The organism is Zhengella mangrovi, assembly GCF_002727065.1.
Lineage (GTDB): Bacteria > Pseudomonadota > Alphaproteobacteria > Rhizobiales > Rhizobiaceae > Zhengella > Zhengella mangrovi.
On sequence record NZ_PDVP01000007.1, the window covers coordinates 55204 to 112667 of the forward strand.

Annotated in this window: 47 protein-coding genes (2 of these 47 only partly in view); 28 read left to right on the forward strand and 19 right to left on the reverse strand. The window is 67.4% G+C overall.

Features of this window, described 5'->3' with window-relative positions:
- On the reverse strand, positions 1-204 hold the 5' portion of the coding sequence (locus tag CSC94_RS12900; RefSeq protein WP_099306763.1) for an alpha/beta hydrolase family protein. Its footprint begins 753 nt before the window's first position; 204 of the gene's 957 nt are visible here — the first part of the coding sequence; its start codon is at positions 202-204; its stop codon lies off the left edge, out of view.
- Between the two features lie 88 nt (positions 205-292).
- On the opposite strand from CSC94_RS12900, the gene CSC94_RS12905 reads away from it, so the two are divergent.
- From CSC94_RS12905 to CSC94_RS12940, 8 genes are all read left to right on the forward strand, one after another.
- Positions 293-874: a gamma-glutamylcyclotransferase family protein gene (locus CSC94_RS12905; RefSeq protein ID WP_099306764.1), complete on the forward strand. Its 582-nt coding sequence runs from the start codon at positions 293-295 to the stop codon at positions 872-874.
- A gap of 88 nt (positions 875-962) precedes the next feature.
- Positions 963-2627 carry a class II 3-deoxy-7-phosphoheptulonate synthase gene (locus CSC94_RS12910; protein ID WP_114647857.1) on the forward strand — a complete coding sequence of 555 codons (1665 nt, stop codon included), beginning with the start codon at positions 963-965 and terminating at the stop codon, positions 2625-2627.
- Positions 2628-2751: 124 nt separating this feature from the next.
- Positions 2752-3168: a GFA family protein gene (locus tag CSC94_RS12915; protein ID WP_099306765.1), complete on the forward strand. Its 417-nt coding sequence runs from the start codon at positions 2752-2754 to the stop codon at positions 3166-3168.
- 97 nt (positions 3169-3265) lie between these two features.
- Positions 3266-4063: a DODA-type extradiol aromatic ring-opening family dioxygenase gene (locus CSC94_RS12920; protein ID WP_099306766.1), complete on the forward strand. Its 798-nt coding sequence runs from the start codon at positions 3266-3268 to the stop codon at positions 4061-4063.
- 56 nt (positions 4064-4119) lie between these two features.
- Positions 4120-4479, forward strand: a complete 360-nt coding sequence (locus CSC94_RS12925; RefSeq protein WP_099306767.1) for a diacylglycerol kinase — start codon at positions 4120-4122, stop codon at positions 4477-4479.
- Positions 4480-4537: 58 nt separating this feature from the next.
- Positions 4538-5437, forward strand: coding sequence for a dienelactone hydrolase family protein (locus CSC94_RS12930; RefSeq protein ID WP_099306768.1), 900 nt, complete (start codon positions 4538-4540; stop codon positions 5435-5437).
- Positions 5434-6015 carry a hemerythrin domain-containing protein gene (locus CSC94_RS12935; RefSeq protein WP_342585959.1) on the forward strand — a complete coding sequence of 194 codons (582 nt, stop codon included), beginning with the start codon at positions 5434-5436 and terminating at the stop codon, positions 6013-6015. The genes CSC94_RS12930 and CSC94_RS12935 overlap by 4 nt, the downstream gene beginning before the upstream one ends.
- A 66-nt stretch (positions 6016-6081) precedes the next feature.
- The gene (locus tag CSC94_RS12940; protein ID WP_099306769.1) at positions 6082-7755 is read left to right on the forward strand and encodes an NAD+ synthase; all 1674 of its coding nucleotides are present in this window, start codon (positions 6082-6084) and stop codon (positions 7753-7755) included.
- Between the two features lie 126 nt (positions 7756-7881).
- Here CSC94_RS12940 and CSC94_RS12945 read toward each other — a convergent pair whose 3' ends face one another.
- Complete coding sequence (locus CSC94_RS12945) at positions 7882-8331, reverse strand: hypothetical protein (RefSeq protein ID WP_165784423.1); 450 nt, start codon at positions 8329-8331, stop codon at positions 7882-7884.
- A 229-nt stretch (positions 8332-8560) separates the two neighbouring features.
- Here CSC94_RS12945 and CSC94_RS12950 point away from each other — a divergent pair, with 229 nt between their 5' ends.
- The 3 genes from CSC94_RS12950 (at position 8561) to gltX (ending at position 12710) form a co-directional block, all read left to right on the forward strand.
- Positions 8561-9988: a GGDEF domain-containing protein gene (locus tag CSC94_RS12950; protein ID WP_099306771.1), complete on the forward strand. Its 1428-nt coding sequence runs from the start codon at positions 8561-8563 to the stop codon at positions 9986-9988.
- A 64-nt stretch (positions 9989-10052) separates the two neighbouring features.
- The gene (locus CSC94_RS12955; RefSeq protein WP_099306772.1) at positions 10053-11273 is read left to right on the forward strand and encodes an MFS transporter; all 1221 of its coding nucleotides are present in this window, start codon (positions 10053-10055) and stop codon (positions 11271-11273) included.
- Between the two features lie 63 nt (positions 11274-11336).
- Positions 11337-12710, forward strand: coding sequence for a glutamate--tRNA ligase (gltX, locus tag CSC94_RS12960; protein ID WP_099306773.1), 1374 nt, complete (start codon positions 11337-11339; stop codon positions 12708-12710).
- Here the strand turns inward: gltX and CSC94_RS12965 are convergent.
- From CSC94_RS12965 to dgcA, 4 genes are all read right to left on the reverse strand, one after another.
- Positions 12628-13800 carry a DUF2865 domain-containing protein gene (locus CSC94_RS12965; protein WP_099306774.1) on the reverse strand — a complete coding sequence of 391 codons (1173 nt, stop codon included), beginning with the start codon at positions 13798-13800 and terminating at the stop codon, positions 12628-12630. The genes gltX and CSC94_RS12965 overlap by 83 nt on opposite strands.
- A gap of 113 nt (positions 13801-13913) precedes the next feature.
- On the reverse strand, positions 13914-16226 hold the full coding sequence (locus CSC94_RS12970; protein ID WP_099306775.1) for an NADP-dependent malic enzyme: 2313 nt from the start codon (positions 16224-16226) through the stop codon (positions 13914-13916).
- A gap of 263 nt (positions 16227-16489) precedes the next feature.
- Positions 16490-17269, reverse strand: coding sequence for an SDR family oxidoreductase (locus tag CSC94_RS12975; protein ID WP_099306776.1), 780 nt, complete (start codon positions 17267-17269; stop codon positions 16490-16492).
- 61 nt (positions 17270-17330) lie between these two features.
- Entirely contained in the window at positions 17331-18314 is a 984-nt protein-coding gene (gene dgcA / locus CSC94_RS12980) for an N-acetyl-D-Glu racemase DgcA (RefSeq protein WP_099306777.1), read from the reverse strand.
- A 77-nt stretch (positions 18315-18391) separates the two neighbouring features.
- On the opposite strand from dgcA, the gene CSC94_RS12985 reads away from it, so the two are divergent.
- The 4 genes from CSC94_RS12985 (at position 18392) to CSC94_RS13000 (ending at position 22691) form a co-directional block, all read left to right on the forward strand.
- Complete coding sequence (locus CSC94_RS12985; RefSeq protein WP_099306778.1) at positions 18392-19573, forward strand: ABC transporter permease; 1182 nt, start codon at positions 18392-18394, stop codon at positions 19571-19573.
- An 8-nt stretch (positions 19574-19581) separates the two neighbouring features.
- The gene (locus CSC94_RS12990) at positions 19582-20379 is read left to right on the forward strand and encodes an ABC transporter ATP-binding protein (RefSeq protein WP_099306779.1); all 798 of its coding nucleotides are present in this window, start codon (positions 19582-19584) and stop codon (positions 20377-20379) included.
- Between the two features lie 4 nt (positions 20380-20383).
- Positions 20384-21940 (forward strand): MlaD family protein, encoded by a 1557-nt coding sequence (locus CSC94_RS12995; protein ID WP_099306780.1) that lies wholly within the window; start codon positions 20384-20386, stop codon positions 21938-21940.
- 88 nt (positions 21941-22028) lie between these two features.
- A complete protein-coding gene (locus CSC94_RS13000; RefSeq protein ID WP_245408346.1) occupies positions 22029-22691 on the forward strand; it encodes an ABC-type transport auxiliary lipoprotein family protein in 663 nt (220 codons plus the stop codon).
- A 173-nt stretch (positions 22692-22864) separates the two neighbouring features.
- Here CSC94_RS13000 and CSC94_RS13005 read toward each other — a convergent pair whose 3' ends face one another.
- Entirely contained in the window at positions 22865-28363 is a 5499-nt protein-coding gene (locus tag CSC94_RS13005) for an apolipoprotein A-IV repeat region-like domain-containing protein (protein ID WP_165784424.1), read from the reverse strand.
- A 353-nt stretch (positions 28364-28716) separates the two neighbouring features.
- Between CSC94_RS13005 and CSC94_RS13010 the strand changes: the two genes are divergently transcribed.
- Complete coding sequence (locus CSC94_RS13010) at positions 28717-29091, forward strand: Hpt domain-containing protein (RefSeq protein WP_099306783.1); 375 nt, start codon at positions 28717-28719, stop codon at positions 29089-29091.
- Between the two features lie 138 nt (positions 29092-29229).
- Entirely contained in the window at positions 29230-29550 is a 321-nt protein-coding gene (locus tag CSC94_RS13015) for a 2Fe-2S iron-sulfur cluster-binding protein (RefSeq protein WP_099306784.1), read from the forward strand.
- A gap of 44 nt (positions 29551-29594) precedes the next feature.
- Here the strand turns inward: CSC94_RS13015 and CSC94_RS13020 are convergent, their stop codons facing one another.
- Together CSC94_RS13020 and CSC94_RS13025 are read right to left on the reverse strand one after the other, a co-directional pair.
- Complete coding sequence (locus CSC94_RS13020; RefSeq protein WP_099306785.1) at positions 29595-31115, reverse strand: AAA family ATPase; 1521 nt, start codon at positions 31113-31115, stop codon at positions 29595-29597.
- A 239-nt stretch (positions 31116-31354) separates the two neighbouring features.
- Positions 31355-31951 (reverse strand): DUF922 domain-containing protein, encoded by a 597-nt coding sequence (locus CSC94_RS13025; RefSeq protein ID WP_099306786.1) that lies wholly within the window; start codon positions 31949-31951, stop codon positions 31355-31357.
- Positions 31952-32116: 165 nt separating this feature from the next.
- Between CSC94_RS13025 and folP the strand changes: the two genes are divergently transcribed.
- The 3 genes from folP to folK are packed head-to-tail and all read left to right on the forward strand — an operon-like array spanning position 32117 to position 33856.
- Positions 32117-32974: a dihydropteroate synthase gene (gene folP / locus CSC94_RS13030; RefSeq protein ID WP_099306787.1), complete on the forward strand. Its 858-nt coding sequence runs from the start codon at positions 32117-32119 to the stop codon at positions 32972-32974.
- Positions 32971-33339, forward strand: a complete 369-nt coding sequence (gene folB, locus CSC94_RS13035; RefSeq protein ID WP_099306788.1) for a dihydroneopterin aldolase — start codon at positions 32971-32973, stop codon at positions 33337-33339. The genes folP and folB overlap by 4 nt, the downstream gene beginning before the upstream one ends.
- Positions 33320-33856, forward strand: a complete 537-nt coding sequence (gene folK / locus CSC94_RS13040) for a 2-amino-4-hydroxy-6-hydroxymethyldihydropteridine diphosphokinase (RefSeq protein ID WP_099306789.1) — start codon at positions 33320-33322, stop codon at positions 33854-33856. The genes folB and folK overlap by 20 nt, the downstream gene beginning before the upstream one ends.
- A 113-nt stretch (positions 33857-33969) precedes the next feature.
- Here the strand turns inward: folK and CSC94_RS13045 are convergent, their stop codons facing one another.
- From CSC94_RS13045 to CSC94_RS13060, 4 genes are all read right to left on the reverse strand, one after another.
- Positions 33970-34506, reverse strand: coding sequence for a hypothetical protein (locus CSC94_RS13045; protein WP_425356518.1), 537 nt, complete (start codon positions 34504-34506; stop codon positions 33970-33972).
- 116 nt (positions 34507-34622) lie between these two features.
- Positions 34623-35741 (reverse strand): YcjF family protein, encoded by a 1119-nt coding sequence (locus tag CSC94_RS13050; protein ID WP_099306790.1) that lies wholly within the window; start codon positions 35739-35741, stop codon positions 34623-34625.
- Positions 35738-37213, reverse strand: coding sequence for a YcjX family GTP-binding protein (locus tag CSC94_RS13055; protein WP_099306791.1), 1476 nt, complete (start codon positions 37211-37213; stop codon positions 35738-35740). The genes CSC94_RS13050 and CSC94_RS13055 overlap by 4 nt, the downstream gene beginning before the upstream one ends.
- A 78-nt stretch (positions 37214-37291) precedes the next feature.
- Positions 37292-37801, reverse strand: a complete 510-nt coding sequence (locus tag CSC94_RS13060) for a SixA phosphatase family protein (RefSeq protein ID WP_099306792.1) — start codon at positions 37799-37801, stop codon at positions 37292-37294.
- Between the two features lie 550 nt (positions 37802-38351).
- Between CSC94_RS13060 and dksA the strand changes: the two genes are divergently transcribed.
- On the forward strand, positions 38352-38768 hold the full coding sequence (gene dksA / locus CSC94_RS13065; RefSeq protein ID WP_099306793.1) for an RNA polymerase-binding protein DksA: 417 nt from the start codon (positions 38352-38354) through the stop codon (positions 38766-38768).
- Positions 38769-38893: 125 nt separating this feature from the next.
- Here dksA and CSC94_RS13070 read toward each other — a convergent pair whose 3' ends face one another.
- On the reverse strand, positions 38894-39904 hold the full coding sequence (locus CSC94_RS13070) for a flagellar biosynthetic protein FliO (protein ID WP_165784425.1): 1011 nt from the start codon (positions 39902-39904) through the stop codon (positions 38894-38896).
- A gap of 238 nt (positions 39905-40142) precedes the next feature.
- Here CSC94_RS13070 and cckA point away from each other — a divergent pair, with 238 nt between their 5' ends.
- On the forward strand, positions 40143-42734 hold the full coding sequence (gene cckA, locus CSC94_RS13075; RefSeq protein WP_099306907.1) for a cell cycle histidine kinase CckA: 2592 nt from the start codon (positions 40143-40145) through the stop codon (positions 42732-42734).
- A 158-nt stretch (positions 42735-42892) separates the two neighbouring features.
- Positions 42893-43402 (forward strand): cupin domain-containing protein, encoded by a 510-nt coding sequence (locus tag CSC94_RS13080; protein WP_099306795.1) that lies wholly within the window; start codon positions 42893-42895, stop codon positions 43400-43402.
- Between the two features lie 183 nt (positions 43403-43585).
- Here the strand turns inward: CSC94_RS13080 and CSC94_RS13085 are convergent, their stop codons facing one another.
- The 3 genes from CSC94_RS13085 to CSC94_RS13095 form a co-directional block, all read right to left on the reverse strand.
- On the reverse strand, positions 43586-47179 hold the full coding sequence (locus tag CSC94_RS13085; RefSeq protein ID WP_099306796.1) for a class I SAM-dependent DNA methyltransferase: 3594 nt from the start codon (positions 47177-47179) through the stop codon (positions 43586-43588).
- Positions 47180-47319: 140 nt separating this feature from the next.
- Positions 47320-48231, reverse strand: a complete 912-nt coding sequence (locus CSC94_RS13090; protein ID WP_099306797.1) for a pseudouridine-5'-phosphate glycosidase — start codon at positions 48229-48231, stop codon at positions 47320-47322.
- Positions 48228-49172 (reverse strand): carbohydrate kinase family protein, encoded by a 945-nt coding sequence (locus CSC94_RS13095; protein ID WP_099306798.1) that lies wholly within the window; start codon positions 49170-49172, stop codon positions 48228-48230. Before CSC94_RS13095 ends, CSC94_RS13090 begins: the two co-directional genes overlap by 4 nt.
- Before the next feature lie 262 nt (positions 49173-49434).
- On the opposite strand from CSC94_RS13095, the gene recA reads away from it, so the two are divergent.
- Together recA and alaS are read left to right on the forward strand one after the other, a co-directional pair.
- Positions 49435-50523, forward strand: a complete 1089-nt coding sequence (recA, locus tag CSC94_RS13100) for a recombinase RecA (protein ID WP_099306799.1) — start codon at positions 49435-49437, stop codon at positions 50521-50523.
- A gap of 201 nt (positions 50524-50724) precedes the next feature.
- Complete coding sequence (alaS, locus tag CSC94_RS13105; protein WP_099306800.1) at positions 50725-53382, forward strand: alanine--tRNA ligase; 2658 nt, start codon at positions 50725-50727, stop codon at positions 53380-53382.
- 278 nt (positions 53383-53660) lie between these two features.
- On the opposite strand, the gene CSC94_RS24255 is transcribed toward alaS, so the two are convergent.
- Both CSC94_RS24255 and CSC94_RS13110 read right to left on the reverse strand, forming a co-directional pair.
- On the reverse strand, positions 53661-54050 hold the full coding sequence (locus CSC94_RS24255) for a hypothetical protein (protein ID WP_133122896.1): 390 nt from the start codon (positions 54048-54050) through the stop codon (positions 53661-53663).
- Between the two features lie 25 nt (positions 54051-54075).
- Positions 54076-55287, reverse strand: a complete 1212-nt coding sequence (locus CSC94_RS13110) for an NADP-dependent isocitrate dehydrogenase (protein WP_099306801.1) — start codon at positions 55285-55287, stop codon at positions 54076-54078.
- A 156-nt stretch (positions 55288-55443) separates the two neighbouring features.
- Between CSC94_RS13110 and CSC94_RS13115 the strand changes: the two genes are divergently transcribed.
- The 3 genes in view from CSC94_RS13115 to murI are tightly spaced (at most 47 nt apart) and all read left to right on the forward strand, a layout consistent with a single transcriptional unit that may run on beyond the window.
- Positions 55444-56337: an alpha/beta fold hydrolase gene (locus tag CSC94_RS13115; RefSeq protein ID WP_099306802.1), complete on the forward strand. Its 894-nt coding sequence runs from the start codon at positions 55444-55446 to the stop codon at positions 56335-56337.
- 47 nt (positions 56338-56384) lie between these two features.
- Positions 56385-57179: an RNA methyltransferase gene (locus CSC94_RS13120; protein WP_099306803.1), complete on the forward strand. Its 795-nt coding sequence runs from the start codon at positions 56385-56387 to the stop codon at positions 57177-57179.
- Between the two features lie 26 nt (positions 57180-57205).
- Positions 57206-57464 carry the start of a glutamate racemase gene (gene murI, locus CSC94_RS13125; protein WP_099306804.1) on the forward strand. The gene runs 539 nt beyond the window's last position, so the window shows 259 of its 798 coding nt (coding positions 1-259); it begins with the start codon at positions 57206-57208; its stop codon lies beyond the right edge, outside the window.

The window sequence follows — 57464 nt, forward strand, 5'->3', positions numbered from 1 at the left end:
GAAGCGGCGCGATACGGCGGTGGCGGAGGACACCAGCAGGAGCGGGCCGGGCGCAACGCGGTTCTCGTAGAGCGTCGCGGCCAGCGGATAGCCGTCGCGCGCCTCCAGGGCGAGATCCCGGACCTCAACGATGTCCGCCACGACATCGAGGCAGGATGCTGCGACGGGGGCGATGCCGGGAAGGTGATCGGGTCTCTGGTTCATCGAGTGATGCTAACATCCCGTGCCCGGTTCAATCCGTGACCGAATTCACATAGAAACGGTGATGCAGCATCGGGAAGGACGATTTCGCATGGATGCCGGTCTCATCGCCTGGTTCGGATATGGCTCGCTGGTCAACCGGGCGACGATCGGCTGGGCTTACGAAGGTGCCTGGCCCGCGCGGCTGTCCGGCTGGCGGCGCCACTGGCGGCCGCGGCCCGACATGCCGGGATTCCCGGCCGCGCTGCTGACGGTCTCGGCGGACCCGGAGGCCGGCTGCGACGGGCTTTTGGTTCTCGACCGGGTGGAAAACCTCCCGGCGCTGGACAGGCGCGAGGGGCGCTATCACCGGCGGCTGGTGGACCGGGCCGCGCTGTCCGGCGTGGAGGTGCTGCCGGCAACTTGCCCGGTCTACGTCTACGAGGCGATGGACCATCTGCCGGTGCACCGCGACCCGCCACGCATCCTCCGGTCCTATCTCGACGTGGTCATGAAAGGCTTCCTCGATGAGCACGGGCCGGACGGGCTGGAGCGGTTCCTGCAGGAAACCTTCCGGTTCGACATGCCGATCCACGAGGACCGCGCCGCGCCGGTCTATCCGCGCCATGTTCCGGCCAGCGCCGAGGAGCGGGACCTGTTCGACCGGCTGACGGCTTCAATTCAGGTAGAATGAATAATCTATTCAGAACAAATTACAGCTTGAATTTTTAATTCACGGGTGCTTTAAGGTCTCCGACTGAACGGAAAGAGGCAGCAGACCCGTGGATATCCCGACCCTGACAGGACGCCAGATCAAGTTCATCCGCTCCATGCTCGACCTGTCGCAGGCCGAACTGGCGGCGAAGGCGGGTGTTTCCCAACCGACGATCTACCGCATGGAAATGGACCCCAACCGGGTTCACGAATCCATCGCGGTGATGAAGATCAAGTCGCTGGCCGACGAAAACCTGCTGATGGTGCCCGACCACGGGGCCTTTTCCGGACAGCCGATCTTTGCGAGCCCTGCGCCGAGCAGCCAGGCACAGCCAAACCCGATGAAGACAGGTGCGACCATGAGCGAAAACTGGACCCCGGATTCCTGGAGAAGCAAACCGATCCTGCAGGTGCCGGACTACCCGGACCCGGCAGCGCTGGACGAGGTCGAGGGGCGCTTGCGCACCTATCCGCCGCTGGTCTTTGCCGGAGAGGCGAGGGCGCTGAAGAAACGCCTGGCCGCCGTGGCCGAGGGCAAGGCCTTCCTGTTGCAGGGCGGCGATTGCGCCGAGAGCTTCGCCGAGCACGGCGCCGACAATATCCGCGACTTCTTCCGCGCCTTCCTGCAGATGGCCGTGGTGCTGACCTTCGCCGGTTCCAAGCCGGTGGTGAAGGTTGGCCGCATCGCCGGGCAGTTCGCCAAGCCGCGCTCTTCCGACAACGAGACGAAGGACGGCAAGACGCTGCCCTCCTACCGCGGCGACATCATCAACGGCATCGACTTCGACGACGCCTCGCGCATTCCCGATCCGCAGCGCCAGGCAATGGCCTACCGGCAGTCGGCGGCGACGCTGAACCTGTTGCGCGCCTTCGCGCAGGGCGGTTTCGCCAGCCTGGACAACGTGCACCGCTGGATGCTCGGCTTCGTCTCCGACAGCCCGCAGCGCAACCGCTACGAGGCGCTTTCGGCCCGCATCACCGAGACGATCGACTTCATGCGCGCCATCGGCATCACCGCGGACAATCACCGCAGCCTTTCGGAAACCGAGTTCTACACCAGCCACGAGGCGCTGCTGCTCGGCTACGAGGAAGCGCTGACGCGCGTCGATTCCACGTCCGGCAACTGGTACGCGACCTCCGGCCACATGCTGTGGATCGGCGACCGGACCCGCCAGCCCGACCATGCGCACGTGGAATACTGCCGCGGCGTGGAAAACCCGATCGGCCTGAAGTGCGGTCCGTCGATGGATCCCGACGGCCTGCTGAACCTGATCGACATCCTGAACCCGAACAACGAGGCCGGACGGCTGACGCTGATCGCCCGTTTCGGATCCGACAAGGTGGGCGAGCACCTGCCGAAGCTGGTTCGCGCGGTGGAGCGGGAAGGGCGCAAGGTCGTCTGGTCGTGCGACCCGATGCACGGCAACACGATTTCGGCGGGCGGCTACAAGACGCGGCCGTTCGAACGCGTGCTGAAGGAAGTGGAAGGCTTCTTCGACGTGCACCAGGCCGAGGGCACCCATGCCGGCGGCGTGCATATCGAGATGACCGGCAAGAACGTGACCGAGTGCACCGGCGGCGCCCGCGCGATCTCGGCCGACGATCTGTCCGACCGTTACCACACTCATTGCGACCCGCGGCTGAACGCCGAGCAGTCGCTGGAACTGGCCTTCCTGATCGCCGAGCGGCTCAAGCGCGACCGGGCACCGGCCGACCAGATGGCCGCCGAATAGGCCGTCCGCGGGGCGATCCGTCCTCCCGTCAACCGTCCGGCGTTTCCCTGGCGCCGGGCGGTTTTTCGTTTGCGCCCGGTCCGCGCTGTGGCAGTCTCGCGTCCGGTCTGGCTGGAGCGGAATCATGACGGAAACGAGAAGGGGCGGATGCCTGTGCGGCGCGGTCCGGTTCACGACCCGCGGGGTGCTGCGCGGCGTGGTCTATTGCCATTGTTCGCAGTGCCGCAAGCAGACCGGGCACTATTTCGCCGCGACGAACGTCGAGGATGACCGGCTTGCCATCGAGGGCGGAGAGGCGGTCACCTGGTACGCCGCCAGTCCCGGCGCGCGGCGCGGATTTTGCGGCACGTGCGGCTCGGCACTGTTCTGGAAGGCGGACGGATCGGAGCGGACCTCGATCCTGGCCGGCGCCTTCGACACGCCGTCGGGCCTGGAAGCCGAACGGCACATTTTCGTGGCGGACAAGGGCGACTATTACGACATCGCCGACGGCCTGCCGCAGGACGAGGGGTTCGACGACATGAAGCCGGAACGGCGCTGATCGCACCGCCGTTCAAAATTGATGAACGATAAGTCTTCGATTGTTCGCTCGCACGGTGGCCTTGGCGGGATTATCTGAGGGGCAAAGGAGCACTGCCATGTCAGCCATGCCAAGCATTTTCGTATCCCACGGCGGACCCAACGTCGTCATCGAGGACACGCCGGCCCGCGACTTCCTGAAGAGCCTGCATGCCCGTTTCCCCGAGACCAGGGCCATCGTGATCGTCTCGGCGCATTTCGAAACCGACGGACCGGTCGTCGTGACCGACCCGGCCCCCGAGATGATCTATGATTTCGGCGGGTTCCCGCAGGAACTCTACGAGATGGTCTACCCGGCGCCGGGCGAGCCGGACCTGGCGATGCGGGTGGCGCACATGCTCAACGATGCCGGGCTGACGCCGCGCATCGCGCCCAAGCGCGGCTTCGACCACGGGGTCTGGAACACGCTGATCCTCGGCTTCCCCGAGGCCGACATCCCGGTGGTCATGGTGTCCATCGATCCGCGCCGTGATGCCACTTATCACTACAAACTCGGCCAGGCGCTGGCGCCGCTGCGCGAGGAAGGCGTGCTGCTGATCGGCTCCGGCCACATGACGCACAACCTGCGGGTCGTGATGGGGCACATGCGGCGCGGCGCGGCGCTGGACCCGGACTATCCGCCGAAGGTGAAGGCATTCACCGGCTGGTTCGCCGACCGCTTCGCCGAGGGCGACCGCGACGCCATTCTCGCCTGGGCCGACAAGGCGCCCTACGTGGCGGAGAACCATCCGACCGACGAACACCTGATGCCGCTGTTCTTCGCCTATGGCGCAGCCGGCGAGAACCCGGTGGCCGAACGGGCCTGCGACTACATGCAATATGGCATGTTTGCCTGGGACAGCTGGATTTTCCGCTGACACGGAGAGCGCTGTCGCCCAATATCTCCCCCGACCGAATCAGGCCGGGGGACAGGATGGAAAGACTCTGGAAGGCGCTGTTGAATTCATTCCGGGCGTTCCGGCGCCTGTCCACCTCGGAAAAGGCGGTGCAGCAGGAACTCGGCCTGCTGATCGTCGCCCTGCCGGTCGCCTGGTTCATCGCCGACAACTGGGACACCTATTTCCTGCTCGTCCTCTCCGTGGTCTTCCTGATCGTGGTGGAAGTGCTGAACACGGCGGTGGAGGCGACCTGCAACGCGATCACCCGCGAGTTCGACAAGGACATCCAGCTTGCCAAGGATTCCGGCTCGCTGGCAGTGCTGCTGACGATCATCATCGTCGTCAGCATCTGGATCGTCACCATCTACGACGTGTTCGTGACCAAAGCGGCTTGAAACCGCGGCCGGCCGCTGCATCTTTGCATGGCGGGGCCTGACGAACCGGGAGAGCGCCATGCGCGGTGACGAAAAAGCGACCAAGCCTGCCATTACCCAGGCGATGATCGATGCCTATGACGACTACACACACCTGACGCTGGACCGGCGCGGCTTCATGAAGACGCTGACGCGGCTGGCCGGCTCGGGGGCGGCTGCCGCCTCGATCGCGTCCCTGCTGGCCGCGAACCGCGCCCAGGCGGCGATGGTAGCGCCCGACGACGGTCGAATCTCCGGCGCCGATGTTCCCTGGCTTGCCGGCGACATCGAGATGCGCGGCTATCTCGTCACTCCCGCCGATGCGCAGGGACCGCTGGCCGGCGTCATCGTGATCCACGAGAACCGGGGGCTCAACGAGCACATCCGCGACGTCGCGCGGCGGCTGGCGCTGGAAGGCTTCGCGGCTTTCGCACCGGATTTCCTGTCGGCCGATGGCGGCACGCCGGAGGACGAGGACAAGGCGCGGAGCATGATCGGCGCGCTGGACGGGGCGCAGACCACCGCGCGCGCCGTCGCCGCGGCCGGATGGCTGTCCGCCCACGATGCGACGAGCGGCGCCGTCGGAGCGGTCGGCTTCTGCTGGGGCGGCGGGCTGGCCAACCAGATGGCCGTTGCCGCGCCGGAGGAGCTCAAGGCCGTGGTGGCCTATTACGGACGCCAGCCGGACCCGGCCGACGTTTCTTGGATCAGCGCCCCGCTCATGCTTCACTATGCCGGGCTCGACGAACGGATCAACGCCGGAATCGACGCCTATCGTGCGGCGCTGGAGGCCGAGGGCAAGGATTTCACCATCCACGTCTACGACGGCGTGAACCACGCCTTCAACAACGACACGTCGGCGGCGCGTTACGACGCCACGGCCGCACGGCTGGCCTGGGAGCGGACCGTGACCTTTTTCAAGGACAAGCTTGCGGGATGATGACGGACGAGACGCTGGAGACCCGTCCGGGCCTGCCCGAGGACCTGTCATCCCTGATCCGTCGCTATCCGCGCGACGTCTGGCAGGAACACCGCAACCTCGGCGGGATGGCGCAGTTCTGGCTGGAGCGGCACGCGATGTTCCGGGACCTCGGATCCAAGCTGCAGAAGGCGGTCGGCGACTGGCGGGAAAGCCGGATCGAATCAGCCGCTTTCGTGCAGTTCTTCGTGCCGCGCCTGAATTTTTTCCTTGGCCAGCTCGAAGGCCATCACCAGATCGAGGACCATCACTACTTCCCGGTCTTCCGCCGCGCCGAGCCGGGACTGGCGCGCGGGTTCGACATTCTCGACCGCGACCACCACGTCATCCACGCGGCGCTGGAGAGCAACGCGGCAGCGGCCAACGCGCTGTTGCAGGCGATGCAGGCGGGCGGGGACGCGATGCTGCGGGCCGGCGATGTCTACGCCGGCGAAACGGATCGCCTGGTCGCCATGCTGATGCGCCATCTCGACGACGAAGAAGACCTGATCGTGCCGGTGATCCTGGACCAGGGCGAGCGCTCGCTCGGGCTTGGCTGAGCCGGTGCGGCGGCGAGGGCACAAGCCGGATTGCCTATCGGGTTGTGTCGGGCTAAGCCTTTCGCCATGACCGACGCTCCTGACACACTCCGCATCGCTGTCGCCCAGCTCAACCCGACCGTTGGCGACATTTCCGGCAACCTCGCCCTGGCGCGCGAGGCGCGGGCGGATGCGCGGCGCCACGGCGCCGACCTGGTGCTGTTCCCGGAACTCTTCATCGCCGGCTACCCGCCGGAAGACCTGGTGCTGAAACCGGCCTTCGTGGAGGCCTGCGAGCGGGCCATGCGCGAGTTCGCGGCCGATACCGGGGACGGCGGGCCGGGCGTGGTGATCGGCCTGCCGCTGCGGCGCGAGACGGGCCTGCACAACTCCGTCGTCCTGCTCGACGGCGGCGAGGTGAAGGCCGAGCGGCACAAGGTGGACCTGCCCAATTACGGCGAGTTCGACGAGAAGCGCGTCTTCCAGCCGGGCCCGATGCCGGGGCCGGTCAACTTCCGCGGCGTGCGCATCGGCCTGCCGGTGTGCGAGGACATCTGGGGCGAGCTCGGCGTCTGCGAGACGCTGGCGGAAAGCGGGGCGGAAATCCTGCTCGTGCCCAACGGTTCGCCCTATTACCGGGGCAAGGTGGACGTGCGCCAGCAGGTGGTGATCCGCCAGGTCATCGAGAGCGGGCTGCCCATCCTCTATGCCAATTTCTGCGGCGGGCAGGACGAACTGGTGTTCGACGGCGCGAGCTTCGGCATCCAGGCCGACAGGTCGCTGGCCTTCCAGATGAGCCAGTTCGAGGCGCAGGTCATGGTGACGACCTGGAAGCGCGAGGAGACGGGCTGGCACTGCGACCGCGGGCCGATGTCGCGCATTCCCGACCGCGACGAGGCGGACTACCGCGCCTGCATGCTGGGCCTGCGCGACTACGTGAACAAGAACGGCTTCAAGAACGTGGTTCTGGGGCTTTCCGGTGGCATCGATTCGGCGATCTGCGCGGCCCTGGCCGTGGATGCGCTGGGCGAGGAGCGGGTGCGCTGCGTGATGCTGCCCTACCGGTACACATCGGAGGAATCCTTCTCCGACGCGGAGGCCTGCGCGCGCGCGCTCGGCTGCCACTACGACATCGTGCCCATCGAGGCGCCGGTGCAGGGCTTCCTGGCCTCGCTGGCGGAGATGTTCGAGGGAACCGGCGAGGGCATCACGGAAGAAAACCTGCAGAGCCGGGCGCGCGGGACCATCCTGATGGCGATCTCCAACAAGTTCGGCTCGATGGTCGTGACGACCGGCAACAAGAGCGAAATGAGCGTCGGCTATGCGACGCTCTACGGCGACATGAACGGCGGGTTCAACCCGATCAAGGACCTCTACAAGATGCAGGTCTACGCGCTGTCGCGCTGGCGCAACAGCCACGTGCCACCGACCGCGCTGGGGCCGACCGGCATGGTGATCCCGCAGAACATCATCGACAAGGCGCCGTCGGCCGAACTGAGACCCGACCAGAAGGACGAGGATTCGCTGCCGCCCTATCCGGTGCTCGACGATATCCTGGAATGCCTGGTGGAGCACGAGATGGCGGTGGACGACATCGTGGCGCGCGGACACGACCGGGCGCTTGTCCACCGGATCGAGCACCTGCTCTACATCGCCGAATACAAGCGGCGGCAATCGGCGCCCGGCGTGAAGATCACGCGCAAGAACTTCGGCCGTGACCGGCGCTACCCGATCACCAACCGCTTCCGCGATCGGAGCTGAGCCGGCGGCTTTTTGAGCATCCCCGCAATTCCGGACGCGAAACCGGTGCCCACTTTCGCTGGTATTGGCTTTTCCTTTGCCGCAATTCCGGACCCGAAACCGGTGCCCACTTTCGCCGGTATTGCTCTAACTTTCCTTCAACCAGATGCGCGCGGCGGCATGCATGATGGTGAGCACGGCAAGCGTGCCGGCGAAGAGCAGCCAGTGCCGGCGCCCGGGCGACGGGACCAGCCCGGCCCAGGTGGTGCCGCTCGCCCTGAAGGCCAGCGAGAGGACGTGCGGCGCAGCCACGAGCGCGATCGAATAGAGGGTGAGCACCCATTGCCGGGTGCGCGCATCGTCGATGTGCCGGACGTCTTCGATCCTGCCGGTCGCCAGCATGCGGATATCGGCCATGACCATGCGCATGTCCGACATGCTCTCCATGAACCCGGAAACCATGGAGACGAGGCCGACGCCAAGCGCCGCCAGGACCAGCCCCAAAGACCAGGGAACCCAGCTCGCGGCCTTTTCGCCGTCAAGCGGAATGCGCGAGGCAAGAAGGGCCACAAGGACAACGTAGACCACGAGGAACATGAGCAGATCCCGCAACGACGACTGCCGTCCATATTCGCTGCATTTTCGAATTAGGCAATTGGCCCCCCCTGGTCGTCGCGGCCGTCGCGCGTACCATCCCGGTGGCCTTTTTCCGAAGCGACTGAAATCCCAAGGCTTTGTTTACCAGTTCGCTGAACGTGTAATTCACGTCTCACTGTATAAGCTTATACGTGAATGTTAATTGGTTAGCGGCGGACGGTCAGGGATCATGGCAGAGCAGAAAGCCTATCGCGGCATCTACATGGCCGCGTTCGCCATCGTCTTCGGTTTCGTCGCGGCCACGATTTTCGTCGTCGACCTCGCCTCGCGGGAAGCCGACCGGTTTTCGCTTGAATCGCAGGTGCGGATGGTGCGGCTCGAGTTCGAGCGGGCCCGCGACCTGGCTTTGCGGGAGCAGGCGGAAATTTCCAACTGGGACAAGGCGGTCGATGCGCTGGTGAAGAAGCCGACGCCCGACGCCGCGTTCGTCCGTGACGAGATGGCCGGCTGGATCGGCGAGGATTTCGGGTTTTCGCGCATTGCCGTCGTCACGCCGCGCGGTGACCTCGACACGCTGATCCGTGACAACCAGGTGCTTCCGGATGCGCGCGGGTCCCTCATGGTGGACGAGAACCTCGATCTCCTGCACGAAGCGCTGACGCTTTTCACCATGCGGCGGGTGCGCGCCGGCAAGGGCTGGTACGTTCCCGACGAACCCGGGAAAACGTCGCCGGCCATCCATGCCAGTGCATGGCGGATGATCGACGGCATTCCGGGCCTCGTGACCGCGCAGGTGATCACGCCGGAGCAGGCGGATCTCGCCATTCGCGACGGGCAGGTCCGGGTTCTCATGGCTTTCAAACCGCTTACCGCCCCGGTTCTTGCCGCCGTCAGCCGTCGTCTGGACGTTGCCGATGCGCAGGTGCTGCCGCTCGGGGCAGGGGCCATGGCATGGCCCAACACGGCGCTCGCCGACGATGTCCGCCCGGATTCGCTGGCCTTTGCCTGGCGGCCCCATGCGCCGCGGCCCGCCATCATCGCGAACACCGCGCCCGCCGCCGTGGTGCTGCTGGTGTTCATCGCCGTGACCACCGGCTTCCTGGTGCGCCGGCATGCCGCCACCGTCCGGGCGCTGGCCGACAGCGAGAGCCGCAACCGCTTCCTGGCCGAACACGATCCGCTGACGGGGCTGGCCAACCGCGCCTGTCTCGATGCCCGCGTCGCGGCACTGATCGGCGAGGACAAGACCTTCGCCATTGCCTGCATCGACCTGGACCGGTTCAAGGCGATCAACGACACCCGCGGCCACGAAGCCGGGGACGCGGTGCTTTGCGAAGTGGCGCGGCGTTTCGCCGACTGTGTCGAGCCCAACGGCTACGTGGCGCGCATCGGCGGCGACGAATTCATCGCGGTCATCACCGCGGGCACGAGCCCGGAGGAACTGGCCTGGATGGGCGACATGCTGGTCGACCGGGCCTGCGACCCGATCGCCTATGGCGGCGAGACGCTGCGGATCGGCGCCAGTGTCGGCGTCGCGGTCTTCCCGGACCATGGCCGCTCGCGCCGCGACCTTGTGGCGACGGCGGACGCGGCCCTCTACCGGGCCAAGGATTCGGGCCGCGGACGGGTGATGCTGGCCAGCCTGCTGGCCGCCTGAAGATATTTCCCGGAGGCTTCTTTTCGCGCTATCGCGACGGACTGACGCAGGCTATAGCGGGGCCATGGACCTCCTTCTGTTTCTCCGCCGCAATGGCCGCTGGATTGGCGGCTGCTTCCTGCTCACCTTCTTTTCCTCCTTCGGCCAGACCTTCTTCATCTCGCTCTCGGCGGGCGAGATCCGGCGGGAATATGGCTTGAGCAACGGCGGGTTCGGTACGCTCTACATGGGCGCGACGCTGGCCAGCGCCCTGACGCTGCCCTGGCTCGGGCGCCTGGTGGACCGGTTCGGACCGGCGCAGGTGGCGCTGATCATCATGCCGGCGCTGGCGGCCGCCGCTCTTGGCATGGCCTTCTCCACCCATATCGCGCTGCTGTTCGTGACGATCTACATGCTGCGCCTGTTCGGGCAGGGCATGATGACCCAGAACGCGCTGACCGCGGCCGGACGCTGGTATGCCGCCAACCGGGGGCGGGCGGTGTCGCTGGTCAGCCTCGGCCATAATGCCGGCGAGGCGATCTTCCCCTACCTGTTCGTGGCGGTGGCCGGGATCATCGGATGGCGCATGAGCTGGGTGGCCGCGGCGGTTTTCCTGGTTCTCGTCGGGCTGCCAGCGATTTATGCGCTGGTGCGCGTGGAGCGCCAGCCGCAATCGTCCGACCCCGTCGTCCGGCGGCCGCCGGTGCGCGACTGGACGCGCACGGAAGTGCTGCGCGACCCGTTCTTCTGGCTGCTGCTGACCGGGGTCCTGGCGCCGCCGTTCATCGGCACGACGGTGTTCTTCCACCAGGTCTACCTCGTGGAACTGCGCGGCTGGGCGCTGACCGAATTCGCGGCGTCCTTCGCGGTGATGTCGGGCATGGTGATCGTCTTCTCGCTGATCTGCGGCGCGCTGATCGACCGCTTCTCGGCGGTCTCGGTGCTGCCGACCTTCCTGCTGCCGCTGGCCGGCGCCTGTTTCGTCCTCGGGGCCTTCGACGGCATCTGGAGCGCCTTTGCCTTCATGGCGCTGCTCGGCATCTCCTACGGCTTCTCCGCCACGCTGTTCGGGGCGCTGTGGCCGGAAATCTACGGGCTGAAACACCTCGGCGCGGTGCGGTCCGTCATCGTCGCCTTCATGGTGTTTTCCACGGCCATGGGGCCGGGCGTGACCGGCTTCCTGATCGACCAGGGCGTGTCCTACCCGGCGCAGATCATGGTCATGGGCGCCTATTGCCTGCTTGCCGCCGCCGTGCTGACGGTGATTTCACGGCGGCTCAAGGCGCGCATCGAGGCTGGCCCTTGATCTCGGCGGGTCGCGGGGTTAGGCCCTTCGCCGACCCGATTTTCTCGTCCAGGTGCATCTGACATGACCGTTACCGTGCGTTTCGCCCCGTCGCCGACCGGCTTCATCCACATCGGCAATGCACGCACCGCGCTCTTCAACTGGCTGTTCGCGCAGCAGCGGAACGGCCGGTTCATCCTGCGGTTCGACGATACCGATACCGCGCGGTCGGAGCAGCGGTTCGCCGACCAGATCGAGGCGGACCTCGCCTGGCTCGGCATCCGGCCCGACGCGGTCGAGCGGCAATCGGAACGCTCGGTGGCCCATGACGCGGCCGCGGAGACGCTGAAGGCGGCCGGCCTTCTCTATCCCTGCTACGAGACGGCGGAGGAACTGGAGCGCCGCCGCAAGATCCGGCTGTCGCGCCGCCTGCCGCCCGTCTATGGCCGCGAGGCGCTGAAGCTGACGGCCGACGAGACGGCGGCGTTCGAGGCCGAGGGCCGCAAGCCGCACTGGCGGTTCCTGCTGCCCAACCACGACGGCGACCCGTTCCGTACCCGGCGCAGCGAGGTGCACTGGGACGACGTGATCCGCGGTCCGCAGACCGTCGACCTGGCATCCATGTCCGACCCGGTTCTCGTGCGCGAGGACGGCAGCTATCTCTACACGCTGCCGTCGGTGGCCGACGACATCGCCATGGGCGTGACCCATGTGATCCGCGGCGACGACCACGTCACCAATACCGGTGCGCAGATCGCGCTGTTCGAGGCGCTCGGCGGCCAAGCGCCGGCCTTCGGCCATCACAACCTGCTGACCACGGCCAGCGGCGAGGGCCTGTCCAAGCGCAGCGGCGCGCTCTCGGTGCACCAGCTGGCGCAGGCCGGCTACGAGCCGATGTCCGTGGCGTCGCTTGCCGTGCTGATCGGCACGTCGGAGGCCGTGCGGGCGGTGCCGGACATGGACACCCTGGCGCGCGATTTCGTTGCCGCCAGCGCCTCGAAATCGGCGGCGAAGTTCGATCCATCCGAGCTCGATACGCTCAACGCGGCGCTGGTGCACGAGATGGACTTTGCCGCCGTGCGCGACCGCCTTGCCGCCATCGGCGTCGGCGGCGAGAAGGCGGAGGCGTTCTGGCTGGCCGTGCGCGGCAACATCACCCGCGTGCCGGAGGCGGGCGCCTGGTGGGCCATCGTGACGGAAGGGCCGGACACGGCCGAGACCGTGGAGGCGGATGACCTCGATTTCGTCCGCGCGGCCTTCGACCTGCTGCCTCCCGATCCCTGGGACGGCACGACCTGGAAGACCTGGACCGAGGCGGTCAAGCAGGCCAGCGGGCGCAAGGGCCGCGGCCTTTTCATGCCGCTCCGGATCGCGATTACCGGACGGCGTTCCGGCCCGGAGCTTTCAGATCTAATGCCTCTTCTGGGTCGGGCAGAAACGCTGGCCCGACGACCCTGATCTTGCGTTCGCCGTCGCCGGCGGCGCTGGCCGGCGTCTTGTCGAGAAACGTCTTCAGCCTGGCAAGCGACAGGCCGCCGGCGACATTGGCCGCGGTTTCGGGGTCGGCGGCCGGATCGGGCCGGGCAGCGGGAAGCGGGATCACCGGTTCTGCCGGCGGCGCTACGTCATCCTTCGGCGTGTCCCCGCCGATCACCGCGTAATTCCGGGGCGCGGCATTGCAGGTGCAGCCCTGCGGCGTGCTGAACTTCGGATCGCGGTAGGCAAAGGCGGTCGGAAGCGCGGTATAGGGTTCGCCGGTCAGCGAGACCATGTCTTCCGATTCCTCGCCGAGGGTGCGATGGGCAAACAGGCGGACCTCCGTGCCAGGGCACATCGACTGGCAGGCTTCCTCGTCGCGGCCGAAGAATTCGGGCGTCGTGGAAAAGGACATCGGGAAATAGTAGCCGTCGCAGGTGCGCACACACAGGGTGCGGTAGGTGCCGTTGGCAAAGCCGTAACCGGCGCCGGGATTGATGACGATGACGTTGCGGTTCCCGGAGGGTTCGGCGCCGTCCTCGCGGTCCAGCAGGCGGCGGCGCAGATCCATGTCCTGGCGCGCGGTGTCGATCGGGTCGGGCAGGCGGCGCACGACCTGTTTCTTCGGCGCCTCGCGGCAGCGGTTGGCCCTGATGCCGGCCATGATGCGGCGGCGTTCCGCGCTGGTGTCGAAGCCGCCGGCAGAGGCCTGGTCGAGCCGGTCTTGGAGTTCGTCGAGGTTGTCGCGCATGTCGAGGATGGCTTCGCGGATGCGGTCGCACTGGCGGCTGTCCTCGCGCCAGGCGGAAAACACCGACCCGGAACAGCCGATCTGGCGCGCGCGCTGCTTGGCGATCTGCAATTGCCGCCGCTGTTCGACGAGGGCGTTGCGATAGCGCCGGATCAGCGCGGGATTTCGCGACGGGCCGTCAGGCAGGCCGGCGAGGCGGGCTTCCAGCCGGCGGCACAGTGCCCCGGTGTCCGCGGCCGCCGGGGCGACCGGCGCCAGCACGGCCCAGGCGCCCAGCAGGGCCAGCGCGGAAAATCCGGATCTGGAAATACGCTCGGGCACGCGCCAATCTCCTGGAGCATCTCGGCCAATCGTTGCCCGGCCATCCTGACCGGGCAAGGTTAACCGCTGCTTTCAGACTTGCCGCGAAATGGGGCCAAAACTGGTCCTGGGACCTATTCCGCCGCCTCCGCGGCAAGCCGGGCCGGGTGCGATGCCTCGACGACCGACAGCGCGGTCATGTTGACGACGCCGCGCGAGGTGACCGACGGCGTGAGGATATGGGCCGGCTTGGCCGTTCCCAGCAGGATCGGCCCCACGTGCAGGGCATCCATCATCGTCTTGACCGTGGTCAGGGTGATGTTGGCGGAATCGAGGTGCGGGAAGACCAGCAGGTTGGCTTCGCCGGTCAGTGTCGAGTGCGGGTAGACGCGCCTGCGCAAGACTTCCGACAGGGCACTGTCGCCATGCATCTCGCCGTCTGCTTCGAGGTCGGGCGCAATCCGGCGCAGGATCTCGGCTGCCTTGCGCATCTTCTGGGCGGTGGAGGTGTCGCGGGATCCGAAATCGGAGTGCGACAGCAGGGCGGCCTTGGGCTCGATGCCGAAGCGGCGGATTTCCTCGGCAGCCAGCAGCGTCATTTCCGCCACTTCGTCGCATGTCGGGTCGACGGTGACATAGGTGTCGGTGAAGAAGGTGACGCCGCGCTGAGAAATCAGCATGGAGAGGGCGGAATAGTCGGCGACGCCCTCGCGCAGGCCGATGATGGAGCGGACCTGGCGCAGGTGCCGCTCGAAGCGGCCTTCCAGCCCGCAGATCATGGCGTCCGCCTCGTCGCGGGCCAGCGCCAGGCAGGCGATCACCGTGTTGTTGGTGCGTACCAGGGTCCTGGCCGCTTCCACCGTGACGCCCTGGCGGCCGGTGCGGGCGATCAGTTCGTTGACGTAGTCGCGATAGCGCGGATCGTCCTCCGGGTTGACCAGTTCGAAGTCCGTGCCCGGGCGGATCTTGAGGCCGAACCGGGCGAGCCGGGTCTCGATGACCTGCGGACGGCCGATCAGGATGGGCGTGGCGATGCCTTCCTCCAGCACCACCTGGGCGGCGCGCAGGACGCGCTCGTCCTCGCCCTCGGCGAAGATGACCCGCTTGGCGGAAGCCTTCTTGGCCGCCGAGAACACCGGCTTCATCACCAGTCCGGACCGGAAGACAAAGCGGTTCAGCTTGTCGACATAGGCGTCCATGTCCTCGATCGGCCGGGCCGCGACACCGGTTTCCGCGGCGGCCTTGGCCACGGCCGGGGCGATCCGCAGGATCAGGCGCGGATCGAACGGCGAGGGGATGAGGAAATCCGGTCCGAAGGTCGGCGTGTCGCCGGTATAGGCGCGGGCGGCGACGTCGGAGACTTCCTCGCGGGCCAGCGCGGCGATGGCGCGCACGGCGGCGAGCTTCATTTCCTCGTTGATGGCGCGGGCGCCGCAGTCCAGCGCGCCGCGGAACATGTAGGGAAAGCACAGGACATTGTTGACCTGGTTGGGGAAGTCTGACCGGCCGGTGCAGATCATGGCATCGGGACGGGCTTCGCGGGCCTTGTCCGGCATGATTTCGGGCACCGGGTTGGCCAGCGCGAGGATGAGCGGGCGCTCGGCCATGTCCTCCAGGAAGTGGGGCTTCAGCACGCCGGCGGCGGAGAGGCCGAGGAAGACATCGGCGCCGTCGATCACCTGGGCCAGGGTGCGCATGGGAGTGTCCTTGCAGTAAGGCTCCTTCCAGCGGTCCATTTCCTCGACACGGCCCTTGTAGGCCACGCCATGGCGGTCGGTGATCCAGATGTTGTCGATGTCGGCGCCCAGGGCGACGAGCAGGTTGAGGCAGGCGAGCGCCGCCGCGCCGGCACCGGAGGTGACGATCTTGACGTCGCGCAGGTGCTTGCCGGCCAGTTCGAGTCCGTTCAGGACCGCGGCCGCGACGATGATGGCCGTGCCATGCTGGTCGTCGTGGAAGACCGGGATGCCCATGCGGGCCTTCAACTGCTCCTCGACCTCGAAGCATTCCGGCGCCTTGATATCCTCCAGGTTGATGCCGCCGAAGGTCGGTTCGAGGGCCTGGACGGTGCTGACCATGCGCTCGACATCCGGGGCGTCGATCTCGACGTCGAAGACGTCGATGCCGGCGAATTTCTTGAACAGGACGGCCTTGCCCTCCATGACCGGCTTGGATGCCAGCGGGCCGATGTTGCCGAGGCCGAGGACGGCGGAGCCATTGGAGACGACGCCGACGAGATTGGAGCGGGCGGTGTAGAGCGCGGCCTTGTTCGGATCGTCCTTGATGGCGAGGCAGGGGGCGGCCACGCCGGGCGAATAGGCCAGCGCCAGGTCGCGCTGGTTGCCCAGCGGCTTGGTTGCCTGGATCTCCAGCTTGCCGGGAACCGGATACTGGTGAAAGAAAAGGGCGTTTTCGTCGAGATCGCCCTTGGTGTCGCTGCTTTCCATGTCTCTCTCCCCCTGGGGCATGTCCGCGACCGGCCGGATCACGCCAATGCTCCCTCTGTGTGTTCCTGCGCAATTCCAGGCCCCGAACCGGCCCCGCTTCCGCTCGAATTGCTCTCGTCCAGCCGGCGGCCGCCGCTTCCAGTTGCCCCGGCCCCTTCCGCGCCAATCCTACACCAGGCGGCGCGGAAGATTGCCAAGGAATTCAGGAAATTGTTTCTACGGCTTTCAAGACCGGTCCGGCGTGCTGCATGTCCCGTGGCCTGTCAGAAGGCGCTCGTGTAGAGGCCGCCGTCGACCAGGATGTTCTGCCCGGTGATGTAGCCGGCATGGGCGGAACACATGAAGGCGCAGGTCTGGCCGAACTCGTCGGAATTGCCGAACCGGCGTGCCGGGATTTCGGCGGCCTGTGCGGCGGCGATGTCGTCGGTGCTGCGCCCGGTGCGTTCGGACACCATGCGGAACCCGCCGCGCAGGCGGTCGGTGTCCATCTTGCCGGGAAGCAGGTTGTTGATGGTCACGCCCTTGCCGGCGATGCCGCGGGACACGCCGGCGAGGAAGGACGTCAGGCCGGCGCGGGCACCGGACGACAGGTCCAGCCCCTCGATCGGCATGTAGACGGATAGCGAGGTGATGTTGATGATTCGCCCGAAGCCGCGCTCGGCCATGCCGTCGATCACGGCCTGGATGAGTTCCAGCGGTGTCACCATGTTCTGGATGACGCCGTCGATCATGGCGGCGCGGTCGAGGTCGCGGAAGTCCTTGCGCGGCGGGCCGCCGTTGTTGTTGACCAGGATGTCGGGCGCGGGGCAGACGGCGAGCAGCGCCTTCTGGCCTTCCGGCGTCGACACGTCGGCGGCAACGGCATGAACGGTCGCGCCGGTCGCCTGGCGGATTTCCTCGGCCGTCGCGTTCAGGACGGTCTCGTCGCGGCCGTTGATGGTGACCTCGCAGCCGGCCGCCGCCAGCGCCATCGCGCAGCCCTTGCCGAGCCCGCGGCTGGACGCGCAGACGATGGCCTTGCGGCCGGAAATTCCAAGATCCATGTCGTTGTCTCCTCGTTCTTTCCGGCGCCGCAGCGCCGTCATGTGTTCGTCAAGGCCCGGCTCATCCCCAGAGGCCGGACTCGGGCGGGGAAATGATCGACCCGGAATAGCGCAACGGATGGTGGCGGTCACGGGCCAGGAGCAGCGGGCCGTCGAGGTCCACGAACTCGGCCTCCTGGGCGAGCAGCACGGCCGGCGCCATGGCCAGCGAGGTGCCGACCATGCAACCGACCATGACGGCGAAACCCAGTTCATGCGCGGCGTCGCGCAATTGCAGCGCCGCGGTCAGGCCGCCGCTCTTGTCGAGCTTGATGTTGACCGCGTCGTAGAGGCCGGCCAGGTCCTTCAGGTCATCGACCGTGTGGACGCTCTCGTCGGCGCAGATCGGGACGGGATGGGGGATCTCGCGCAGGATGGCGTCCTGGCCTGCGGGAAGGGGCTGCTCGATGAGGACCGCGCGGTAATGGGCGGCGGCCAGCATGTTCTGGCGGATGTTGTCCTCGGTCCAGCCCTCGTTGGCATCGAGAATGAAATGGGCGTTGGGCGCCGCGGCCGCCACGGCATGGAGGCGCTTGATATCGTCCTCGCCGCCGACCTTGATCTTGAGCACGCGGCGGTGGGCGGCCGCGCGGGCGCGATCGGCCATCTCCTCCGGGTGACCGAGCGATATCGTGTAGGCGGTCTCGACCGGGCGGGGCGGGAGGCGGCAGGCCTGGCGGTGGGCCGGCGTTCCCGCTGCCTTGGCCTCCAGGTCCCAGAGCGCGCAATCGACCGCGTTGCGGGCGGCGCCGGGGCGCATGGCGCCGAGCAGTTGCATCCGGTCCAGTCCGTCGGCGATGACCTGCTCCACCGCCATGATCTCGTCGATGACGCTCTCCAGCGATTCGCCGTAACGGCCATAGGGCACGCATTCGGCCCAGCCGCTGGCCGCGCCTTCGGTAATCCGCAGGGTGACCACCTCGGCGGTCGACTTGGATCCGCGGGAGATGGTGAAGCTTCCGGCGATCGGAAAGCTCTCCTGTGTGACGGAAAGGGTACGCGCCATGGTTTTCTTCCTCTCCTCCGGCGCGGCCGGTTGCGCACGAAGTGACATCGGCGGCAGCCGGCCTTAAAAAGAGTCCTATGTTGAACGAGGCCGCCGGGCAAGCAGCGATGGAACCAGGTGCCGCCGGGGCCTTGCGACCGGTGCTCGAGCGCGTGCGCGCGGACGGGCGGTTGACGGTTCGTCTCGGCGGCGACTGGACCACGCGGACCGTCGCTTCCATCGATTCGGAGATGCGGACGCTGGAGAGCGAGGCGACCGGCCCGGTGCTGCTGGACCTTGCCGCCATCCGCGTGATGGATACCGCCGGTGCCTGGCTGGTGGAGCGGCTGGTCACCGCGCTGGACCGGCGCGGCCTTGCCGTCGAGGTGGGCGGGGCGACGGCCGGCATGACGACCCTCCTGACGGCGGTAAGCGATGCCGCCCGGCTGGAGCATCCGGCCCGCAGCAAGGGCGCCTTCGGCCTGACAGCGTTTTTCGCCACGATCGGCATGCTGGTCTACCGCTTCTCCGAGCAGTTCATGATGGCCATGCACATTCTCGGGGCCACGGTGCGCGGCGCGCAGCTGAAATTCGGCCGCGGTCACGCGATTTCCGTCACCGCGATCGTCCACCAGATGGACCGGGTGGGGATCGGGGCCATCCCCATCGTCATGCTGATGTCGGGCATCGTCGGGGCCATCATCGCCCAGCAGGGCGCGTTCCAGATGCGCTATTTCGGCACCGAGATCTTCGTCGTGAACCTGGTCTCGATCCTCGTCCTGCGCGAGATCGGGGTGCTGCTGACCGCGATCATGGTGGCCGGCCGTTCCGGCAGCGCGATCACCGCCGAGCTCGGGTCGATGAAGATGCGCGAGGAAGTCGACGCGCTCACCGTCATCGGGCTCAACCCGGTCGGCGTGCTGGTGTTCCCGCGCCTGGTGGCGCTGGTGATCACCATGCCGATCCTGACCGTGGCGGCCAATGCCGCAGCGCTTGGCGGCGCGATCCTGACGGCGTGGTTCTATTCCGGCATCGAGCCGGAGACCTTCATCCAGCGCATGCACACCGGCATCGACCTTTCGACCATCTTCTCGGGCCTGATCAAGGCGCCGTTCATGGGCCTGATCATCGGCGTGATCGCCGCCATGGAGGGCATGCGGGTGGAAGGCAGCGCGGAATCGCTCGGCCGCCACGTCACCGCGTCGGTGGTCAAGGCGATCTTCTGCGTCATCGTGGTCGACGGGCTGTTCGCCATGTTCTACGCGGCAATCGACTACTGAGGCCGGTGATGGGTGGAGCGAACGGCACAGACGAGGTGATCCTGACCGCCCGCGGAGTGACCGTGGGATTCGGCAACAAGCTGGTGCTGGAAAACCTCGACATGGACGTGCGGCGCGGGGAAATCCTCGGCTTCGTCGGCGCGTCGGGCGCCGGCAAGTCGGTGCTGCTGCGCACCATCCTGGGGCTCAACCGCAAGCGGGCAGGGCAGATCACGCTTTTCGGCCACGACCTGGACCACCTCAGCGAAGCGGACCGTTTCGACATCGACACCAACATGGGCGTTCTGTTCCAGCATGGTGCCCTGTTCTCCGCGCTCACGGTGAAGGAAAACATCCAGGTGCCGATGCGCGAATACCTCGACCTGCCAAGGGCGCTGATGGACGAACTGGCGCACCTGAAGATCGAACTCGTCGGCCTGGCGCCGGATGCGGCCGACAAGAAGCCGTCGGAACTGTCCGGCGGCATGATCAAGCGCGCGGCCCTTGCGCGGGCACTGGCGCTGGACCCGGCCATCGTCTTCCTCGACGAGCCGACCTCGGGCCTCGACCCGATCGGCGCGGCTGAATTCGATGAACTCGTCGCCAACCTTCGCGACACGATGGGCCTGACGGTCTATATGGTGACCCATGATCTCGACAGCCTTTTCTCCGTCTGCGACCGCGTCGCGGTGCTCGGAGACCGCAAGGTGCTGGTCGAAGGGACGGTTGAAAGCATGCTGGAAGTGGACCACCCTTGGGTGAAGGCCTATTTCCGTGGCAAGCGGGCGCGGCAGATCGTGCGGCAGCCGGCAGGACAGGACAGCTGAGGCGATGGAAACGAAAGCCAATTACGTCACCGTGGGCATCATCACGCTGGCCCTGATCGCGGCGGCCTTCGGCTTCGTCTACTGGACGGCGCGGCCGAACCAGTATGCCGACGCGCTGCCGCTGGAGATCGTGATCCCGGGCTCGGCGGCCGGCCTCGACCGCGGCTCCATCGTGATGTTCAACGGCGTGCGCGTGGGCCAGGTGGAGCAGGTCTACATCGATCCCAAGAAGCCGGGGGTCGCCATCGCGCGCGCCAAGGTGGACCGGCAGACGCCGCTGACCCGTTCGACGACGGCCAATATCGTCATCGCCGGCTTGTCGTTCGCGGCCAACGTCGACCTGAAGGGCGGCAATGCCGACGAGCCGAACCTGCTGCTGGAGGCGGAAAAGGCGGGCACGGTGGCAAAGATCAGCGCCAATGCGTCCTCGGTCAACAATCTCACCAACACGGCGCAGGAACTGATGACGCGGGCCGACCGCGTGCTGACCAAACTGGAAGGCGTGGTCGACGACGTGCGCGAGCCGGTGACCAACACGGCCAAGAACGCGGAAACGTTTTCCAAGGCGCTGGCCGACAATGCGGAAGGCATCGACAAGTTTCTCGACAGCGTCGGCTCGCTGTCGGAAACGCTCAAGAGCGTGTCCGGCCGGCTCGACACGACGCTGGCGGCGGCCGAGGACGTGCTGAAGGCGGTCGATGCCGAGAAGGTTTCCAAGATCGTCGACAATGCCGACGGCTTCATGCAGCGGCTCAACGAATCCACCGGCGACCTGAATACGATCATGGCGGACATCTCCAAGGCGTCCGCGTCGCTGGCCGACGTCGGCGGAAAGGCGTCCTCGACCTTCGACAAGGTCGACAAGATCATGGAAGGCGTGAAGCCGGAGGACGTTTCGGTCATGGTGTCGAACTTCCGCAAGGCGAGCGACGATATCTCGGCGATTTCCGAGCGCTTCGCGGCCAAGGGCGAGGATATCGACAAGATCATCGACAACGTTTCGAAGGGGTCGGCCTCGCTTGCCGACCTCGGCTCCAAGGCGTCCGGCACTTTCGAAAAGGTCGACAAGATCATGGAGGGCGTGAAGCCGGACGACGTCTCGGTCATGGTGTCGAACTTCCGCAAGGCGAGCGAGGACATCTCCTCGATTTCGAACCGCGTTGCCGGCAAGGGCGAGGACATCGACAAGATCATCGCCGACACGCGCCAGACGATGGACCGGCTGAACGCCGCCTCGGCCCGGGTGGACGGGCTGCTGGAGAAAGTCGACACCATGCTCAATTCCGGCGACGGGGAAGGGCTGGTCGCCGAAGCGCGCGCCACGTTCAAGTCGTTCCGCCAGGTCGCCGATACGCTCAACGAGCGGCTTGGCCCGATCACCGCCGGCCTGTCGCGGTTCTCGACGACCGGCCTGCGCGACGTGGAAGCCTTCGTGCGCGACGGACGGCGTGCCATCAACCGGATCGAATCGGCGATTTCGGACCTGGAGCGCAATCCGCAAAGGATCATCACCGGTGGAGCAGGGGAGGTTCGGACCATCGATGGTCGCAGGCGGCGTTGACTCCGGCGGTTCCGCAGCGCAAGAAGGCGCGGGGCGCAATTTCGTGTTGTCAGGGGGACGGCCCGGAAAACCGGGACGAGTAAACGGTTTGACAGTAACCCGCGTAACGAACGGCATCGCCCCAGGCGCGCAGCATGCGCGCCGCGGCTGGCGCACGGGCCTGCGTGCGGCCCTGTTCGCCGGGATCGCCCTTGGCGTTTCTTCCTGCGCGCTCGTCGGCGGCAAGCCGAAGCCGCTCGACACGTTCGACCTCTCCGCCGTGCAGCCTTCGCAGAGCGGGCCGCGCGTGGTCCGCAAGCAGGTTCTCGTCAACGAACCGGTGGCCCTGAAGGCGCTGGACGGCGAGAACATCATGCTGCGGCCGGCACCCGGCGAGATCGCCTATCTCGGCGGTGCGCAGTGGAGCGACCGCCTGCCCAAGGTGATCCAGGCGCGCCTGATCGAGAGCTTCCAGCGGTCCGGGCGGATTCGGGGGATCGGGCGCCCGGGCGAAGGTCTGGCCATCGATTACCAGATGATCACCGACGTCCGCAGCTTCGAAGTGCTGCTCGACGGCGGCGCACCACGGGCCAGGGTGGCCCTGGCGGTGCGTCTCCTGAACGATCGCAGGGGCGTCGTGGCCCGCCAGAAGGTGTTCGAGGCGGAGGCTCCGCTGGCCGGACGATCCAACGGCGACTACGTGCGTGCGCTCGACGCGGCGTTCAACGACGTCTCGTCGCAGATCGTCGACTGGGTCCTCGGAACCATCTGATCCTTCGTCTATCTCGCTGACAATCAGCACCGCCTTCGCCTGGGCCTCGCATCGGCGTGCCGGCGGCTGGCCGATCTCGGCGCGTGCCGGCGGCTGGCCGGAACCGGACCTCCAACAATGAAAAAAGGCGGGCACGCGGCCCGCCTTTTCCCGATTGACGCGGTCCTGCCGGATCAGCGCAGCCGGCCGCTCGCGTGGGCGAGCATGGTGTAGACCTTGCCCTGTTCCGAGGCGAGGTAGCTCTGCGCCACCGACGGATCGCGGTCGTTGCGGGTGACGTCGGCGAGCAGGCGTTCGAAATCGTCGCAATAGCGGTCGACCACGGTGCGGAATTCCGTGTCCGACTGGTACTTGCGGCGGATCTCGTCAAAGGTCTGCTGGCCTTTCAGCGTGTAGAGCCGGCGGGTGAAGACATTGCGCTCGCCGTTGGAATAGCGCTTCCACAGTTCCATCGCCGCCTCGTGGTCGATGGCCCGGGCGATATCGACGGAAATGGAGTTGAGCGAATCCACCACCTGGCGCGGCGAGCGCGTGTCGGCGGCGGCGCGGCGCGGTGCCGGTGCCTCGTCGACTGACGCGCGGCGCAGAAGGTCCTGGACCCAGCCGCCCGTCTGGCCTGCCGGCGCAGGCGCCGGTTCCGCGGGGGCGGGCCTGCGCGGCTCGGGAGCGCGGGCCACCGGCTGGCTGGCCTGGGGTGCAGGCGCCGGGGCCGGGGCAGGTGCAGGGGCAGGCGGCGCCACCGGCTCGGTGCGGGCGGCCTGCTGCGAAACGCCGAAGGCGCGGCCCGAGCGGGTGACGATCTCGGAGAGCTCCTTCAGGGCATTGATCTGCTCCGACACGGCACGCCGCATGGCCGAGGTGGACTCGCGGGCCTCCTCGGGCATGTCGAGCACGCCGCGACGCAGTTCCTCGCGGGTCACTTCCAGCTCGGAGCGGATGGCGCCGGCGGTGCGGCGGATTTCCTCGGTCGCGCCGGAGAACCGCTCGGTGGCCGAATCGATGACCTCCTGGATGGCGTCGCGGATCTGCTCGGCCGTTTCCCGCGTGCGGCCCTGGGCCGTGTCCGCGGAGTGGACGACAAGCGCCTCGAAATTGCGCATCGCCTTCTGGATTTCCTCCGACTTGGCGATGAGCCCGCTGCTCAGGCGTTCGAGGGCCTCCTGGCGGTCGTTCAGCGTCGTGTTGAGGCTGCCCTGTGCCGCGCCGATCATGGTGGAGGCATTGTTCAGAAGCTCGCCGTGCTCCTCGAAGGTGCGGGCCAGCGACGCGATCTGGGACAGCGCGCCGGTCGACAGTTCGCCGAGCTTGCCGGTGGAATTCTCGAGGATGCTCGCCGAGGCGCTGAAGGTCTGCGCGGCCTTCTCGGCCCGCGACGAGAAGGATTCGGTCGTCGCGGCAAGCTTCTCGTCCACTTCGCCCAGGTTGGTCCGCGCCAGATCGATGAGCTGGCCAAGGCGGGCGTTGGACGAGGTGAGGCGGCCGATCAGCGAATCGACGTTTTCGGTCAGCGAACTGCTGGCGCTCTCGACGGCCGACAGGGTCTCGGCGGTGCGGGCCTGAAGCGCGTTGACGAGGGCCTCGTTCTCGGCCCGCAGCCGCTCGGAGGCTTCTGCCGTGGCCTGTTCCAGCGTGCGCTTCATGGCGCCGCCGCTGGCGGCAAAGCGGTCGACCAGCGGGCGGGCTTCCTCTTCCAGAATGCGGGAGATATCGGCGGTGCGCTGCGACAGGCTGCTGGACAGTTCCTCCGCCTTGGCGGAAATCGTCCGCGCGGCGTCGTTGGTGCCCTGCGTGATGTGCTGGTTGACCGCGTGCAGCGTTCCGGCGATGGCCTCGGCCTTGGCGGCCAGCTGGCTCTCCGATTCCGCCACCTTCTCGCCAAGGCGGGAGGCGATCTGCTCGGCACCGTCGGCCAGGCGGCGTTCGGCGTCGGTGACCTGGTTGCCAAGGCGCTGGACGACCGCATCGGCTTCGCTGGACATGCGCGACTGGATCTCGGCGAAGACCTGGGAAATGGCGAGCGACCGGCTCTCCAGCTGTTCCGCGGTCGCCGTCGCGCGGTCGAGCAGACGGCCATCGACGGTCATGAAGGCGTTCTCGATGTCGGCGATGGCGGTGCGGACCTGCTCGGCATTGCGGTCGATCAGTTCGCCGATGCGGGCATCCTTCGAGGACAGGGCGTCCATGATGGTGTCGATGCGCTGCTGCAGCGCGTTGGACGACGAGCCCACGGTGTCGGCCAGCACGCGATCGGCATCGACCAGGGCCTGCTCGACGCGGGCGACGGTCTGGTTGGCCGAGCCGTCGAAGCGCTGGGTGGCTTCGCTGAACACGCGTTCGAGCTCGGCGGTCCGCTCGGCCAGCTGGCGCTGCGCGGCGTCGAAGCTCTTGCCGGTTTCAAGCTGGAGGTGGGCCGTGGCCTCCACGATGCGTTCGCGCAGCGTCTGGGCAACCGTGCCGGCACTCTGCTCGAGCGCCTTGCGCACGTTGTCGACACCGAAGCTGAGCGCCTTCTCCATGGTCGAGGTGCGTTCGTCGATGATGCCGGTCTGGCGGGTGAAGGCCTCTTCGAGTTTCACCACGTCCTTTTCCACGTCGTCGGCGATCTGGCGGCGGATCGACTGGAAATTCTCCAGGTGGCGGCCGACGGCCTCCTTGAAGGCCTCGCGATCGTCGCCGGCACGGGCAAATTCATTCGCCATGGCGTCGAGAAGCTCGCGGCGGTGCCCGTCGATCTTCGAGACTTCCTCGCCGACCAGCGCCGCGATGCGGGCGCGATCTGCCTCCGCGCGGGTGATCTCGCCGGAAATGAAGGTTGCCAGCTGGGCGCGGCTCTCCTCGGTCCGGGCGAAATCGGCGGAAAGCTGGCTGGCCAGGCTGTCGCGCGCGGCCGCGGCCTTTTCAAGGTCGTCGGCAAGCAGGCCGCTGATCTGCTGGCGTGCATCGTCGAGGCGGATCGCCATGCGGCTGGCGGTCTCGTCGAGCTGGCCGGTCAGCGTGTTGAAGGTCTCGTTCAGGCGCCCGGCGAGCGACGAGCTTGTCTGGTCCAGACGGCCGGTGACCTCGGTCGCGGTCTCGTCCATCCGCAGGCGGATCGTCTCGGAGGTTTCGCCGAGCTTGCCGACGACGGTGGAGCCGACCTCGGCCAGGCGGCCGGTCACGGCGCTGCCGGCGCTGTCGATGGTGCCGGTGACCTCGGATGCGGTGCGGGAGAGCTGCTCGCCGATCCTGCCGGCGGTCTCGTCGAGACGCCCGGTGATCGCGTTCGCCTTCTCGTCAAGCTGGCCGGTGATCGCGCCGGCGGTGCTGTCCAGGCGACCCGTCACGTTGGCCGCGGTGCTGTCCAGGTGGCCCGTGATCGCGCCGGCCGTCTCATCGAGCCGGAGGCGGATGCTCTCGGCGCTTTCGCCGATGCGATTCACCAGGTTGCCGGAGGTCTGGTCGATGCGGTCGGCCGCCGCGGTGGCGGACTGGTCGACGCGCGAGGTCAGGCTGCCGGTGCTCTCGTCGAGCCGGGCGGCAAGGGCAGCCGCACGCTCGTCAAACCCGGCGGTGATGGCCGTGGTCCTTTCGTCCAGCGCGCGGGTGATCTCCGTGGTCCGCTCGCCAAGGCTGCTGGCAATGGCCGCCGCGCGCTCGTCGAAGCCGGCGGTGATCGCCGTGGTTTTCTCGTCCAGCGCACCGGTGATGGCGTTGGTCCGCTCCTCCAGGCTGCCGGTAATGGCGGTGGCGTTTTCCTCCAGCCGGGATTTCAGCTCGGCAGTCTTCTCTTCCATCATGGCGCCGGTCGCGGCCACGAAGCCCGTCATGTCCTCGCCGATGGCGGTCTTGCCGGATTCGATGAGGGCCGTCACCTCGTCGCGGCCCGTGGTGAAGGCGCCGGCGATCTCGCGGGTGCGCTCGAGCAGCGATTCGTTGATCTGGCGGGCGCGGGCTTCCAGCGCCTCGTTCAGGCGCTGCGTGCCGGTGTCGAGGGCATGCGCCCGGGTCTCGAACTCGCCGATCAGCGCCTGGCCGCGCTCGGCCAGCGTCGCCTGGATCTCGCCGAGGCGGCGGTCGAACTCGCTGTTGAGCGTGTTGGTGGTGTCGCCGAGCAGGGACACCAGGCCGGAGCCGCGCTCCTGGAGGATCGTGTTGAGGTTGTTGGTCTTTTCCTCGATGGCGGCGGCCAGGCTGCCGGCCCGTTCATCCAGCGTGGCCGACAGCGCGCCGGCCTTCTCGTCCAGCGTGCTGGACAGGTTGCCCGTGCGGTCATCGATGAGGGACGACAGCCGGCCGGTGCGCTCGTCGATGGCCGCCCCCAGGGTCCCGGCCCGCTCGTCGAGGACGCTCGTCAGGTTGGCCGAGCGTTCGTCCAGCGTGGAAGACAGGCTCGCCGAGCGCTGGTCGAGCGCCGTGGTGAGCGTGGCAGCGCTCTCGTTCAACCGTTCGACGAGGGCGCGGGTGCGGTCGTCGAGCGACGAGGCGAGGGTACCCGCGGCCGCCTCGGTCCGCTCGCTCAGCGTGGCGATGCGCGTGTCGAGAAGGCTGGCGAAGGCCTCGCCGGACGTCGAGATGCGGTTGGTGATGTCGTCGGTGCGGTCCTCGATGGACTTGAAGATCGAGGTGCCACTCTCGTTGATGCGGCTGACCAGGTTGTCGCCGGACAGGTTGATCTGTGTGGCGAGCTGGCGCGCGGCCTCCAGGACATTGGTCTTGATGATGTCGGAGGAGCGCGACATCTCGTCCTTCAACTGCTCGTGCGTTCCGGCAATCGAGGAGCGGACGCGCTCGGCATGCGAAATGACCGCCTCGCGCTCGTTGCCGAGGCCATCGACCAGGGTGCGGATGCGGATCTCGTTGTCGGAATAGGCGCGCTCGAGCTCGTTGACCTCGGAATGGACCAGGGTTTCCAGTTCCACGGCGCGCGCCAGCGTGCGCTCGATGCCTTCGCCGAGCGCCTGGACCTCGCGGCGCACCGCCTGGCCGACCGTGGCGACGCGGTCGGTGGCCAGGTTCTCCGGCTCGGCGAGCCGGTAGGCGATCTCGGTCATGCTCTGGGCGGCCAGCTTCATGTCATGGGCGCGCCGGACCATGACGCCGAAGGCCCAGAACAGGAGGCAGGGCACCAGGATGGCGATGGACAGCCCGATGGCATAGGGGGTCGTTGCGAATTCGCGGAACGACGAAATCTGCCAGATCTGCGGCGAATAGAGCATGTCGGCGACAGCCATGCCGCCCAGAATCCAGACGACGCAAAGCCCGGCAATCCCCCAGTAGATGGCGGTCGACGAGCGGCGGTTCATTGCCTTGACGAGGGCGCGATGGTCCTTCTGGCGGTCGTCGTTGGCCGCGGCGATGGAGGCCGGCTGGCGCTGGGATTCCTGGCGGGCAGGCTCCGGCTGCGTCGATGGCTTGGGCTTGAGGGCGGCCTCGTCGGCCGGATCGATGACCGGTTCACGGCGCACGGTTGCCGCCGCGGTGGCCGCGGCTGCCGCCGTCGCGGCTGCTGCCCCGGCAGCGGTCGTGTCGGTGGCCGGCTCATCCTTGCCGGCGGCCGCGATCTCGTCGGCGGCTGCGTCGATCCGGGCTTCGAAATTGTCGAGGTCGAGGCCGATGTCGTCCACGTCGGCGGCGTCGAAATCGAAATCGATGTCGAGTTCTTCGTCGAGCGCCGAATCCACTGCCTTGTCCAAGTCAGCCGTCTGTTTGGGTGTCGTCGCCATACCGAATACTCTCTCGTTTGCAGAGCCTGTCTGTCGTGTTCACGCCCGCCGTTCTACACCGGCAGGCGCATTCCCAGCCCCATGCTACTCAACCGGGCGTATCGTACTGGCACACCGCGGCAATTGAAACCGCCTAAGGCGGCGATGCTTAAATGTTTAAACATAAGGTTAACAGCACATGTGAGCGGCCCGGACAATGACAAGTTTTCGAGGCGGAATCCGGCGATTCCGTGGTCGAAAAGGCAAGCGCGGCCTGACGTTAACGCATTGTCCACAGGAAACAGGGAGGATGGCCGAACAGCAGAGACGAGCGGGGACAAGCCATGGCTGTGCAGAGACAGGAAACGGTTGCGTTCGACCGGCCCGGCGGAGAAACGTGCCCGGCACGGGCCGGACGGCCCATCGATTTCGAACAACTGGAACGCCAGACCTTCGGCGACCGGGCGCTGGAGCAGGAGGTGCTCGCCATGTTCATGCAGCAGGCGGCGCTGGCCGTGGATTCGCTTGCCAGCGCGGACCCGGCCACCAGCCAGCGGCTTGCCCATACGCTCAAGGGATCGTCGCGCAGCGTCGGCGCGGTTCGCCTTGCCGCCCTGTGCGAACGGCTCGAGGCTTCGCCCGGCGACCGGAAACTCGTGCGCGGCCTTGCCCGGGAACTCGGCGCGATCCGCGACCAGATCGCCTCGATCAGCCGTTGACCGGTCGTGGCGGGGCCGGGGCCGCCGCCTGCCGGAAGCCGGATTTCTGATGGTCCAGGCCGGAAAGCGGTTGCCTGTTTCGGTTCATTTGCTCTAGAGCCTTCGCCCGAGACAACCGAACACCGGACTTCAAGGCCCATGACCAAGATCATCTTCGTCAACCATGACGGCGCCCGCCACGAAATCGAGGCAGAAAACGGTACGACCGTGATGGAGAACGCCATCAAGCATTCCGTGCCGGGGATCGAGGCGGAATGCGGCGGCGCCTGCGCCTGCGCCACGTGCCACGTCTACGTGGACGAGGCATGGTCGGAGAAGACCGGCAAGCCGCAGGCGATGGAAGAGGACATGCTCGACTTCGCCCATGAGCCGCGTCCGACGTCACGCCTGTCGTGCCAGATCACCGTCAGCGATGCGCTCGACGGCCTGGTCGTGCACATTCCCGAACGCCAGGCCTGACCGGTTTACCCGGCCCGGCGAGGGCAGCCCGCAAGAAAGACATGTCACTCCGCTGCGGCGGCAAGGCTGTCCGGCCCGTCCGGATCGCCGGCGGCCGTTTCCGTTTCGAGGTCCGGAAAGGCGACGATCCGCCGGCCCTTGAGGTCGCTGCGCAGGACGACCAGGCCGTGCTCCTCGAAATAGGCGAGGAACCGGCGCGCCCGGCGCGGTGAATGGCTGCCGTAGGCGCGCGCCAGCGTGGCGTCGGAGGGGCAGGGCGCCCTTTCAATGGCCGCCCGGGCCACGAGCAGGAACACGCCCTGCAGATCTTCCGGAATCGACTGAGACAGGGCGATGGCCGAGGCCCATTCCGTCGTCGCCGTGGTTTCCGCGCCGGCCCCGGCACGGGCAACGGCGAGGCGGTTGCGGAAGGCGCCCATGGCCGGCAGCGCGCCGGCGACCCGGCGGATGCGGCAACGCACGAGGAAATCCTGGTAAAGCTCCGCGTCGGTGCGGAAACCGGCCTCCGGATCGGCCATGAGATCGGCCATGACGGCGTCCAGGGCCGCTTCCCGTTCGGCCTCGTCGACGGGCTCCGCCTCGGCGGCCGTCTCGGCTTCACTGACGGCCTGGGCCGCGCGCTGGTCGGCGGCGCGGGCGAGTTGCTCGAGAATGCCCTCGGCCGGGGGCGGCGGCGCGGGCCGCGGCGGCCTGCGCACGGGCCGGGCGGCCTCGACCGCGGCGTCCTTGAGGATCAGGTCGCGGGCATCGGCCGGTGTCTCGGGCAGCGGCACGAGCTTGGGGCTGGAAGAGCGGGCCGAGGTTTCGACATTGCCGATGACATAGGGAACCGGGCGGCGCGACAGGGCGGGGCCGAGCGCGATGAAATGCCCGCGCTTCAGGTCGCGGAACATCTCGGCCTGGCGGCGCTCCATGCCGAGCAGGTCGGAGGCGCGCGCCATGTCGATGTCGAGGAAGGTGCGGCCCATGAGGAAGTTGGAGGCTTCGGCGGCCACGTTCTTGGCCAGCTTGGCCAGTCGCTGGGTGGCGATGACGCCGGCAAGGCCGCGCTTGCGGCCGCGGCACATCAGGTTCGTCATGGCGCCGAGCGAGGCGCGGCGCGCATCGTCGGAGAATTCGCCGGCGGAAACGGGCGCGAACATCTGCGCCTCGTCGACGACGACGAGCATGGGATACCAGTGGTCGCGGTCCGCATCGAACAGCGCATTGAGAAAGGCGGCGGCGGCACGCATCTGGCCCTCGATCTCCAGCCCTTCGAGGTTGAGCACCGTGGATACGCGATGCTGGCGAACCCGCGCGGCGATGACTTCCAGTTCCTCCAGCGGCCGGTTGGCATCGACCACAAGATGGCCGAAGCGGTCGGCCAGCGTGACGAAGTCGCCTTCGGGATCGACGATGCACTGCTGTACCCAGGGCGCGCTCTGCTCCAGCAGCCGGCGCAGCAGATGCGACTTGCCGGAGCCGGAATTGCCCTGCACGAGGAGGCGCGTCGCCAGGAGTTCCTCCAGGTCGATCAATGCTTGCGCCCCGGCCGGCGCGGTTCCCATTTCGATTTCGATCTTCATCGGCGAAGTGATGGTTGTGTCGCGTGCATCTTTTCCGGTTCCCCGCTCGTCGCAATGCGCCCAGGTCGCCGCATGGACGGCACGGGCCACCAAAGCGGGTCCGCCGAATGCCGTCATGCCCGCACGGGCAGGGGCGATTCGCCGGGTCCCGGTCCTAGCTTCCTGTCTAGCCAGACGGCCATGCCCGGTTCAAGCCGCGAGGCGCTGCGGGCGGCGCTAACCCACAGGGGAAATGCCGGTCAGTTCATCATGCCCCGGCGCTTGCCGATCAGGCCCCGAAGGCGGCGCTCGAACTCGTTGCCCTCCTTGCCGTCGAAGGCGGCATGGGCATCGTCGTTCTGCTTCATGATCCGGGCCGTGACGCGGGCGACCCGCGCTTCGAGCGCCTCGCAGCCCTGGCGGGACGTGAGGCCGGTAAGGGCGCTTTCGAGCCGCCGCGCATGCGTGGCTGCGATATCGGCATGGCGACGCTCGTGGCGCCGGATATCCTGGTCGAGCGCCTGCCAGAACAGGACGGTTTCGCGCGATGCGTTGCGCGGCTGGTTCCAGCGCGGCAGCGTCATTGTCGCGACGAGGCTCACATGGGTGCTGGCCACCCGGCACAGGTGTTCGTGCTCGGCATAGTCGACGCGGGTCTTGAATTCCATGCGGGTGGCCGCCGGATGGCCGAGGTGGCCGCCAAGCTTCGGCCCCCGCCGTTCCAGCTGGCGCTCGATCTCCTGCATGGTGGCCCCGCGCACGGTGTAGTGCCGCTCCACGACGCGGACGTCGGCGGCCATGGCCGGCCGCCCCAGCGCGGCCAGGGTCACGAAAAGGATTGCCAGTCTTGCGTCCATGAAACGGTCCCCGGTCAGATGGCCAGTTTGATCACTGCCCGGTCCAATAGCAAATGATTTGACGGGTGGAACGTTTCGCCACGGGCATCAAAGCGTTTGATTTTTTTCACTCCGGCGCTCAAAACGGCGCCACGACCGAGCCGCCATGCAAGGGAGACCGCGCGGATGGAAACGAGGACCTGGACGCTGGCCCACGGGCGCCAGCTGGCGCTTGGGAACAGGGGGATCCTGATGGGAATCCTCAATGTCACGCCCGATTCCTTTTCCGACGGCGGGCGGTTCGACGGTATCGGCGCCGCGGTGGACCAGGCCCGGCGGATGGTCGCCGAGGGTGCCGCGATCATCGATGTCGGCGGCGAATCGACGCGCCCGGGCGCGGCTGCCGTGAGCGCGGCCGAAGAGCAGGCGCGGGTGCTGCCTGTGATCGAGGCGCTGGCCGGGGAAGGTGACGTCCTGCTCTCCGTCGATACCTACAGGGCCGACACCGCTGCCCTGGCGGTGAAGGCGGGAGCGCATATCGTCAACGACGTCTGGGGCCTGCAGCGGGAACCCGGCATTGCCCGGCTGGCGGCGGAGACGGGCGCCGGCCTGGTCATCATGCACACGGGGCGAGAGCGCGAGCGCCTGACGGACGTGATCGAGGACCAGCGGCTGTTCCTGGACCGCTCGCTGACGATCGCGCGGGAGGCCGGCGTGGCCGACAGCCAGATCATGCTCGACCCGGGGTTCGGTTTCGCCAAGGATCCGCACGAGAACTTCGCCCTGATGGCGCGGTTCGCCGAATTGCACGGTCTGGGCTACCCGCTGCTGGCGGGAACGTCGCGCAAGCGCTTCATCGGCCATGCAACGGGCCGCGAGGCCGATGCGCGGGACGCCGGCACGGCGGCGACGACGGCGCTGCTGCGCGTTCGCGGGGCTGCCGTAATCCGGGTGCATGATGTCGCAATCAATCGGGATGCGATGTGCATCGCGGATGCGATGATGGCGGAAATCCCCGGGGGCAAGGAAGAGGACCAGTCATGAGCGTCTATACGATCCGGATGAAGAATTGCGCCTTCTTCGCCCGGCACGGAGTGCTGGACGAGGAAGAGACGCTGGGACAGCGCTTCTATGTCGATGCCGTGCTGACCGTGAATGCCGGCGACGCGCTTGTCCGCGACACGATCGAACGGACGGTCGACTATGGCATTGCTTTCGTCACCATCGAAAAGATCATCACCGGCAAGCGCCGCTACCTGATCGAGGCGCTGGCGCTCGAATGCGCCAAGGCGATGTGCGAGCATTTTCCGCAGATCAGCCATGCCGAGATCACGGTGCGCAAGCCCAATGCACCGGTGCCGGGCGTGCTGGACCATGTCGAGGTGACGGTTGGCTGGCCCCAGTCCTGACGCGAAACGGACCGCATGGCTGGGACTTGGCGGCAACGTCGGCGACGTGGCCGCGGCCATGGCCGGAGTGCTGCAGGCGCTGGACGGCCGGGCCGATACCGACGTGGCGGCGGTTTCCGGCCTGTACCGCACGCCGCCGTGGGGCGTGACGGACCAGCCCGATTTCCTCAACTGTTGTGCCGGTATCCGCACCGCGCTCGCGCCGGACGCCCTGCTCGATGCCTGCCTGACGCTGGAACGGGAGTGGCTGCGCGAACGCCAGATGCGCTGGGGTCCGCGCACGATCGACATCGACATCCTGGCCCATGACGGACCGCCGGTGGACGCGCCGGGCCTGACGATACCGCATCCGCGCGCATCGGAACGGGCGTTCGTTCTGCTTCCGCTGGCCGAGATCGCGCCCGACCTTCGTCTGGCCGGGCGGCGCGTGGCCGACCTGGTGCGGGACGCCGACCGGAGCGGGATGACGCGCCTGGACCTGCCGGCGGACTGGTGGCGCGGCGGATCGACGGACTGAGGACGCCGCCACCTTCGCTGGCGGGAGCGGGCGGCCGGCGATCAGCACGCAACAGGCCCGGCAGCGCCGGCGCAAGCGCCGCCGGCCAGGCCCGGTCGCGGAAAATCCGTATTTTAGCGCTTGATGGAGCCGGTGGCCCGGTCGTCGACCCGCTTCAGGCTCATGCCGATGACGGGAACCATCTTCTTGTCGACCTTGACGGAGACGGTCACGTTCATCGCGTCCTTGCTCGCCAGGCGGGCGAGCATGGCGCCACGCAGCTTGTTGCGCACCAGCGACAGGACGACACGCTGGCCATCCACATTGCCGGACACGACGTCGAGGCCCTTGCCCTTGGCGCCATCGAGGAACTTGCCGCGATAGCCGCGGCCGCGCTTCTCGATGCTGGCCTGCATCTTCTGGGAGAAGATGCCGACACGGCAGCTGCCGTCGAGGGTCACGCCGACGCGCGCACCAGGCGTCTCGCCGGTGAAATTGCACACGAACTTGGTGCCCTTGTACTTGCCGGCGACGATTTCGCCGGGGCCGGACCACTCGCCGGAGAGCGAACGGAAGAACTCATGGTCGCGATCCGCAGCCACGGCTCCTTCCATGGTGCCCGTGGCAGTGGCCAGAAGAATGGCGGCAGTCGTGGCGGCGCTTTTCAGCATGATTCACCCGGTTGACGTGGCGTGGTCGATTGGCCCGAATGATTGCCAAGAATGGTTAAGGCTTTCTTTTCCGGACCGCTACAAGAGTGATCGAGTCTGCCGCAAACGGCAATCCCTCAGCGCTCCGGAGCCTTCTCGCCGGCCGGCTGCTGCCCGGAAAACCGCGTCAGTGTTGCAAGGATGCCACCGATTCCGGGTCTTTTCAGCGCAATGAACGGCATCGGACGGCAGGCGTCGATGGCCGCAAGGCCGATCCGCGCCGTCATCAGGCCGTTGACGACACCTTCGCCGAGACGCGCGGAAAGCCGGGAGGCGATGCCGTGGCCAAGGACCTGCCCGACCAGACTGTCGCTGGCGGCCATGGTTCCGGTCACGGCAAGGTGGGAGATCACCGCGCGGGCCAGGCGAAAGAAGCCGATCGTGCCCGGGCGGCCGCCATAGACGGCGGAAACGCGGCGAATCAGGCGGGCGGCCTCGAACACCACGTAGCCGACATCGACGAGGGCGCGCGGGCTGACCGCGGTGACGACGGACACGCGCTTGGAGGCATCCATCACCAGCCGGTTGGCCTCGGCATCGAGCGGGCCGAGCAGGTCGCGCTCGGCCAGGGCGAGCAGGTCGGGCCCGTCGATCACCTCGTTCTCCTGGCGGGCGAGGAGGGCGCGCCCGGCGGCCAGTTCCGGCTTGTCCCTGACCAGCGAGAGGAGGTCGGCCGTGACGCCGCGCGCCTTGCGGATATCCTTGTGCACCACGGCATCGGCCGCCGCGGCCTGGATCCTGGCAATGCTGGACAGGCGGCGAAGCGCCAGCAATTCGCGTGCGAGAATGGCCAGCAGGGCGAGGCCCGCCGTTGCCGCAAGGCCGGTCGCCGTCCAGCCGAGCCAGTCGGACCTTGCGAACAGGGACCGGACGAAACTGTCGATCCAGAGACCGATGGCCAGCGATCCGAGCAGGCCGAGCGCCCAGAACAGGAGCCGGGCGAAGGAGAAGCGCCTGGCCGGCGCGGGCGGAACCGGGGCGACGGCATCCTCCAGCGCCTCGGCGAGGAACGGATCTTTGGCCTCCGGTGTCACGTGGGCCATGGCCTCGCCGCTGACCGCACGCGGCCTGCGGGGCGCGGCCGCGGCAGCGGGCTCCGGGTCTTTCCGGATGGCGTCGGCGCTTTCGGAACGGGGCTGCAGCTGCGGCTCCGGGGCGACGGCAAAGGCAGCGGGCCTGCGCGGGGTCTTGTTCATGCCAGCCTGTCTCCGATGAGAAACTGCAGTGCCCGGTCGAGGCGGATGTGGGGCAGGGACAGGGTCAGGCCCTCCATGGTGCGTTCCAGCTTCGGCGGTCGGAAGCGGACGAAGCGGACAAGCGGCTCGTCGCCCTGCGGCGCGGACGCGGCCGCCTGTTGCAGAACCGAATCAGGATCAGATGGCAAGTCCCCGGGAAATATGGCCGTTTCCCGCTTCCCGCCGAAAGTCTCGTTACCGATCCGCTCGCCGGCCAGCGGCTGGCCGATGATGACCGGAAGCGTCTCGCCGCCCTGGCGCACCGTGCCTTCCCGGGTCGCGCGCACGGCGGCCATGGCCAGCACGTCGACCTCGGCGCCGGAGAAGCGGGCCCGCTTGACCGCGCGGTCGACGAGGCGGCCGACGATGGCCTGCAGGCGGTCGTGGCTTTCGTGGTGGATGTGGTCCGCCTTCGTGGCGGCGACGAGAATGCGCTCGATGCGGCGGGAAAACAGGCTGGTGAGGAAATTGCCGCTGCCCTGGCGGAAGCAGGACATGACGCCGGTCAGCGCCCGTTCGAGGTCCGCCATGGCGGCCGGCCCGGCATTGAGCGCCTGCATGGCGTCGATCAGGACGATCTGGCGATCGAGCCGGGTGATGTGTTCGCGGAAGAACGGCTTGACGACATGGGTCTTGTAGGCCTCGAAGCGGCGCTCCATCATTGCGGCCAGGCTGTCCCTGGGGATGGGTTTGCCGGGTTCCAGTCGCAACGGGGCGAAGGTCAGGGCCGGGGACCCGTCGAGGTCGCCTGGCATGAGGAAACGGCCCGGTGGAAGGGTGGACAGGGCGCGCTCGTCGCTGCGGCAGGCCCTCAGATAGGCCGTGAAGGCCTGCGCGAGGACGACGGCGGTCTGTTCCTCCGCTGCCGCGTAGGGGTCCACCGTTGCCAGCCTTTCCAGCCAGGGGCCGGCGAGGTCGGCCCGGACGGGTGTCGACGCCAGCTCGAGCGATTCGCCGGCAAACGCGGCATATGTCTGCCCGAGCAGCGGCAGGTCGAGTAGCCATTCGCCGGGGTAATCGACAATGTCGAGCGACAGGCGGCCGCCGGAAAACACGCGGCTCCAGCCGCTGGCCGATTCGTACTCGATGGTCAGGCGCAGTTGCGAGACGGCCCGGGTGGAATCGGGCCAGGTGCGGTCCTCGACCAGTGCGCGGACGTGATCCTCGTACTGGAACCGCGGCACCTGGTCGTCGGGCTGGGGCTGAAGGTAGGCGCGTTCGATGCGGCCCGACTTGTGCGGTTCGAACATCGGCAGCCGCCCGCCATGGATGAGATTGTGCACCAGCGCGGTGATGAAGACCGTCTTGCCGGAGCGGGAGAGGCCCGTCACCCCCAGGCGCAAGGCCGGTTCGCCCAGGCTCGTGAGGCGCTCGCCCAGCGTGTCGAGCGCGATGCGCGCCTCGTCGGCCATCGTCGTCATTGAATTCGCCATGCCAGCGGGCGCCCTTTCCTGTCTGCCGACCATATAGGTGCCGGCGAAACCATTTGAAAGGAAGGGCGGAACGCGCTGTCAGAGGTCTTCGGGCGTCATGAACAGGCGCAGCCGGCCCTTGCCCGGCGCGATCGCGGAAAGGGGCGTTTCGAAATCGATCACCGCGAGCCCGCAGGGCGCGAAACCGTTTTCCATGGTCGTGCTTTCGCTCTCGCCGCCGCGCTTGCACAAGGCAAAGGCGAGATCCTCGAGCATCGGATTGTGGCCGATGACCATGATCGAGGCCGTGCGCGGGTGCTTGTGAACGATGTCGATGTAGCCGGCCGCATCGGTGCAATAGAGGTCGTCGAGGAATTCCGCGTTGTCCGGGTCCATCTCCAGGCCTTCGGCGAGACCGTCCCAGGTTTCCCGCGCCCGCCGCGATGTCGAGCAGATGACGGTGTCGGGCCGCTGGCCGTTCGCACGCATGGCGAGGCCGATCGCCTCGGCCTCGCCCCGGGCGCCGGGCTCGAGCGGGCGGTCGAAATCGCGCATGCCGGGCATCGGCCACGCGGCGCGGGCATGGCGTAGCAAATAAAGCCGACTCATCGGCGCTCCTTCCGCGGCGTGGCCGCCCGATTTCCGAAATTGGCACAAGGTATGTCCTGCGCCGGAGAAATCTGATATTGGTCCTGCCGAAAATAGGAAAGAGCCCCGGGCCGGCGCAATTGGCCGGATGGATAAGAGGGTTCGATCTGTTTGTTTCCCGGGCGGGCGACCGTTCCTCCGGGGCATTTTCCGTGCGGCTCGAATGCTGCTGAAACCCCAACAATTTGAATGCCTTGTATTGTGTTTCACAACGCCGTGGGCTAAAGGACGCCGCAGTCGCAAGGCGGCCGCGAAACCGGTCTGTGATTCTTCGGGGTGTGCTGTCATTTCAGGCAGTTGCCCACAGGGGGATTTCGCATCGTCCTGCAACCAAGGCACGCCCCGCCAGACGGGCGGCAGAAATCGATTGCCGATAGGGAGATTGAATGGCACGACATTTGCTTCTTACGAGAAACGGCCCTTGTCGCATTTCCGTTGCGAAAAAGCGCTAGCGGCTTGCCTGCAGGGGCGGCCGTGAATATCTCTGGGTTCAGGAAAGCGGGTGAATTGCATGTCGGAAGTTATTGAAACGGGATACGTGCCGTCGGATGACGAGCCATTCATGAACGAGCGCCAGAAATCCTATTTCCGGGAAAAGCTCATCAACTGGAAAAGCGATATCCTGCGCGAGGCGCGTGAAACGCTGGAAACGCTGCAGCAGGAGAGCGAGAACCATCCGGACCTCGCCGACCGGGCCTCGTCGGAGACCGACCGGGCGATCGAACTGCGGGCACGGGACCGGCAGCGCAAGCTGATTTCCAAGATCGATGCCGCGCTGATGCGAATCGATGAGGGTACCTACGGCTATTGCGAAGAGACCGGGGAGCCGATCTCCCTGCGCCGTCTCGACGCGAGGCCGATCGCCACGCTGTCGATCGAGGCTCAGGAGCGCCACGAGCGCCGCGAAAAGGTGTATCGCGACGATTGAGCCCTCGTTCGCGCGATACCGGCATGGAATGGAAAAGCGGTCCCGGAGGGGGCCGCTTTTTTCTTTGCGGGTGATGCCGCGATGTGCGGCCGGCAGGCGTCATGCCCCTGCCGGCGGCGGTGCGATCAGCCCTTGCTGTCGCGGGTGAGATCCTGCAGCAGCAGCGACATTTCCTCTTCCAGCGACAGTTCCCTTTTTTCCGCCTGAGGCTGCGGCTCCGGCGTTTCGGCTTGGGGCGCAGGCGCCGGTTCGGGTGCCTGGGCCGGCTGCGGCTCGCGAACCGGGGCGAGGGTCTCCTGCAGTTCACGCATCAGGTCGCTGGTCAGGACATCGTCATCCTCGTCCTGCCCGGCGGCCGCCGCAGGTTCCGGTTCCGGCACCGGCGATGGTGCCGGCGCGGGCGGTGCGGCCTGTGTCAGTTGCCAGGTCGGCTGGTGCGTGCCCACCGGGGGCGCAGGCGCGGGCTCCTCGTAGGCCGGCATGTCGATACTGGCGGGGGCCGGTTCAGCGACCGGGGTCTCAGACGTCCGGGCGGCCGGCGGTACCGGCTCCCCGGTCGGCGGCGGGGGCGGCGCTTCCGGAACGGGTTCCGGCGCCGGTGCATGCTCCACGCCGTGATCCGGCGGCAGGGGCGGGGCGGCTTCTTCCCGCGGCTCCTCGCGATGGGTGGCCATGGCTGCTACCGCCGGCGCGGCGGCGACCGCCGCGGCGATCGATGCGGCGCGCTCCCGGTCCATTTCCTGCTCGGCGCGGGCCGGCTGGCGCGGCTGGGCCGGTGGCGCGGGCTGGCGGGCGGGACCTGCCGTCCGGCCCGGCCCCTGGGCGGGGCGTGGCATGGCGGCGGGCCCATGGCCGATGGCAGGCTCGACGACCACGTCGCCGGCGCCGCCGATGAGCAGGAGATGTTCGACACCGTCGCGCCGCACCAGGATCAGGCGCCGCTTGGCATCGACCGGTGCCGCATCGACAACGGCGAGGCGATGCTTGCTCTTTCCGCCGCGCACGTATGTGCCCGGCAGCATGGCCCTGACCATGCGCAGCGCATGGAGGAAGAGAACCAGGATCACCAGGACCGCGACAATCCATGTCACCGCCGTTGCCGGTCCCTGTCCGATCGTGTCACCGAGCCAGTTCATTCTTCTATCCTTCCCCTCGAATTGCCCCGCACCGCCCGCGGTTATCCGGTAAACTCTAGGCCCTGGAAGGGGCTTCGCAAGGGAGAACGCTGCGAAGGGCATTGTTATCAACGCGTATTGGCGCTTTTCCCGGGCATTGTGAGCGCCGGGGCTTCCGGTCGGACGCGGAATGTGATCCAACCGGGCTTGAGCGCGGGACGCGGCAAATTCCAGACACGACATGCGGACGGCAGAGGCGATGGCGCGGGAAAAACAGGGCGATTTCTATCCGGTACCGGTGATCGACAAGGGGGCCGGTCCGGGGCCGGTGGCGCGGCTCCTGATGTTCGGCGTGTCGCTGACCGTGGCGGCCTTCGCCTTCGTGATCTTCCGCGAACGGATCAGCGAATCCCTGCTGCTCGGCTTCCTCGGCCTGCTGGCGATGATCGGCGTGGGCTACCTGTTCGCCACCGTGACCGGCGTGGTGCGGGCCGCGCCGCAGTCGTCGGGCAATGACCTTGCCAAGGCCTTCATCGATTCCATGCCGCAGGGCATGATCATCACCGATGCCAAGCAGCGGGTGATCTACGCCAACCGCGCCTACGCGTCACTGACCGGCGCGACGTCGATTTCCGACATCCGGACATTGCGCAGCCTGCTGTCGACCAACCCGGAATCGGCCGAACCGGTTGCCCGCCTGACGCAAAGCCTGTCGGACGGGCAGGAGGCCGATGCCGAGTTCCGCCTGTCCACGCCGATCCGGCCGGGCGGGGAGCCCGGCGCGCGCTGGTACCGGCTGCGGGTGCGCCCGGTGACCATGCCGGGCCATCGCCAGCCCTTCTCGAGCTGGCAGATCGCCGACATCACGGCGGAACGGGCCGAGCAGGAGCGCTATTTCCAGGACCTGCAGCAGGCCATCGACCACCTCGACCACGCGCCGGCGGGCTTCTTCGCCGCCGACGAGGACGGCCGCGTGACCTACCTGAACGCGACGCTGGCCGGCTGGCTGGGCGTCGACCTGGCGCGTTTCGCGCCGGGGTCGCTGTCGCTGGCCTCCATCGTGGCGGGCGACGGCATGGCGCAGGTCAATGCCGTGAAGGCGGAGCCGGGGGCCATTCGCGATGCCGTCATCGATCTCGACATCACCACGGAAAACGGCGAGGCGCTGCCCGTCCGCTTCATGCACCGGGTGACCGCCAGCCGCGACGGGAAGCCGGGGCCGACGCGGTCGATCGTGCTCAACCGCGCCCAGGGCGACCACGCCGGGCTCGACGCGCGGGCCGCCGAGATCCGGTTCACGCGCTTCTTCAATTCCACGCCGATGGCGATTGCCGGGATCGACGGCGAAGGCCGCATCCTGCGCACCAACGCGCCGTTCCTGTCGCTGTTCTCCGGCATCGTGGACCGCGACACGGTGGACACGCATGCCACGCTGGACGCGGTGATCGCGCCGGACCAGCGCGACGACTTCGCCCGCGCGCTGGACGCGGCCAAGCAGGGCAAGGCCGAGATCGCGCCGATCGACACCACGCTGCCGGACGATCCGGAGCGGCACATGCGCTTCTACGTCAATGCCGTGGTGGACGGCGGCGGCGAGGAGGCAGAGGAAGCCGCGATCGTCTATGCGGTGGAGACGACGGAGCAGAAGGCGCTGGAAGCGCAGATGGCGCAGAGCCAGAAGATGCAGGCGGTGGGCCAGCTTGCCGGCGGCATTGCGCATGATTTCAACAATGTGCTGACGGCCATCATCATGGCCTCCGACCTGCTGCTCATCAATCACCGGGCGTCCGACCCGTCGTTCCCGGACATCATGAACATCAAGCAGAACGCCAACCGCGCCGCCTCGCTGGTGCGCCAGCTGCTGGCGTTCTCGCGCCGGCAGACGCTGCGGCCGCAGGTGCTGGGGCTGACGGACGTGCTGGCGGACCTGCGCATGCTGCTGGCGCGGCTGGCCGGAAACCAGGTCGACCTGAAGGTCGAACACGGCCGCGACCTGTGGCCGGTGAAGGCGGACCTCGGCCAGTTCGAGCAGGTGATCGTCAACCTGGTGGTCAACGCGCGCGACGCCATGCCCGACGGCGGTACGATCACCGTGTCGACGCACAACATGGAGGCCGGCGAGGCCGAGGCGGCGCGCTGGAAAGGCCTGCCGGAGGGCGACTACGTGGCCGTCGAGGTGGCCGACACGGGCACGGGCATCGAACCGGACGTGCTGAAGAAGATCTTCGAGCCGTTCTTCACTACCAAGGAAGTGGGCAAGGGCACCGGGCTCGGCCTTTCGATGGTCTACGGGATCATCAAGCAGACCGGCGGCTTCATCTATTGCGATTCGGAGGTCGGCAAGGGGACTCGCTTCACCATCCTGCTGCCGCGCCACGTGCCGGCGGAAGTGGCACCGAAGGCGGAGGGCGAGGCCGCGACCGCGCCGTCCACCGAGGCGCCGGCGCAGGCCAGGCAGACCCAGACCGACCTGTCCGGCTCGGCCACCGTGCTGCTGGTGGAAGACGAGGACGCGGTGCGCATGGGCAGCCTGCGCGCACTGACGGCACGTGGCTACACGGTGCACGAGGCCTCGTCCGGCATCGAGGCGCTGGACGTGTTCGAGGAACTCGACGGCGCGATCGACATCGTCGTCTCCGACGTGGTGATGCCGGAAATGGACGGGCCGACGCTGCTCGGCGAACTGCGCAAGCGCCGGCCGGACATCAAGTTCATCTTCGTCTCCGGCTACGCCGAGGAAGCTTTCTCCAAGAACCTGCCGGCCGACGCCAAGTTCGGCTTCCTGCCCAAGCCCTTCTCGCTCAAGCAGCTGGCGCAGACGGTCAAGGACATGCTGGAAAGCGACGACTGACGGCGGGTCCGTCCGGATCGTTCAAATGCGAGCGATGGCGGAAGGGGCCGGTTTACCGTGGTGCAAGAGCGGGGCCGGGAGGCGTGGCTGCGGCAACCGATCCTTAAGGCATGGCCCGCCAGCATGGCCGATCAAGACGGGGCAGATCGGGGACAACCATGCCGCTCGCATTCACGGGACTGTTCAAGCTGGCGCTGCTGACCAACGGCGTGGCCCTGCGCAAGCTGGCCGCGACCCCGAACGTTCCGGCGGCGCCGCGCTTCACCGCCGCCGATCTCGACCCGGCCAAGCTTGAGCCGGCGCCGATCCGGCCGGAATGGATCCTCGAGGGCGAGCCGGAAGCGCGCTGCGCCTACCTCGCCACGGGCACGCTCGGCTGGGGCAACACCGCGCACTGGTCGTGCACGGCGGGCAGGTTCCGCTGGCATTTCGGCTGGGACGAGACCGTTCTCATCCTGGAGGGCGAGGTGATCGTCACGGATGACGACGGCACGGTCTACCATGGCGTTCCGGGAACGACCCTGTTCTTCCCTGCCGGATCATCGGCGGTGTGGGACGTGCCGCGCTACGTGCGCAAGATCGCCTTCAACCAGCGCGCCGTGCCGCTGCCGCTGCATATCGCCGAGCGCGTCGCCGCCCGCGTGGCCCGCCTCGTCGGCCGCGGCTGACGGGGTCACGGCGCTCCCGGGCCCGGCACCTGCAACCTTGGCATCCCCGGGCATTTGCTGCCTCGCCATCCTTGTGCTTGTCCCGAGGACCCGGTTTCCATTTGGCGCGACATGACCCGGTGACGGGGTTGCTGCCCGGTTTTCCGGGGTTGGGCAGGTTGTGCACGGGAGGCGGGACGCAGATCAGCGGGCGACGAAATAGCGGGTTTCGCCCGCCTGCTGGCCGGTGCGGGCGCCGCCGGTTTCCACCAGCAGCGTGAGGATGTCGGCGACACGCCCGGCGCGGTTGCGGCCGCCGGAAAAGGCAGCCGAAATCTCGGCCGGCACGGCGGGCGAGGGTGCCTTGGCGAGCACGTCCTTGACGAGGCGGATCTGCTCGAAGGCGTCGGACGGCCAGGCCGGCCGGTTCCTGGCGGGCAGCACGATCAGGTCCGCCGCGGTCTGCTCGCCGTCGTCCGGGCGGGCCACTTTCGCGCCGAGCTTCGCGACCTGGTAATCCGGTCGCAGCCAGCGCACCAGCCCGCGCGCCTCTTCCGCCTGCCGCTCGACATTGAGCGCGACAAGGCGGGACAACAGCTCTTCCTCCGCGGCCTCCTGGTCCGCGCCCTTGTGGTTGCTCGGCATGGTGGCGCCGAGCCGGCCGACGAGCCGGCTGCCGAGATCCTGCCAGCCATAGGCCTCGAAGACGGCGCGGTCGATGCCGTCGTGAATCTCCTTCAGAACGCCGACGAGGCCGGCGTCGTAGATGGCGCGTTCGGCTTCGGTGAGCGGCGGCACTTCCGCCCCGGCCTCCAGCTCGCGAACGTGCTCCAGCACGTTGTAAAGGCCGGTCATGGTGAGGAACCGGTGCGCCGCGAGGCGCTCCTTGCGGAAGGCGTCGAGACGCTCGCCCAGGTCCTCCAGCCGCTGGCGCAGGGCCGGGTTGCTGTCGTCGGTGACGCAGGCTGGGAAGGGAAAGGGATCGAAGGTCTTTGTCTTCGAATAGCGAGGATCATTGCCGACGCCGAGCCAGCCACCGGACTGGATTGCCCAGTGAACATGAAGGCGGGACGACAGCACGGCCAGCGGTGTGGCGCCCTGCAGGCCGATGTTGACCAGCATGTTGTCCGGCAGAACGCTGGCTTCGAGGAACTGAAAGAAGCGGTGCTTGGCGGTTTCGATGGTCGTGATGTAGCGGGGCATGCCCGAAGTGAAATCCCTAAATTCGGTTCTGGTCCGGCCAAAGAGCCACCAGTTTTGTGAAATCCAAGCGTCGCGGTTTGCATCCCGCTCCGGTTTCACAGTGTCCAGCACATGCTGGTAAACTGCGGGAAAGCGCTGCTGCGCCTCCGCCGCCTCCAGCCCGAAGAGATCGATGACCATGACGCCGCGTGGCCGCTGGGCGATATCCCTGCCGTTCCGGTAGTCACGGATGTGCCTTTCAAGGCCGGCGATCCGGCCCAGGCCAAGGGCAAAGGCCTGCTGCGGCGTGACGATGAAGCCGGCACCATGAAGTTTGACGCCAGCGCTTGAGATTTCCTCATTCGCCATCATCGGCCTGGCCTCGGCCAGATCGGCGCCGACGGTCAGTTTCGCGGTGATCTTTCCCTCGCGCTTCTCCAGGTCCACCTGCGGCGTGTCGGTGTTCAGCCCGCTCTCGTGGCGCAGGGTGGCCAGAACGCCGGTGCGCTCGCCGCGTGCGGCCACCGTCATGGCGATGCGCACGGCGGCCTTGTCGGAGGCCTTCAGCCAGGGATGGTCGGGAACGGCGAAGACGAGACTGAGCGGGTCCTTCGCCGCGAGGTGACGCTCGATCACCCGGCGCGAGAAAGTCTGGGTGATGGAATTGGTGGTGATGAAACCGAAGCGGACCAGCGGATTCGCCTGCCTTGCCGTGCCCTTGCGGGCCAGCCGCGTGGCGGCCTCGTCCCAGAAATGCATGACGAAATCCGCTCCGCCGGGCATGTGCGGGCGGGCGGCCCAGCAGGCCTCTGCATAGCCGTCGCCCAGTTCGGCGCGCATGTCCTTGCCGCCGATGAAGGGCGGGTTGCCGACGATGAATTCCACCTCGGGCCAGGGCGCGGGGCGCGGGTTGGCATAGGTGTAAAGCGGGACGGTGGCCGCGGGGTCCGGCACCGGCTCGCCGGTGACCGGATGCGGCTTCGTGGTGATGCCGTCCCAGCGCGTGACCGGCCGGCCGTCGGCATCGCGCAGCAGCTCCCGCCGGTCGAAGGCGAGGATGGCGTCCTGCTGGCGGATGGTGCCATAGGCGTGCAGCACCGGCTCGGCGATGCCGTTCAGCCCCACGGTCTTCAATTGCCACTTGATGTAGCCGATCCACAGCACGAGGTCGGCGATGGGCACGGCGCGCGGGTTCAGCTCCAGGCCGTAGAACTGGCTGGGGTTGACCGTCTCGCCCTGGAAGCCGAAGCCGATGTCGGCCTCGGTGCCTTCCAGCGCCTCCAGCACCTCGCCCTCCAGCTTCTTCATCAGTTCCAGCGCGACGTAAAGGAAATTGCCGGTGCCGCAGGCGGGGTCCAGCACGCGGGTGGTGCAGAGCCGGTGGTGAAAGGCCGCCAGCTGCCGGCGTGCGGCGTCCAGCTTTCCTGCCGCGATCATTTCCTGCGCGGCCGATTGCGCCACCTCCCAGTCGGCGCGCAACGGCTCGATGATGGTGGGCACGACGAGGCGCTCGACATAGGCACGCGGCGTGTAATGGGCGCCGAGGCGCGACCGCTCGGCGGGGTCGAGCGCACGTTCCAGCAGGGTGCCGAAAATGGCGGGCTCCACCTCCGACCAGTCGCGCCCGGCGGCGACGGCCAGTTCGGCGATTCCGTCGCCATCCAGCGCCAGGGCGCGGCGGTCCTTGAACAGCGATCCGTTGAAGCGGCGCAGCGTGCCCATCAGGCGCGGCTCGTAGCCGCCCTCGTCCATGGTTTTCCAGAGGTATTCCAGCGCCGGGACGAAGTGTTCCGGCCGGTCCTTCAGTTCCAGCAACAGTTTTTCGAACGCCTTGTCGGGCAGCAGCTTCACGTCTTCGGCGAACATGGTGAAGAGGCAGCGCATGAGGAACTCCGCCACGTCCTTCGGGTCGTGCCGGCCTTCCAGCCGGCGGGCGACGCGGGCCAGCCGGGCGGCGATGTCGCGGGTCACCTCGGCGGAGCGGCGGGCAGGGTCCAGCGACAGCGGGTCGGTCCAGATGGCGGCGAGGCGCGCCTGCACCGCCGCGTCGCGCAGGTCGTCCATGGTGATGCGGAAGGAGCGGCGGTCCGGGAACTGGGCGTAGTTCTTTCCCTGGCCGGAGAAATCCGCGTAGACCTCGATGACGTGGCCGACGTCGACGATGAGCAGGAAGGGCGGATAGCCGTGGTCGACGGGCAGGGCGCGGGCATAGTCCTCGGCCTGCTTGCGCGCCGCCGCCATCACCCTGTCCCACTGGCGCGTGCCCTGGCGGGCATGGCCGGCCTTCACGCTGCGGCTTTCGGCTGGCAGGAGCTCGATCTGCGCGGTGCCGGTCTTCACCCGCTTGGCGGACTGCTTGGCCTCGAGGATGAAGCAGCCGCGCTTGTAGCAATCGATCCGTCCCGCCGTGGTGGAACCGTCGGCATGGCGGAAGGTGACGGCACGCTCGAAGACGTAGTCGTTGAGGCGGTTCTCCTCGGCCGCGAAATCGGGGTTCGGCAGGCCGAGCGCCGCGGTCAGCCGCTCGACGAACAATTGCGCATTGGCCAGTTCCGCGCCGCCCGATGCCGAGACCGCGGCAATGAGATGCTCCAGCTTCTCCTGATCGACCGGCATGCGCCCCCCGCTCCCCTTTCGGATGCGAGGGTAAAATCATGGGTAGCGGGAATGAAGCGGGTGCAATCTAAATTATGCGCGCCTGAATTGAAATTCCGGGACCCATGGCATGCGCTTGTTCGCCCGAGATGCCGTTGCGGTCAGGCGGTCAGCGCGGCGGCGATCTCGGCGGCCAGGCGGGCGTTGTTCTTCACCAGCGCGATGTTGGTGGCCAGGCTGCGGCCGCCGGTCAGTTCCACGATGCGGGCCAGCAGGAAGGGCGTGACCGCCTTGCCGGAGACGCCTTCAGCCTCGGCCTCGGCCTGCGCGGCGGCGATGTAGCCGGCCATTTCGCCGGCCGGGATCTCGTCTTCGGCGGGCACCGGGTTGGCAATCAGCATGCCGCCGCCGATGCCGAGCGCCGCGCGCATGGCCTGGAAGCGGGCAATGCCGGCGGCCGTGCCGATGGTGAGCGGCGCGGGATGGGGCGAGCTGCGCGACCAGAAGGCCGGCATGGTGTCCGTGGCAAAGCCGACGACCGGCACGCCGTTGGTTTCCAGCACTTCCAGCGTCTTCGGCACGTCGAGAATCGCCTTGGCGCCGGCCGAGACCACGATGACCGGCGTTGCCGCCAGTTCGGTCAGGTCGGCGGAGATGTCGAAGCTGTGTTCGGCGCCCTTGTGGACGCCGCCGATGCCGCCGGTGGCAAAGACGGCGATGCCGGCGCGCGCGGCCGCGATCATGGTGGCGGCGACCGTGGTGCCGCCGGTCGCGCCGGTGGCCATGGCGAAGGCGAGGTCGGCGCGGCTCAGCTTCATCGCGCCCCTGGTGCGGGCCAGCGCGTCGCGTTCGGACCGGGACAGGCCAACCTTCAGGCGGCCTTCCATGACCGCGATGGTGGCCGGGGTGGCGCCATGGGCGCGGATGATATCCTCCACGTCGCCAGCCATGGCGGCATTGTCCGGGAAGGGCATGCCGTGGGTGATGATGGTCGATTCCAGCGCCACCACGGGCCGGCGTTGCGCCAGCGCTTCGGCCACGTCCGGGGCGATGTCGAGCGGCAGGTCGGTCATGACGGGTTCAGCCTCCGGGTTTCATCAAGGCGGGTCTGGAACGGCGCGCCGGCGAGATCCGGAGCGGACGCGGATGTTTCCACCGCCAGGGCGGCGGCTGCAAGCCCCTCGATGGCAGCATCACGCAGGGTCTCGCCGCGCATCAGCGCTGCGATGGCGGCGCCGGTCAGGGCATCGCCGGCACCGGTCACGTCAACCGGGCGGACCGGTGGCGGCAGGAGCGTCGCGACCGTGCCGTGGTCGAGGAGGGTGAGCGGGCGGGGGCCGGCGGAAACGAGGGCGCGGACAAGGCCCAGGCCGGCGAGCGCGCGGGCCAGGTCGCCGCCGGAAGCGTCTGCGGGCAGCCCGGTCAGCGCCGCGGCCTCCGCGCGGTTGCAGAAAAGACAGGCGAGGCGGTCCATGAGGTCCGACCAGCGGGGCGCCTTGGCCGGCGATACCGCCATGGCGAAAAGCGGTTTCCCGTCGGCCATGCGTGCGAGGCGGGCCAGCGCCGGGGCGGGCACATTAGCATCGGCCAGCAGCGCGCTAGCGCCGGCGATTGCGTCGCGTACCGGGCGGCGGCGCAGCAGGCGCTCGAACACGATCTCGTAGAGCGCCATGTCGGCGAGGCCGAGGATCTGCTCGCCATCGCGGTCGAGGATCGACGTGTAGGACGGTGTCGCGCGGTCGAGGAAGGTGGCGGACAGGTCCTGCAGGTGCGAGGCGGCAACCGCGTCGGCGACGATGCTGCCGGCGCCATCGCCAGCGCGGGCCGACAGAAGGGCTGCCGCGATGCCGCGCGACACGACGGCGCGCGCGGCATTGAACGCGCCACCGCCGATGGTTTCGCGCAGCGTGCCGGGATTGGAGGCGCCCGCTACGTAGGGCACGGACAGGCGGCCGCGCCGGTCGACATGGGCACCGCCAATGGCCAGCAGGCGGGGGCGATCCGCCTCCGTCACCGGCGTCCGCCCGTTGCCGTGCTGCCGGACCGCCGGGGTCGCGAATCGCCTGGCCCCGCAAGCGGGTGCAACGGCGCGCCAGGACCGCAGGAATTCATCACCGGCTTTTCCTCCGCCGCTGTTCGACGATACGGGAACATAATTTGAACATCCTTGTTTTTCAACGCTTTCACCACCTTGAAAAATGAGAACAAATGGCGTACAAATAATTCACGGCGTTGCGGCGTCCGGTCGTTCAAGTCGGGGAACAAGGTGGTATATCATGGCGCAGAATTCATTGCGGCTCGTTGAGGACAAATCGGTGGACAAGACCAAGGCACTGGATGCTGCGCTTTCGCAGATCGAACGGGCGTTCGGCAAGGGCTCGATCATGCGGCTCGGCCAGAACGAACAGGTCGTGGAGATCGAGACAGTGTCGACCGGCTCTCTCGGCCTCGACATCGCGCTGGGCATCGGTGGCCTTCCCAAGGGCCGAATCATCGAGATTTACGGGCCGGAAAGCTCGGGCAAGACCACGATGGCGCTGCAGACCATTGCCGAAGCCCAGAAGAAGGGCGGCATCTGCGCCTTCGTGGATGCCGAGCATGCGCTGGACCCGGTCTATGCCCGCAAGCTGGGCGTGGACCTGGAGAACCTGCTGATCTCGCAGCCGGACACGGGCGAGCAGGCGCTGGAAATCGCCGACACGCTGGTCCGCTCCGGCGCGGTCGACGTGCTGGTCGTCGATTCGGTGGCGGCGCTGACGCCGCGCGCGGAGATCGAGGGCGAGATGGGCGATTCGCTGCCCGGCATGCAGGCGCGGCTGATGAGCCAGGCGCTGCGCAAGCTGACGGCCTCGATCTCGCGCTCCAACACGATGGTCATCTTCATCAACCAGATCCGCATGAAGATCGGCGTCATGTTCGGTTCGCCGGAAACGACCACGGGCGGCAACGCGCTGAAGTTCTACGCCTCGGTCCGGCTCGACATCCGCCGGATCGGCTCGGTGAAGGACCGCGACGAGGTGGTCGGCAACCAGACCCGCGTCAAGGTGGTCAAGAACAAGATGGCGCCGCCCTTCAAGCAGGTCGAGTTCGACATCATGTACGGCGAAGGCGTGTCGAAGATGGGCGAACTGATCGATCTCGGCGTCAAGGCCGGCATCGTGGAGAAGTCCGGCGCCTGGTTCTCCTACAATTCCCAGCGGCTCGGCCAGGGGCGCGAGAATGCCAAGCAGTTCCTGCGCGAGAACCAGGAAGTGGCCAGCGAGATCGAGTTGGCCCTGCGCCAGAACGCCGGCCTGATCGCCGACCGGTTCCTCGAGGACGGGGAAGACGGTGGCGACGCCAGCGACGAGGCGAGCGGCATGTGATGCCCGGGCCGGCCTGGCGGGTGCCGGGCGGGCCGACAGGGAAGACGGATCGGACCGCCGGCCGGACAATGGCCGGCGGCTTTTCGCGTCTGCCGCTTCAAAGCGCACGGGCATTCTGGACAGCGTGATTGACGAAAGCTAAAAGGCGGTTTCTTGAAGCCCGCCACATGGCGGGCGCCCTTTGTTTGCAGGACAGGAACCATGAGTGGCGTAAACGAAATCCGGTCGGCTTTCCTCGATTTCTTTGCCAAGAACGGACACGAGGTCGTTGCCTCGAGCCCGCTGGTTCCGCGCAACGATCCCACGCTGATGTTCACCAACGCCGGCATGGTGCAGTTCAAGAACGTCTTCACCGGGCTTGAGAAGCGGGATTACAGCCGTGCAGCGACGTCGCAGAAATGCGTGCGCGCCGGTGGCAAGCACAACGACCTCGACAATGTCGGCTATACCGCGCGCCACCACACCTTCTTCGAAATGCTCGGAAACTTTTCCTTCGGCGACTATTTCAAGGAAGAGGCGATCCGCCTTGCCTGGGACCTGATCACCAAGGAATTCGCGCTGCCGAAGGACCGCCTGCTGGTAACCGTCTACCATACCGACGACGATGCCGCGGCCCACTGGAAGAAGATTGCCGGGCTGTCCGACGACCGGATCATCCGCATCGCGACATCCGACAATTTCTGGGCCATGGGCGATACCGGCCCCTGCGGCCCGTGCTCGGAGATCTTCTTCGATCACGGCGACAAGATTCCCGGCGGACCGCCCGGAAGCCCGGACGAGGACGGCGACCGGTTCATCGAGATCTGGAACCTTGTCTTCATGCAGTACGAGCAGGTGACCAAGGCCGAGCGGGTCGAACTGCCGCGGCCCTCGATCGACACCGGCATGGGGCTGGAGCGCGTCGCCGCGGTGCTGCAGGGCGAGCACGACAATTACGACATCGACCTGTTCAAGGCCCTGATCCGCGCCTCGGAAGAGGCGACGGGCGTGGAAGCCGAGGGCAAGTTCCGCGCGAGCCACCGGGTCATCGCCGATCACCTGCGGGCTTCCAGCTTCCTGATCGCCGATGGCGTCCTGCCCTCGAACGAGGGGCGGGGCTACGTGCTCCGGCGCATCATGCGCCGCGCGATGCGCCATGCGCAGCTCCTCGGTGCGCAGGATCCGCTGATGTGGCGGCTGGTGCCGGCGCTGATCCGGGAGATGGGTCAGGCGTACCCGGAACTCGTTCGCGGCAAGGACCTGATCACGGAGACGCTGAAGCTGGAGGAAAGCCGCTTCCGCAAGACGCTGGCCCGGGGGCTGTCGCTGCTCGAGGACGCGACGGTGGATATCTCGACAGGCGGGGAACTGGATGGCGAGACCGCCTTCAAGCTCTACGATACCTACGGCTTCCCGCTCGACCTGACGCAGGATGCGCTGCGCCAGCGCGGCATCGGTGTCGATACCGACGGCTTCAGGACCGCGATGGAACGGCAGAAGGCGGAAGCGCGGGCCAATTGGGCCGGTTCCGGCGAAGCGACCACCGAGGCGGTCTGGTTCGGGCTGCGCGAGAAGCTCGGCGCGACGGAGTTCCTCGGCTACGAGACCGAAAGCGCGGAAGGCGTCGTCCTTGCGCTGGTCCAGGATGGCAAGTCCGTTGCGGAAGCGAAGCAGGGTGACAGCGTTGCCGTCATCGTGAACCAGACACCGTTCTACGGCGAATCCGGCGGCCAGATGGGCGATACCGGGCTGATCAAGGGCGACGACTTCCTGGTCCGCGTGACCGATACGCAGAAGAAGGCCGACGGCCTGTTCGTGCATGTCGGGACAGTGGCCGAAGGGACGGTGCGCAGCGGCGACGAGGTCGAACTGCTGGTCGATTCGTCGCGCCGGTCGCGCTTGCGGGCGAACCATTCGGCGACCCACCTCGTCCACGAAGCGCTGCGGGAGGTGCTTGGTACCCACGTGGCCCAGAAGGGGTCGCTCGTGGCGCCGGACCGCCTGCGTTTCGACTTTTCGCACCCCAAGCCGATCTCGCAGGACGAACTGGACAGGATCGAGGACATCGCCAACGAGATCGTGGTGCAGAACGCGCCGGTCTCCACGCGCCTCATGGCCGTCGATGACGCGATCGCCGAAGGCGCCATGGCGCTCTTCGGGGAGAAATACGGTGACGAGGTGCGGGTCGTGTCCATGGGCACGGCGCTGCATGGCGACAAGGCCGGCAAGGCCTACTCGGTGGAACTGTGCGGCGGGACCCATGTCCGTGCCACCGGCGATATCGGGCTGGTTCGGCTGGTCGCGGAGAACGCGGTTGCCGCGGGCGTGCGCCGTATCGAGGCGCTGACGGGCGAGGACGCCCGGCGTTACCTCGACGAGCAGGACCGGCGCGTGCGCGAGATGGCGGCGGCGCTGAAAGTTGCGCCCGCAGACGCCGTGGCGCGGCTGGAGTCCGTCCTGGACGAGCGGCGCAAGCTGGAACGGGAACTCGCCGAGGCCCGGCGCAAGCTCGCGCTCGGCGGCGGCGGCTCGGACAACGGCGGTGCCGAGGACATTGGCGGCATCCGTTTCATGGGCCGGGTCGTCGAGGGGGTTTCCCCGAAGGATCTCAAGCCGCTGGCCGACGATGGCAAGCAGACGCTGGGAAGCGGCGTCGTCGTCTTCGTGGGCAAAGGCGAGGATGGAAAGGCCAGCGTCGTCGTGGCCGTGACCCAGGACCTCACCGAACGGTTCTCGGCCGTGGACCTTGTCCGGCTGGCGTCCGAAGCGCTGGGCGGAAAGGGCGGCGGCGGGCGGCCCGACATGGCGCAGGCCGGCGGTCCGGATGCCTCGAGGGCCGATGCCGCCATCGCGGCGGTCCGGGGTGCCCTGTCGGCCTGACCCGCGGCCATTTTCAGACTGACCTGTCATGCCAGGCGTCGCCTTCGCGGCGCCTGGTTTTTTGTTCCGGTGGGTCGCCGGGCCAACCGGGCGGGCGGTGATGGCTCCCCGACCGGCCGCAGGCCAGACTTCGCATCGACACCGCGACACGATCCGTCCGGAACAACGGTCAGGCAGCTGACGGTTGCGTGTCGCTCAGGCAGATGGAACGTGATGTCGGGGAAAGGCCCTGAAAGGGCGCGCTGCCGAAGACCGGGGGCGGTGGCAACGGCAGCGCTTCACAACGAAGCCGGATGTGTGCGGTGACCTCGTCGTGCAGTCGGCAATAAACAATGAAACACTAATAAATTCCAGTGCAAATTCATGCGGAAGTCAAAAATGAATCTCATTTTCCGCATTTTCGGAAATGCCTGTTGCAGCTTGGCGACTGCCGCCGCCCCGGCGGGCCGAAAATGCCGGGTCGAGGCGGGATTTTCCGCCGAAAAACCGGACCGCTTGCGAATCAGCCTGCGGGATTCCGTTGCGTAAACAGATATTTGCCCTGTCACATGGCAGGTGCTCGCCGGTGATTCGGTTGTTGCCTTCATTGCCGGAGAACGCGCCACGCGACGCGGTGTGCGTAAAATCCAGGCAAAAGAAAACCGGCGCCCGGGCGCCGGTTTTCGCATGTCATATCCAGATCGGACGTGCCGCTCAGGCCATGGCCTTCTGCAGGTTCTCGTCGATCTTGTCCAGGAAGCCGGTCGTGGACAGCCACGGCTGGTCCGGACCGATCAGCAGGGCGAGGTCCTTGGTCATGTATCCCGATTCGACCGTGTTGACGCAGACCTTCTCCAGCGTGTCGGCGAAGCGGGCCAGTTCGGCGTTTCCGTCCAGCTTGGCGCGGTGGGCGAGGCCACGGGTCCAGGCGAAGATCGAGGCAATCGAGTTGGTCGAGGTTTCCTCGCCCTTCTGGTGCTGGCGGTAGTGACGGGTCACGGTGCCATGGGCGGCTTCCGCTTCCACCGTCTTGCCGTCCGGCGTCATCAGCACGGAGGTCATCAGGCCAAGCGAGCCGAAGCCCTGGGCGACGGTGTCGGACTGGACGTCACCGTCGTAGTTCTTGCAGGCCCAGACGTAGCCGCCGGACCACTTCAGCGAAGCGGCGACCATGTCGTCGATCAGGCGGTGCTCGTACCAGATCTTGGCTTCCTTGAACTTCTCGACGAACTCGGCCTCGTAGATCTCCTGGAAGAGGTCCTTGAAGCGGCCGTCGTAGGCCTTCAGGATGGTGTTCTTGGTCGACAGGTAGCAGGGCACCTTGCGCTGCAGGGCGTAGTTCATCGAGGCGCGGGCGAAGTCGCGGATCGAGTCGTCCAGGTTGTACATGGCCATGGCAACGCCGGAGCCCGGTGCCTGGAAGACCTCGTGCTCGATCTCGGTGCCGTCGTCGCCGACGAACTTGATCGTCAGCTTGCCCTTGCCGGGGAAGCGGAAGTCGGTGGCGCGGTACTGGTCGCCGAAGGCATGGCGGCCGACGATGATCGGCTGGGTCCAGCCCGGCACGAGGCGCGGCACGTTCTTGCAGATGATCGGCTCGCGGAAGATGACGCCGCCCAGGATGTTGCGGATGGTGCCGTTCGGCGAGCGGTACATGCGCTTCAGGCCGAATTCCTCGACGCGGGCCTCGTCCGGCGTGATGGTGGCGCATTTGACGCCGACGCCGTATTCCTTGATGGCGTTGGCAGCGTCCACCGTGATCTGGTCATCGGTCTCGTCACGCTTCTCGATGCCGAGATCGTAATACTTCAGATCGATGTCGAGATAGGGATGGATCAGCTTTTCCTTGATGAACTGCCAGATGATCCGGGTCATCTCGTCGCCGTCGAGTTCGACAACGGGGTTGGCCACCTTGATCTTCGCCATGGGATTTCCTCGTATTGGAGATGCGGCCGGAAGCCGCGGTTCGGACGGGAGTAAAAGTGTGGCCCCTATAGCACCAGCATTCGCCAAGGCAAAGTCATGCTCTAGGCGCATGCCGGGGAAAACGCCTCGCATGGCGAAAAAGGAGGAAGAACGGGCATGAGCATACGGTTTTCACAGGCGGATCTGCCCGCCGGGCGCTTCCATTTCGCCGAGGCGGGAGAGGCCGGCAGGCCGCTCCTGCTCTGCCTGCACGGGTTTCCGGAATCCTGGCTGGCCTACGAGGCGGTGATGCCGCTGCTGGCGGAGCGCTTCCATGTCGTTGCGCCGGACCAGCGCGGGTTCAACCGCTCGCCCAAGCCGGAGGGTGTCGAGGCCTACCAGGCGCGCTACCTGGTTGCGGACATGTTCGCCCTGGCCGACCGCCTGTCACCGGAACAGCCGATCACGCTCACGGGGCACGACTGGGGGTCGGCGGTCGCCTATGCCATGGCCTTTACGCGGCCGGAGCGCATCGCCCGGCTGATCGTCGCCAATGGCGTCCATCCCTGGTGCTTCCAGAACGCCATCGTCAACGATGCCGGCCAGCGCGCCGCCAGCCAGTACATGACCAGGCTCAGGGCGCCGGATGCGGCCGGGTTGCTTGCCGCGAACGATTTCGAGAAGCTGATGAACATGATGGCCGGCTTTTCGGCGACGGGCTGGCTGACGCCTGCCTTGCAGGCGGCCTACAACGCGCAATGGCGCGAACCGGGCGCGCTGGAAGCCATGCTGAACTGGTATCGCGGCTCGCCCATCGTCGTGCCGGGACTGGAGGAGACGGCGGTGGCTGCGCCGCTGCTCGCGGCGCCCGAGGATGCGATGCGGGTGCGGATGCCCCACCTCGTGCTCTGGGGGCAGGAGGACATCGCGCTGACGCCGGCCTGCCTCGGCGGCCTGGAGCGTTTCGCCGCGGATCTTTCCATCCGGCCGGTCGACGGTGCCAGCCACTGGATCCTGCACGAGCAGCCGCAGCGGGTGGCGGCCGAAATCCTGGCCTTCGCGGCGTCCTGATCGCGAAGGCTTTGACCGGACGCCGGTTTCAGGCTAACGCGGGCGCCATGGCTGGAACAGACAGACATCAGGATCTCATCGCCGACGGCCCGGTCGTCGTGCTGGTCGAACCGCAGCTTGGCGAGAACATCGGCATGGTGGCCCGCGCCATGGCGAATTTCGGCCTAGCGGAGCTTCGGCTCGTCAATCCGCGTGACGGGTGGCCCTCGGAGAAGGCGCGGGCGGCGGCCAGCAAGGCAGACCACGTGATCGACGGCACGCTGGTGTTCGACACGCTGGCGGAGGCCATTGCCGACATGGAATTCGTCTTCGCGACGACGGCACGGCTGCGCGACGGGTTCAAGACCGTGCGCGGACCGGTGGAGGCCTGCCGCATGCTGCGCCCGCGCCACGCGGCCGGGCAGCGCACGGCGATCCTGTTCGGGCGCGAGCGGTTCGGGCTGTCGAACGAGGAAGTGAGCCTGGCCGACGAGATCGTGACCTTCCCGGTCAATCCCGCCTTCGCATCGCTCAACATCGCCCAAGCGGTGCTGCTGATGAGCTACGAGTGGATGAAGAGCGGGCTGGAAAGCGAAACCTGGACGAATTTTTCCGGTCCGGAGATGGAGCCGGCGCGGCGCGGGCAACTGGTCAGCTTCCTCGGCTATCTCGAGGAGGCGCTGGACAAGCGGGGCTATTTCCGGCCGCCGGAAAAGCGGGCCAAGCTGGTGGACAACCTGCGCGCCGTGTTCACGCGGCCGGGCTTCTTCGCCCCCGAGATCGACGTGCTGCGCGGCATCGTCACCTCGCTTGACAAGTTCACGCCGGACCGGAAACGTGGCGACGGACCGCCGGAACGCTGACAGGTCCCAGGGACGCGGTGGCAGGCATGAGCGGGACGATCCTCTTTTTCGACAGCGGCATTGGCGGGCTTTCCGTGGTCAAGGAAGCGCGCGTGCTGCTGCCCGATCACCGCTACATCTACGTGGCCGACGATGCGGCCTTTCCCTATGGGGCCTGGCAGGAAGAGGCGCTGAAGCGGCGCATGACCGAGCTTTTTGCCACGCTGCTGGAGCGCTGGAAGCCCGACGTCGCGGTGATCGCCTGCAACACGGCCTCGACGCTGGCGATCGACCACCTTCGCGCCG

Coding starts and splice junctions, on each gene's coding strand:
- CSC94_RS12905 (WP_099306764.1), top strand. CDS start 293: ATGGATGCCGGTCTCATCGCCTGGTTCGGATATGGCTCGCTGGTCAAC.
- CSC94_RS12915 (WP_099306765.1), top strand. CDS start 2,752: ATGACGGAAACGAGAAGGGGCGGATGCCTGTGCGGCGCGGTCCGGTTC.
- CSC94_RS12920 (WP_099306766.1), top strand. CDS start 3,266: ATGTCAGCCATGCCAAGCATTTTCGTATCCCACGGCGGACCCAACGTC.
- CSC94_RS12925 (WP_099306767.1), top strand. CDS start 4,120: ATGGAAAGACTCTGGAAGGCGCTGTTGAATTCATTCCGGGCGTTCCGG.
- CSC94_RS12930 (WP_099306768.1), top strand. CDS start 4,538: ATGCGCGGTGACGAAAAAGCGACCAAGCCTGCCATTACCCAGGCGATG.
- CSC94_RS12935 (WP_342585959.1), top strand. CDS start 5,434: ATGATGACGGACGAGACGCTGGAGACCCGTCCGGGCCTGCCCGAGGAC.
- CSC94_RS12940 (WP_099306769.1), top strand. CDS start 6,082: ATGACCGACGCTCCTGACACACTCCGCATCGCTGTCGCCCAGCTCAAC.
- CSC94_RS12945 (WP_165784423.1), bottom strand. CDS start 8,331: ATGTTCCTCGTGGTCTACGTTGTCCTTGTGGCCCTTCTTGCCTCGCGC.
- CSC94_RS12950 (WP_099306771.1), top strand. CDS start 8,561: ATGGCAGAGCAGAAAGCCTATCGCGGCATCTACATGGCCGCGTTCGCC.
- CSC94_RS12955 (WP_099306772.1), top strand. CDS start 10,053: ATGGACCTCCTTCTGTTTCTCCGCCGCAATGGCCGCTGGATTGGCGGC.
- gltX (WP_099306773.1), top strand. CDS start 11,337: ATGACCGTTACCGTGCGTTTCGCCCCGTCGCCGACCGGCTTCATCCAC.
- CSC94_RS12970 (WP_099306775.1), bottom strand. CDS start 16,226: ATGGAAAGCAGCGACACCAAGGGCGATCTCGACGAAAACGCCCTTTTC.
- CSC94_RS12975 (WP_099306776.1), bottom strand. CDS start 17,269: ATGGATCTTGGAATTTCCGGCCGCAAGGCCATCGTCTGCGCGTCCAGC.
- dgcA (WP_099306777.1), bottom strand. CDS start 18,314: ATGGCGCGTACCCTTTCCGTCACACAGGAGAGCTTTCCGATCGCCGGA.
- CSC94_RS12985 (WP_099306778.1), top strand. CDS start 18,392: ATGTTGAACGAGGCCGCCGGGCAAGCAGCGATGGAACCAGGTGCCGCC.
- CSC94_RS12990 (WP_099306779.1), top strand. CDS start 19,582: ATGGGTGGAGCGAACGGCACAGACGAGGTGATCCTGACCGCCCGCGGA.
- CSC94_RS12995 (WP_099306780.1), top strand. CDS start 20,384: ATGGAAACGAAAGCCAATTACGTCACCGTGGGCATCATCACGCTGGCC.
- CSC94_RS13010 (WP_099306783.1), top strand. CDS start 28,717: ATGGCTGTGCAGAGACAGGAAACGGTTGCGTTCGACCGGCCCGGCGGA.
- CSC94_RS13015 (WP_099306784.1), top strand. CDS start 29,230: ATGACCAAGATCATCTTCGTCAACCATGACGGCGCCCGCCACGAAATC.
- CSC94_RS13020 (WP_099306785.1), bottom strand. CDS start 31,115: ATGAAGATCGAAATCGAAATGGGAACCGCGCCGGCCGGGGCGCAAGCA.
- CSC94_RS13025 (WP_099306786.1), bottom strand. CDS start 31,951: ATGGACGCAAGACTGGCAATCCTTTTCGTGACCCTGGCCGCGCTGGGG.
- folP (WP_099306787.1), top strand. CDS start 32,117: ATGGAAACGAGGACCTGGACGCTGGCCCACGGGCGCCAGCTGGCGCTT.
- folB (WP_099306788.1), top strand. CDS start 32,971: ATGAGCGTCTATACGATCCGGATGAAGAATTGCGCCTTCTTCGCCCGG.
- CSC94_RS13045 (WP_425356518.1), bottom strand. CDS start 34,506: ATGCTGAAAAGCGCCGCCACGACTGCCGCCATTCTTCTGGCCACTGCC.
- CSC94_RS13050 (WP_099306790.1), bottom strand. CDS start 35,741: ATGAACAAGACCCCGCGCAGGCCCGCTGCCTTTGCCGTCGCCCCGGAG.
- CSC94_RS13055 (WP_099306791.1), bottom strand. CDS start 37,213: ATGGCGAATTCAATGACGACGATGGCCGACGAGGCGCGCATCGCGCTC.
- CSC94_RS13060 (WP_099306792.1), bottom strand. CDS start 37,801: ATGAGTCGGCTTTATTTGCTACGCCATGCCCGCGCCGCGTGGCCGATG.
- dksA (WP_099306793.1), top strand. CDS start 38,352: ATGTCGGAAGTTATTGAAACGGGATACGTGCCGTCGGATGACGAGCCA.
- CSC94_RS13070 (WP_165784425.1), bottom strand. CDS start 39,904: ATGAACTGGCTCGGTGACACGATCGGACAGGGACCGGCAACGGCGGTG.
- cckA (WP_099306907.1), top strand. CDS start 40,143: ATGGCGCGGGAAAAACAGGGCGATTTCTATCCGGTACCGGTGATCGAC.
- CSC94_RS13080 (WP_099306795.1), top strand. CDS start 42,893: ATGCCGCTCGCATTCACGGGACTGTTCAAGCTGGCGCTGCTGACCAAC.
- CSC94_RS13085 (WP_099306796.1), bottom strand. CDS start 47,179: ATGCCGGTCGATCAGGAGAAGCTGGAGCATCTCATTGCCGCGGTCTCG.
- CSC94_RS13090 (WP_099306797.1), bottom strand. CDS start 48,231: ATGACCGACCTGCCGCTCGACATCGCCCCGGACGTGGCCGAAGCGCTG.
- recA (WP_099306799.1), top strand. CDS start 49,435: ATGGCGCAGAATTCATTGCGGCTCGTTGAGGACAAATCGGTGGACAAG.
- alaS (WP_099306800.1), top strand. CDS start 50,725: ATGAGTGGCGTAAACGAAATCCGGTCGGCTTTCCTCGATTTCTTTGCC.
- CSC94_RS24255 (WP_133122896.1), bottom strand. CDS start 54,050: ATGCGAAAACCGGCGCCCGGGCGCCGGTTTTCTTTTGCCTGGATTTTA.
- CSC94_RS13110 (WP_099306801.1), bottom strand. CDS start 55,287: ATGGCGAAGATCAAGGTGGCCAACCCCGTTGTCGAACTCGACGGCGAC.
- CSC94_RS13115 (WP_099306802.1), top strand. CDS start 55,444: ATGAGCATACGGTTTTCACAGGCGGATCTGCCCGCCGGGCGCTTCCAT.
- CSC94_RS13120 (WP_099306803.1), top strand. CDS start 56,385: ATGGCTGGAACAGACAGACATCAGGATCTCATCGCCGACGGCCCGGTC.